General features: G+C 61.4%; 55 protein-coding genes and 4 pseudogenes (2 of these 59 cut by a window edge). 11 read left to right on the plus strand and 48 right to left on the minus strand.

Annotated elements, in window-relative coordinates; translation table 11 throughout:
- The 3 genes and pseudogenes from CDA09_RS21615 to CDA09_RS21630 all read right to left on the minus strand — a co-directional run.
- Positions 1-593: the 5' portion of a DUF2934 domain-containing protein gene (locus CDA09_RS21615; protein ID WP_083447102.1), read on the minus strand. 268 nt of this gene lie to the left of the window's left edge; 593 of the gene's 861 nt are visible here — the first part of the coding sequence; it begins with the start codon at positions 591-593; its stop codon lies off the left edge, out of view.
- A gap of 89 nt (positions 594-682) precedes the next feature.
- Positions 683-1,309, minus strand: coding sequence for a TetR/AcrR family transcriptional regulator (locus CDA09_RS21625; RefSeq protein ID WP_050417886.1), 627 nt, complete (start codon positions 1,307-1,309; stop codon positions 683-685).
- A gap of 89 nt (positions 1,310-1,398) precedes the next feature.
- Positions 1,399-1,635, minus strand: a pseudogene (locus CDA09_RS21630) (transposase); the annotation flags it as partial.
- Positions 1,636-1,886: 251 nt separating this feature from the next.
- Here CDA09_RS21630 and CDA09_RS21635 point away from each other — a divergent pair.
- Positions 1,887-3,016: pseudogene (locus tag CDA09_RS21635) on the plus strand (ISAs1 family transposase).
- A 314-nt stretch (positions 3,017-3,330) separates the two neighbouring features.
- Here CDA09_RS21635 and mobH read toward each other — a convergent pair.
- Positions 3,331-5,142: a MobH family relaxase gene (gene mobH / locus CDA09_RS21640; protein WP_050417887.1), complete on the minus strand. Its 1,812-nt coding sequence runs from the start codon at positions 5,140-5,142 to the stop codon at positions 3,331-3,333.
- A 246-nt stretch (positions 5,143-5,388) separates the two neighbouring features.
- Here mobH and CDA09_RS21645 point away from each other — a divergent pair, with 246 nt between their 5' ends.
- Genes CDA09_RS21645 through CDA09_RS21655 form a run of 3 tightly spaced genes read left to right on the plus strand, consistent with a single transcriptional unit; the run spans position 5,389 to position 6,627 of the window.
- Entirely contained in the window at positions 5,389-5,775 is a 387-nt protein-coding gene (locus CDA09_RS21645; RefSeq protein WP_444541836.1) for a type II toxin-antitoxin system PrlF family antitoxin, read from the plus strand.
- Positions 5,775-6,239: a type II toxin-antitoxin system YhaV family toxin gene (locus tag CDA09_RS21650; RefSeq protein ID WP_050417889.1), complete on the plus strand. Its 465-nt coding sequence runs from the start codon at positions 5,775-5,777 to the stop codon at positions 6,237-6,239. The genes CDA09_RS21645 and CDA09_RS21650 overlap by 1 nt, the downstream gene beginning before the upstream one ends.
- A 19-nt stretch (positions 6,240-6,258) precedes the next feature.
- A complete protein-coding gene (locus tag CDA09_RS21655; protein ID WP_050417890.1) occupies positions 6,259-6,627 on the plus strand; it encodes a DUF3742 family protein in 369 nt (122 codons plus the stop codon).
- A gap of 25 nt (positions 6,628-6,652) precedes the next feature.
- Here the strand turns inward: CDA09_RS21655 and CDA09_RS21660 are convergent, their stop codons facing one another.
- The 20 genes from CDA09_RS21660 to CDA09_RS21750 form a co-directional block, all read right to left on the minus strand.
- Entirely contained in the window at positions 6,653-8,182 is a 1,530-nt protein-coding gene (locus tag CDA09_RS21660; RefSeq protein ID WP_050417891.1) for a conjugal transfer protein TraG N-terminal domain-containing protein, read from the minus strand.
- Between the two features lie 15 nt (positions 8,183-8,197).
- Positions 8,198-8,554 carry a hypothetical protein gene (locus CDA09_RS21665; RefSeq protein WP_050417892.1) on the minus strand — a complete coding sequence of 119 codons (357 nt, stop codon included), beginning with the start codon at positions 8,552-8,554 and terminating at the stop codon, positions 8,198-8,200.
- Complete coding sequence (locus CDA09_RS21670) at positions 8,551-9,951, minus strand: integrating conjugative element protein (RefSeq protein ID WP_050417893.1); 1,401 nt, start codon at positions 9,949-9,951, stop codon at positions 8,551-8,553. Before CDA09_RS21670 ends, CDA09_RS21665 begins: the two co-directional genes overlap by 4 nt.
- Positions 9,952-9,961: 10 nt before the next feature.
- On the minus strand, positions 9,962-10,912 hold the full coding sequence (locus CDA09_RS21675) for a TIGR03756 family integrating conjugative element protein (RefSeq protein WP_050417894.1): 951 nt from the start codon (positions 10,910-10,912) through the stop codon (positions 9,962-9,964).
- On the minus strand, positions 10,909-11,361 hold the full coding sequence (locus CDA09_RS21680) for a TIGR03757 family integrating conjugative element protein (RefSeq protein ID WP_083447103.1): 453 nt from the start codon (positions 11,359-11,361) through the stop codon (positions 10,909-10,911). Before CDA09_RS21680 ends, CDA09_RS21675 begins: the two co-directional genes overlap by 4 nt.
- Before the next feature lie 168 nt (positions 11,362-11,529).
- A complete protein-coding gene (radC, locus tag CDA09_RS21685; RefSeq protein WP_050417896.1) occupies positions 11,530-12,024 on the minus strand; it encodes a RadC family protein in 495 nt (164 codons plus the stop codon).
- Positions 12,025-12,218: 194 nt separating this feature from the next.
- Complete coding sequence (locus tag CDA09_RS21690) at positions 12,219-13,028, minus strand: DsbA family protein (RefSeq protein ID WP_050418511.1); 810 nt, start codon at positions 13,026-13,028, stop codon at positions 12,219-12,221.
- Between the two features lie 13 nt (positions 13,029-13,041).
- A complete protein-coding gene (locus CDA09_RS21695; protein ID WP_050417897.1) occupies positions 13,042-15,912 on the minus strand; it encodes a conjugative transfer ATPase in 2,871 nt (956 codons plus the stop codon).
- A complete protein-coding gene (locus tag CDA09_RS21700) occupies positions 15,912-16,346 on the minus strand; it encodes a TIGR03751 family conjugal transfer lipoprotein (RefSeq protein WP_050417898.1) in 435 nt (144 codons plus the stop codon). The genes CDA09_RS21695 and CDA09_RS21700 overlap by 1 nt, the downstream gene beginning before the upstream one ends.
- Entirely contained in the window at positions 16,327-17,784 is a 1,458-nt protein-coding gene (locus tag CDA09_RS21705) for a TIGR03752 family integrating conjugative element protein (RefSeq protein WP_050417899.1), read from the minus strand. Before CDA09_RS21705 ends, CDA09_RS21700 begins: the two co-directional genes overlap by 20 nt.
- Positions 17,774-18,691 (minus strand): TIGR03749 family integrating conjugative element protein, encoded by a 918-nt coding sequence (locus CDA09_RS21710; protein WP_050417900.1) that lies wholly within the window; start codon positions 18,689-18,691, stop codon positions 17,774-17,776. Before CDA09_RS21710 ends, CDA09_RS21705 begins: the two co-directional genes overlap by 11 nt.
- Positions 18,688-19,377, minus strand: a complete 690-nt coding sequence (locus CDA09_RS21715) for a PFL_4703 family integrating conjugative element protein (protein ID WP_050417901.1) — start codon at positions 19,375-19,377, stop codon at positions 18,688-18,690. The genes CDA09_RS21710 and CDA09_RS21715 overlap by 4 nt, the downstream gene beginning before the upstream one ends.
- Complete coding sequence (locus CDA09_RS21720; protein WP_050417902.1) at positions 19,374-19,811, minus strand: TIGR03750 family conjugal transfer protein; 438 nt, start codon at positions 19,809-19,811, stop codon at positions 19,374-19,376. The genes CDA09_RS21715 and CDA09_RS21720 overlap by 4 nt, the downstream gene beginning before the upstream one ends.
- A 12-nt stretch (positions 19,812-19,823) precedes the next feature.
- The gene (locus CDA09_RS21725) at positions 19,824-20,189 is read right to left on the minus strand and encodes a TIGR03745 family integrating conjugative element membrane protein (protein ID WP_050417903.1); all 366 of its coding nucleotides are present in this window, start codon (positions 20,187-20,189) and stop codon (positions 19,824-19,826) included.
- 23 nt (positions 20,190-20,212) lie between these two features.
- Complete coding sequence (locus CDA09_RS21730; RefSeq protein WP_050417904.1) at positions 20,213-20,452, minus strand: TIGR03758 family integrating conjugative element protein; 240 nt, start codon at positions 20,450-20,452, stop codon at positions 20,213-20,215.
- A complete protein-coding gene (locus CDA09_RS21735) occupies positions 20,449-20,814 on the minus strand; it encodes an integrative conjugative element protein, RAQPRD family (RefSeq protein ID WP_050417905.1) in 366 nt (121 codons plus the stop codon). Before CDA09_RS21735 ends, CDA09_RS21730 begins: the two co-directional genes overlap by 4 nt.
- Positions 20,815-20,990: 176 nt before the next feature.
- On the minus strand, positions 20,991-21,827 hold the full coding sequence (locus tag CDA09_RS21740) for an IS630 family transposase (protein ID WP_232299293.1): 837 nt from the start codon (positions 21,825-21,827) through the stop codon (positions 20,991-20,993).
- Between the two features lie 48 nt (positions 21,828-21,875).
- On the minus strand, positions 21,876-22,019 hold the full coding sequence (locus CDA09_RS23545) for a hypothetical protein (RefSeq protein WP_198149584.1): 144 nt from the start codon (positions 22,017-22,019) through the stop codon (positions 21,876-21,878).
- Between the two features lie 185 nt (positions 22,020-22,204).
- Entirely contained in the window at positions 22,205-22,453 is a 249-nt protein-coding gene (locus CDA09_RS23855; RefSeq protein WP_050417906.1) for a transposase, read from the minus strand.
- Positions 22,454-22,629: 176 nt separating this feature from the next.
- Positions 22,630-23,811: a multidrug effflux MFS transporter gene (locus tag CDA09_RS21750; RefSeq protein ID WP_050417907.1), complete on the minus strand. Its 1,182-nt coding sequence runs from the start codon at positions 23,809-23,811 to the stop codon at positions 22,630-22,632.
- A gap of 95 nt (positions 23,812-23,906) precedes the next feature.
- Here CDA09_RS21750 and CDA09_RS21755 point away from each other — a divergent pair.
- Positions 23,907-24,707: pseudogene (locus tag CDA09_RS21755) on the plus strand (IS5 family transposase).
- Positions 24,708-24,858: 151 nt separating this feature from the next.
- On the opposite strand, the gene CDA09_RS21760 reads toward CDA09_RS21755, so the two are convergent.
- The 21 genes from CDA09_RS21760 to CDA09_RS21860 all read right to left on the minus strand — a co-directional run bounded on the left by CDA09_RS21760 (position 24,859) and on the right by CDA09_RS21860 (position 46,607).
- Positions 24,859-25,650 carry a crotonase/enoyl-CoA hydratase family protein gene (locus CDA09_RS21760; protein ID WP_050417908.1) on the minus strand — a complete coding sequence of 264 codons (792 nt, stop codon included), beginning with the start codon at positions 25,648-25,650 and terminating at the stop codon, positions 24,859-24,861.
- Between the two features lie 35 nt (positions 25,651-25,685).
- Positions 25,686-26,696, minus strand: coding sequence for an acyl-CoA dehydrogenase family protein (locus tag CDA09_RS21765; protein WP_050417909.1), 1,011 nt, complete (start codon positions 26,694-26,696; stop codon positions 25,686-25,688).
- Between the two features lie 12 nt (positions 26,697-26,708).
- A complete protein-coding gene (locus CDA09_RS21770) occupies positions 26,709-27,860 on the minus strand; it encodes an acyl-CoA dehydrogenase family protein (protein WP_050417910.1) in 1,152 nt (383 codons plus the stop codon).
- Positions 27,857-29,056, minus strand: coding sequence for an acetyl-CoA hydrolase/transferase family protein (locus CDA09_RS21775; RefSeq protein WP_050417911.1), 1,200 nt, complete (start codon positions 29,054-29,056; stop codon positions 27,857-27,859). Before CDA09_RS21775 ends, CDA09_RS21770 begins: the two co-directional genes overlap by 4 nt.
- A gap of 595 nt (positions 29,057-29,651) precedes the next feature.
- A complete protein-coding gene (locus CDA09_RS21780; protein WP_050417912.1) occupies positions 29,652-30,788 on the minus strand; it encodes an acyl-CoA dehydrogenase family protein in 1,137 nt (378 codons plus the stop codon).
- Between the two features lie 158 nt (positions 30,789-30,946).
- Positions 30,947-31,972: a 2-oxoacid:ferredoxin oxidoreductase subunit beta gene (locus tag CDA09_RS21785; protein ID WP_050417913.1), complete on the minus strand. Its 1,026-nt coding sequence runs from the start codon at positions 31,970-31,972 to the stop codon at positions 30,947-30,949.
- Between the two features lie 40 nt (positions 31,973-32,012).
- Positions 32,013-33,920 carry a 2-oxoacid:acceptor oxidoreductase subunit alpha gene (locus CDA09_RS21790; RefSeq protein WP_083447105.1) on the minus strand — a complete coding sequence of 636 codons (1,908 nt, stop codon included), beginning with the start codon at positions 33,918-33,920 and terminating at the stop codon, positions 32,013-32,015.
- A gap of 202 nt (positions 33,921-34,122) precedes the next feature.
- Positions 34,123-34,362 (minus strand): YfhL family 4Fe-4S dicluster ferredoxin, encoded by a 240-nt coding sequence (locus tag CDA09_RS21795; RefSeq protein WP_083447106.1) that lies wholly within the window; start codon positions 34,360-34,362, stop codon positions 34,123-34,125.
- Entirely contained in the window at positions 34,340-34,765 is a 426-nt protein-coding gene (locus CDA09_RS21800) for a hypothetical protein (RefSeq protein WP_174718469.1), read from the minus strand. Before CDA09_RS21800 ends, CDA09_RS21795 begins: the two co-directional genes overlap by 23 nt.
- Positions 34,766-34,995: 230 nt before the next feature.
- Positions 34,996-35,766 carry a cyclohexa-1,5-dienecarbonyl-CoA hydratase gene (locus CDA09_RS21805; RefSeq protein ID WP_050417915.1) on the minus strand — a complete coding sequence of 257 codons (771 nt, stop codon included), beginning with the start codon at positions 35,764-35,766 and terminating at the stop codon, positions 34,996-34,998.
- Positions 35,767-35,779: 13 nt separating this feature from the next.
- Positions 35,780-36,916, minus strand: coding sequence for a 6-oxocyclohex-1-ene-1-carbonyl-CoA hydratase (gene oah / locus CDA09_RS21810; RefSeq protein WP_050417916.1), 1,137 nt, complete (start codon positions 36,914-36,916; stop codon positions 35,780-35,782).
- A 24-nt stretch (positions 36,917-36,940) separates the two neighbouring features.
- Positions 36,941-38,008: a 6-hydroxycyclohex-1-ene-1-carbonyl-CoA dehydrogenase gene (had, locus tag CDA09_RS21815; RefSeq protein WP_050417917.1), complete on the minus strand. Its 1,068-nt coding sequence runs from the start codon at positions 38,006-38,008 to the stop codon at positions 36,941-36,943.
- Between the two features lie 85 nt (positions 38,009-38,093).
- Positions 38,094-38,957, minus strand: a complete 864-nt coding sequence (locus CDA09_RS21820) for a 3-hydroxyacyl-CoA dehydrogenase family protein (RefSeq protein WP_050417918.1) — start codon at positions 38,955-38,957, stop codon at positions 38,094-38,096.
- A 12-nt stretch (positions 38,958-38,969) separates the two neighbouring features.
- Positions 38,970-39,740 (minus strand): enoyl-CoA hydratase/isomerase family protein, encoded by a 771-nt coding sequence (locus tag CDA09_RS21825; RefSeq protein WP_050417919.1) that lies wholly within the window; start codon positions 39,738-39,740, stop codon positions 38,970-38,972.
- 10 nt (positions 39,741-39,750) lie between these two features.
- A complete protein-coding gene (locus tag CDA09_RS21830; RefSeq protein ID WP_050417920.1) occupies positions 39,751-40,947 on the minus strand; it encodes a thiolase family protein in 1,197 nt (398 codons plus the stop codon).
- Between the two features lie 13 nt (positions 40,948-40,960).
- Positions 40,961-41,803: an amidohydrolase family protein gene (locus tag CDA09_RS21835; RefSeq protein ID WP_050417921.1), complete on the minus strand. Its 843-nt coding sequence runs from the start codon at positions 41,801-41,803 to the stop codon at positions 40,961-40,963.
- Between the two features lie 621 nt (positions 41,804-42,424).
- Positions 42,425-43,246, minus strand: coding sequence for an acyl-CoA dehydratase activase (locus CDA09_RS21840; protein ID WP_050417922.1), 822 nt, complete (start codon positions 43,244-43,246; stop codon positions 42,425-42,427).
- A gap of 3 nt (positions 43,247-43,249) precedes the next feature.
- Positions 43,250-43,693, minus strand: a complete 444-nt coding sequence (locus CDA09_RS21845) for an acyl-CoA dehydratase activase (protein ID WP_286164284.1) — start codon at positions 43,691-43,693, stop codon at positions 43,250-43,252.
- Complete coding sequence (locus CDA09_RS21850; RefSeq protein ID WP_121430504.1) at positions 43,690-44,061, minus strand: BadF/BadG/BcrA/BcrD ATPase family protein; 372 nt, start codon at positions 44,059-44,061, stop codon at positions 43,690-43,692. The genes CDA09_RS21845 and CDA09_RS21850 overlap by 4 nt, the downstream gene beginning before the upstream one ends.
- A gap of 21 nt (positions 44,062-44,082) precedes the next feature.
- Positions 44,083-45,249, minus strand: a complete 1,167-nt coding sequence (locus CDA09_RS21855; protein WP_050417924.1) for a 2-hydroxyacyl-CoA dehydratase subunit D — start codon at positions 45,247-45,249, stop codon at positions 44,083-44,085.
- A gap of 20 nt (positions 45,250-45,269) precedes the next feature.
- Positions 45,270-46,607 carry a 2-hydroxyacyl-CoA dehydratase subunit D gene (locus CDA09_RS21860; RefSeq protein ID WP_050417925.1) on the minus strand — a complete coding sequence of 446 codons (1,338 nt, stop codon included), beginning with the start codon at positions 46,605-46,607 and terminating at the stop codon, positions 45,270-45,272.
- Between the two features lie 543 nt (positions 46,608-47,150).
- Between CDA09_RS21860 and CDA09_RS21865 the strand changes: the two genes are divergently transcribed.
- From CDA09_RS21865 to CDA09_RS21890, 6 genes are all read left to right on the plus strand, one after another.
- The gene (locus CDA09_RS21865; RefSeq protein WP_050418513.1) at positions 47,151-48,344 is read left to right on the plus strand and encodes an ABC transporter substrate-binding protein; all 1,194 of its coding nucleotides are present in this window, start codon (positions 47,151-47,153) and stop codon (positions 48,342-48,344) included.
- A 104-nt stretch (positions 48,345-48,448) separates the two neighbouring features.
- On the plus strand, positions 48,449-49,321 hold the full coding sequence (locus tag CDA09_RS21870) for a branched-chain amino acid ABC transporter permease (protein WP_050417926.1): 873 nt from the start codon (positions 48,449-48,451) through the stop codon (positions 49,319-49,321).
- Between the two features lies 1 nt (position 49,322).
- Positions 49,323-50,312 (plus strand): branched-chain amino acid ABC transporter permease, encoded by a 990-nt coding sequence (locus CDA09_RS21875; protein WP_083447181.1) that lies wholly within the window; start codon positions 49,323-49,325, stop codon positions 50,310-50,312.
- Positions 50,305-51,081, plus strand: coding sequence for an ABC transporter ATP-binding protein (locus tag CDA09_RS21880; RefSeq protein WP_050417927.1), 777 nt, complete (start codon positions 50,305-50,307; stop codon positions 51,079-51,081). Before CDA09_RS21875 ends, CDA09_RS21880 begins: the two co-directional genes overlap by 8 nt.
- On the plus strand, positions 51,062-51,775 hold the full coding sequence (locus CDA09_RS21885; protein WP_050417928.1) for an ABC transporter ATP-binding protein: 714 nt from the start codon (positions 51,062-51,064) through the stop codon (positions 51,773-51,775). The genes CDA09_RS21880 and CDA09_RS21885 overlap by 20 nt, the downstream gene beginning before the upstream one ends.
- Positions 51,776-52,006: 231 nt before the next feature.
- A complete protein-coding gene (locus CDA09_RS21890; protein WP_050417929.1) occupies positions 52,007-53,587 on the plus strand; it encodes a benzoate-CoA ligase family protein in 1,581 nt (526 codons plus the stop codon).
- 208 nt (positions 53,588-53,795) lie between these two features.
- On the opposite strand, the gene CDA09_RS21895 is transcribed toward CDA09_RS21890, so the two are convergent.
- The 3 genes and pseudogenes from CDA09_RS21895 to CDA09_RS21905 form a co-directional block, all read right to left on the minus strand.
- The gene (locus tag CDA09_RS21895; protein WP_050417930.1) at positions 53,796-54,440 is read right to left on the minus strand and encodes a TetR/AcrR family transcriptional regulator; all 645 of its coding nucleotides are present in this window, start codon (positions 54,438-54,440) and stop codon (positions 53,796-53,798) included.
- Between the two features lie 88 nt (positions 54,441-54,528).
- Positions 54,529-54,703 (minus strand): annotated as a pseudogene (locus CDA09_RS23860) (transposase DNA-binding-containing protein); the annotation flags it as partial.
- Positions 54,704-54,873: 170 nt separating this feature from the next.
- Positions 54,874-55,433 carry the 3' portion of a response regulator transcription factor gene (locus CDA09_RS21905; RefSeq protein ID WP_050417931.1) on the minus strand. 97 nt of this gene lie beyond the right edge of the window, so only the last 560 of its 657 coding nucleotides appear in the window; the start codon falls outside the window, past its right edge — the gene reads right to left on this strand; the stop codon is at positions 54,874-54,876.

Raw genomic sequence — 55,433 nt, forward strand, 5'->3', positions numbered from 1 at the left:
TCCTGCAGCGTTTCGATGAACAGCGTCTGCAGCGTGGCCAGTTCGTCCGCCGCCTGCTTCAGCCCCTGCCGGGAGAACTCACTGGTGCGACCCGTGGCCTCCTGAATGGCCAATTGTGCGGCCTCCGCTGCGCCGGCCAGCGCCTCGTCCAGACCGCGCATCGCCTCTTTCAGCGCTTGTCCGCCGCGTTCCCCGAGCGGCACGGCGCCTTCGCGGGCGCCTCTGACCACGGCCGCCGTCACGCGTTTGAGTGCATCGGCATCAAGATGCCCGCGCGTGAGAGCATCGAGCGTGATCGCACGCACCTGAGAGGCGACCGCGGCCGGGTCGGTGGCAAGTGCGCCTTGTACGCGTTGCTCGAGTTCCTCTGGCGTCATGGAGGGAAGACGTCCCTGCTCCTTGAGCATCCGGTCGATCTCGGCCTCGGCCTCCAGCCAGTCCTCTGCCACGTTGCCGCCCACAAAGCCGCTCTTTTCCGCGCGAAAATAGGCGGCCTCCGCGATCATTCGATAGCGTTCCTCGGCGGTGACGGGCGGATTCTTCTCCGCAACGGATTCCTGCGCCGCATTCGAAGTGGAAGTGGATTTGGCCATGGTCGCTGCTCCTTTTCAAAGTGAGAGTGTGGAAAATCCGGCGTGTGCGGGGCCGGGTATCGGTATGAGCTTGTCCAGGCGCCCCATCCTCAGCGTGCCTCCCCATCGGCTGAGGCCAGCCTCCCTCGCAGCAGATCGCATACGTGGCGTGCCAATACCTCGGGGTTGTCCTGCTGGGGCCGGCGTCCTGGCATGAACTTACGGGTTGCACCGGCTTGGAAATGGAAGATCACCAGGCCAAAGATCGACATCGCGAGCAGGTGGGCATCCACATGTGGGTCCAACTCGCTGGCGAGATCGTGGACGGCAACGAACATGTCCCTGAATACCTGTTTGGCCAAGGTACTCTGACGCGCCTCGTTGGTGTCCAGCAGTACCCACTGCACCAGCCGCAGAAAGTCCTTGTCCGAGGCCATCATCCGGGCGAGCCCCGCAACAAAGCATTCAAGCCGTTTCCATGGGGTGCCGTTGCCGGCCAGCATGTCTTTCAGTGCGGCCACTCTTTCCCGGAATTCGTAGGCCACTGTATCGAGATAGAGCTGGTTCTTGTCGGCGAAGTGGTAGTAAAGCGCCGCCTGGGTGAGGCCGACGGCGGCAGCGATATCGCGCATCGAGACGCCGTCATAACCGTGCCGCGCAAACAAAGGCGTCGATAGCTCAAGAATCTCTTCCCGCGTTTTTCGCTTGCGAATGATCCTAATCGGCTGGCGGATCATAGATTGGTGGCCCTTCCGATAAACTTAACGAACGATCAGTATATCGCTGTCAGATGTGGTTTGCACCATCCAGCCTACTGAGAACCTGTTCACAATCCTTTGAGCAGTAGTGCGATGAAGGCCAAGTGGACGAACTGCAAGCTGGTGTTGAGTTTCCGCTCGCAGTTTTTCCAGTGGCGGCGGCATTTCTCGATCCAGGCGAATGACCGCTCGACGACCCATAGCTGAGGCATGACGGCAAAGGAATGCAACTCGCTGTGCTTGGCGATTTGGACTTCAGCGCCAAGCCATTCCTCAACGGCATGAGCGAATGGCTGGCCGACATAGCGTAAGCGCCCGGAAAACTCACCTGTCCCATGGCGCGGTCATCCGCTGAAGATCGTGTCCACCAAGTTCGATGGTGGACACTATGGACTATGGACGTTGGCATCCCGCGCCGAGCCCGGCGAACAGGCAGGGCAATCGCATGAATCCGCGGTGGCGCCCCGTGAGAATTGTCGTTGACAATCATGATGTTACGAAGGGGCTGTTCACAAGCGTTTGTTTTGTGTAGTTTTCTGTCTTTTTGGGGCGACTCATGGAGACGGAAGGCCGGTTGCGGTTGGCGGACGTGTTTGTGTCGATCAGCGACCCGCGTCAGGCGAGGAAGACGCGCACGATCTGGTGGAGGTGCTGGTAGTGGCGGTCAATGGCGTCCTTGCCGGAGCCGATACCTTCGTCGAGATCGAAGGGTGGGCAAACGAGAAGCTCGCGTGGTTTCGGCGTTACCTGAAGCTCGAACACGGCATTCCGTCGCATGACACGTTTGGCCGGCTGTTCGGGCTGATCGATCCGAGCGAATTCGAAGCCGCCTTCCGGCGCTGGGTCAGCAGCATCCTGCCCGCACTGGGGCCTGATGCGGTGGTCGCCATCGACGGCAAGACCAGTCGGCGCACGGGCAAGGTCGATGCGACCGCGTTGCATTTGGTGAGCGCCTTTGCGGCCGGTGCAGGGCTGGTGCTGGGGCAGACGGCCACGGCGCAAAAATCCAACGAGAAGATGGCGATTCCGACGCTGCTGCAAACGCTGGCCCTCGAAGGCTGTATCGTGACGATCGATGCGATGGGCACGCAGGCCAACATTGCGCAGGCAATTCGCAACAAGAACGCCGACTATGTCCTGGCGGTCAAGGACAACCATCCGACGCTCGCCGAGGCGATCGGCGATTTTTTTACCCAGTTCAAGGCAACTGCGCCTGCCAAGACGCCCCACAGTTTCTACCAGGACATCGACAAGAACCACGGACGCATCGAGCATCGCCGCTGCTTTGCCTTCGATCAGCTCGACTGCCTGCACAATCCGGCACAGTGGCCTGATCTCAAATCCTTCGTCGTCATCGAATCCGAGCGCACGATCAAAGGCAAGACCACCTCCGAGCGGCGCTGCTACATCAGCAGCCTGCCGCCCGATGCGCAGCGCCTAGCCCACGCCGTCCGCTCGCACTGGGCCGTCGAGAACCGTCTGCACTGGTGCATGGACGTCGTCTTCGGCGACGACCAGATGCGCGCCCGCACGGGCCACGCCGCTCACAACTTGGCTGTGCTCAAGCACATCACGCTGAACCTCATTCGCCTCGATCCCATCCCCCGCAAAGGCGGAATCAAGCTGCGCAGGCTTATTGCCGCAACATCCGACGAATACCGCGCTCACCTCTTCGGTCTGGAGTAGCCGCATTCATGCGATTGCCCTGGGCGAACAGGTGCTCATTGCCAAGTACCAGGGCATCGTGTGCTACGAACGCAACCGCCAATGACGAGGTGGAAGCGATGCTTTACCAAAGATGAGGGGAGGCCCCTCGAAGTCGGCTTGCAGGGGCGGGCTCTTTGTCAGTTTCTCTCCTGCCGTGAGTGACAGAGCGGCGAAAGCGATGCGGGAGACCATGCGTCACTGGCGGCTGTATCATCGTGGTGACCTTCCTTTGGACGATCTCGTACGTTGGACTCGCTCCGTGATTCATGGGTGGGTTGCCGATAGGTGCCTTCCTACACAGGATCGGCGGCAGCAGATACCGACAGGTAAGGGTTGTTCGGTGGCATATCGCTGAACAGGACTCGCGGGTCTTCCAGCAGGTAGCCGTGGAGTCTCCGCGATTTCCGCGGCCCTGTGACTGCGCATATCCAGATGTTCAGACCATTCTGCTGCTTGCGGTGCAATTGCAGCTTCTCGAAGCGTTTTTGCACCCATTGCCAATCGGCCAGTTGGTCTTGCTTGGCAAGGAAGGCAGTTCTTGGATGTTCCTGAGCGTAACGCTGGAACACGCCAGGGCTGACCAGATAGACGGTATCGGCGACCGTATGCACCAATGCCTTGGTGTCGTTGATGATGAGCTTGCGCTCTTCGATATGCCGGCGCAGCCAGGCGACGAAATGCTCGCCTGACGGCGTTTCCTCCAATCCTGGAGTCGACGCAGACGCCGCCGAGTCGGCCGGTAACCTTGATTCACCTGACTCAAGAGGCGGCTCTTCCAGGGTTGGAGAAAACATTTCGGAGGTCGACGAGAGAACGGCCGATGCGATATCTGGAGTGTCGAGCAGATCCAGAAGCGCCTCGACGCCTTCGCCGGCTGGCTGCGCCGACAGAGGCTCGGAGGCGGCCGAGTCCGGTACGGCGGGCAACGACGCGGAAACTGTTGGTTCCCCCTCTTCCTGCACCACCGTCACTGTGCCGGCGAACGGTGTGGGCCGCTGATTACCTTCCCAGATCAGGGATGGCGCGAGGCGCAGGAGCGTGAAGGTGTGAGACCAGCCCGCGTCGCTGGTGATGGTGGCCTTCCAGATAGCCTTTCCCTCCGGCGTCGGCTGCGCAATGCCATGATCCTGCAGCACGTTGAAGACGGCGGTGTTGCTGGACGGAATGCCATCGACGCCCTGGACCAACAGATGGGCGCGCAGCTTGTCCGAGACCGTTTTGCTGACCAGCCACAGCGCGTCCTGGGTCAGCCATCCGTCCGAGGCCTGGGGCTGGTTCAGCTTGAACTCTTCCTTGAGCAGGTAGCGCAATCCGTCGAGGAGCTTGCGTTGGAGCGCATGGCGGGGGGCCGCCAGCGCCTTGGCCGGATCACCGCCCAGCGCCTGGGCGACCGAGGCCTGATCGGCCTGCACGACCAGTTCCCCGAGCATGCCGGCATGCTCGTACTGGCCGGCCAGCACGTACAGGAGTGCCGACCACAGGTCGGGATATCCGCTGAGCCAGTCGAAGATACCGGCGTCGAGCAGTCGGGCGTAGAGCAGCCCGGTGGCTGCGCTGTGCAGCCGGTATTCGCGCGCCTTGTGGTAGCGGAAGCGGTACGGCTTCCGGAGCGGACCATGCCAGGGATGCCAGATCGTGCCGTCGGCATACTCGACATGCAGGTCGACGGCGACCTTGCCGACGTCGTGCAGCAGTGCTGCGTAGGCGATGCCGGCGGTCCAGGCCTCGGCCTGGGCGGCCTGGGTTTCCGGCGTGGCACCGGCCGGCAGGAGATGGGGCTGTCGCAGCTTCAGCGCGTAGGCCACGATTTCCAGGCCGTGGTCCAGCATGCCGCCCGGGTAGGCGTGGTGGTGGCTTTCCGAGGCTGGGAAATTCTGGACCAGCTCGGCGTAGCGCTCCAGTGGCGCCCGATACAGCGTGGCGAACTGGTCACGGGAGACGGACGTGCGCTGCCAGATGTGTTCCAGCAGCTTCTGCCGGCGCGGTGTCGCCAGCAGTGATGCGGCCGATTCCGTCCGCGTCAGCCCTTTGGGGGGCTCGGCGGAGGGAGTGGGCGTGACTGCGGTGGCAGGTGGCATCCGTTTGCGTTGGAACAGCGAGAGCATGGCGAATCCTGGATGGCGGGCTGTTCGGGGGAGCCTCTTGGCCCTTTCGGGTAGGGCCTTTCCCCTTGACCCCGTTCCCTTGCCCCTTCCCAGCCCTTTGTCCTTTGTCGGAAAGCCTTTGGTATAGGGCAGCGAAGGCAGCCGAGCCACAGCCAATGGGGGACTGGCCCAAATCGGATTCTGGCGGGAAGGCGGCCTGTGCCGGGCCTACGATGGGGCCTTCTCTTTCAACTGGACGGAGGTCCCATGCTCAAGCAGATTGACGATGTAAGGAATATTCCTTACCATGCAAGTATTGTCATCAGGAGAACAGCCATGCCTGAGATCCATGAAGTCGCCACGCTGACCTCCAAGGGCCAGATCACACTGCCCAAGCCCATTCGGCAGGCACTGGGCGTGGACGCCGGCGGAAAAGTGGCCTTCGACCTGCGCGGAGGCGAAATTATCGTGACCCGCGCGGACGCCGAACACGAAGACCCGGCCATCGAGGCCTTCCTGGGCCTGCTGGAGGCCGACATCCGGGCCGGTCGGCACGTCCAGTCCCTGCCGGATGATCTGGCCCGAGCCATGTTGGCGAATGCCGGCCACGCGGTCAATCTCGATGAAGACATCGACGGCGAAGTGGCGCTCTGATGCAGCGGCACGGCTGGACGCTCTTGTTCCACGAGGGCGTGATCGAGCAGTTGCGCAAGCTGCAGGTGGCCGCGGAGCGGGCCGAACAGAGCGACCCGCAAGGATTCGAGGGCAACGCCAACGTCAAGCTGTTTCGGGCGTTGAGCCAGTTGATCATGGAGGTCGTGCCGAGCGATCCCGCGCGGGACGAGTACCGCCAGGGCAACACCCTGGGGCCGGCCTATCGCCACTGGCGGCGCGCGAAGATCGGGCGGCGATTCCGCCTGTTTTTCCGCTACGACTCCAAGGTGAAGGCGATCGTGTTCGCCTGGGTCAACGACGAGCAGACCCTGCGGGCGGCGGGCAGCAGATCCGACCCCTATGCGGTGTTCGAGAAAATGCTGGGCCGAGGCAACCCGCCGAACGATTGGGCGGCGCTGGTGGCGGCGAGCCAGACGGATTGGCGTGCACCGGAGAATCCTTGAAACGTACTTGGTAGCCACCATGAAACCCACTGCACACACCAACTTCGCGGAACGCGCCGGCCGGACGCTGGGTCGGATGTGGCGGGGAATTGTGCGACTTGACCGGAAGGCGCACGGCCTGCTGATTGTGCAAGGATGGGCGCCTGGTGTGGCCTCGGCGGTGCTGCTCGTCATCAAGCTGGTTGTGCTCGGTGTGCTGGCCTACGCCTCACTCTGGCTGGCGGCGCTGCTTGCCCTGCTGGCTCTTGCTGGTTGGAGCGTGCGCGACCCAGCAGCTTGGAACGCGGAGGACGAGAGCAAGCCGGAATGGCGCGAGGGGCACGGCGGCTTTGGCTTGTATGACAAAAGCGAGTGGCGCCGCGACATGGGTGATCCCGACAATCCTTAGGCTAGCGACTGAATCGGGATCACCTTCACTTGGCGGATCCCTTGGCAGACGAGATCGCGAGCCGCGAACCGCTCCCTCCTGCTGATTTCGCGTCGCCGGTTGCAACGGCAAGCCCGTTCAGGACATTGCCGGCCCGAACGCCAACCCATCCCAGCGCAGCCACCCAGAATCCCGGCAGCACGATGAACATCGTCGCCATGACGAAGTTCAGCAGCATATCCCCGAAGGCATTGTTCAGGCCGATCAGGGGATCGAAGTTCGAATGCGGCCGGCTCGCGCCGAAGCCCCAGCCATAGAGCGCATCGAGGATCGTACTGTCGAGCCAGCGCGCGAGCTGGAACCAGAAGTCCACGAAGAACAGCGCGAATTCCGCGCAGCTCACCGCGACCAGGGCCTTCAGCTCGTAGGTACCGACCACCAGCACCAGCGGGATGCAGATGACCAGCGCCATCTTGAGCAGCGACAGCACCATCGGCAACGCCTGGCGGACCACGTCCATGGCCGGAAAGAAGCCCAGCGAGCCTACGGTCATCCCGAGGTCGCCGGCACCGCGGGTCACGATGTTGGGCAGCGTCTTCTCGATCTGTCCGCCGTAGTCGGTATAGACGGCGCCTTGGTTCATCTTCTGCTGCCGGGGAGAGACGACGGCGCGGATCACCGAGTCGTTGACCTCGTTCTGCGACAGGAACCCCGCCCAGCGGCCGATGCGAGAGAGCAGATCGGGATCGACTTGGGCCAGCAGGCGGGCGCGCAGCCCGCTGTTGCCGTCCGACCACCACTGCCGGCAGCTCGGATAGCCGCCGCCGCTGTCCACTTGGGCCAGCCCCGCGTCGCGGGTGGCGTCGTAAGGCCAGGCCGTGCGCGGGGTGCTCGAGTGGTAGGTGTCGTAGAAGCCGGCTGTGTCGAGGAAGTAGCTCGAGCCGATCCAGGTCACGTCGTTCATCTGCTCGTCGGAGAGCGTCGGCCGGCTCATGAACAGCTTGGCGCGCGAAGGTCCATAGCAGTCGTGCACGAAATCACCGACCTCCTGCGCCAGCACCGGGTCGTTGATGCGGGTGGAATCGACGTCCATGCGCATCTGCCGCAGATCGGTCCCGCAGGGAATCGCTGCCACCGCGGCGCCCGTGACGGCCTTGGAGATGGCGTGCATGAAGAACCACCACACCGGCACCAGCGCGCTCTGGTTGTTGAGCGTGGTGTAGGCGTTGGACCAGCCGGTGTCCTTCGGCTGCGGAACGCTGACCTGGCACTGGGCGGAGCGGGTCGTATCGAAGCGGATCGTGCTCAGATCCACCGGAATGAAGGGGATGCCGGCGAACATGATGACCACGATCGCCACCCAGACGCGGTTCTCGATGCGCATCGAGGACAGCACACCTTTGTTGCCCTCGTCCGCGCCTTCCGCGCGCGCCCGCAGCCACTCCTGGATGACGATGGCGACGAACGGCAGCGCGAACACGCCGCTGGCGACGAGGATGTTCCAGATGCCGTTGTTGACCAGCCAGCCCACCAGGGTCAGGTAATACTCCAGGTAGTCGGTCGTGTAGAGGGTCATGGCATCCTCCCCGCCTCAGCCATGGCGCAGCAGCTGACTGGCTTCGAGCAGCACGATGGTCGTCACGGCCGCGATCTCGACGCGCAGCAGGCGGTGATGCGCTTCGGCCGACGGCTCGCGTTGCAGCAGGCGCCGACGCATCCACCACCAGCCATAGGCCGTCGCTGCGTAGAGAAGCAACCGCCAGACGTGGAAGAGGGCGGAATGCGCACGCAGCCACTGCTCCCAGCCGTCGATGCCGCCGACGATGTGAATGCCGACTACATTCACGGCCACCGCGATTCCGGCCACCAGCAGCGTCCATAGCAGTGCGACGCCCACGCGACGGTTGAACAGCCACGTAGGCCACCGCAGCCACGTGCGGCCGGTCATGGCGTGCTCCGGGGCTTCTGGACTTCCTTGAGCCGGTCGCGCGTGGTGTCGCCCTCGAAGATGCCGCGCGAGCCACCGGCGCGGGTGCCGTGGCGCTGGACGATGGCCATCGCGGAGTTGCCCGCCAGCGTGCGCCGCAGCTCCAGCTCGGTCTTGAGGTTGTTGATCTCCTGCTCCAGCGCGCTGTTCTCCTGGTCGACCGCCTTCACGGCCAGCTCGTTGGCCGCGACGTTCGGCTCTTTCTTGCCGGTCAGCAGCGTCCGCTGCAACAGCAGTGCCTTCTCCAGCACGCTGGACAGCGCCGCCTCCGACGCCAGGCGCTTGCCCAGCAGGTCCTGGTCGGGCTCGTCGCGCAAGGCCTCGATCACGCCGCGGGTGATCGGCAGCGAATTGCTGCCGGCCGCTTCCAGGTTCGCTACCGTCGTCGGCTTCGCACCGGTCACCAGTTCCTGCAACGCCTGCAGCTTGGTCTCGTACTCCTCCTGGATCACCGGCGTGAGCCCGACCCCGGGAGTGGTCTGGGTCTTGGTGCAGCTATCGCAGGTGCGCTGCTCACGTTCGCCCAGCACGCGCGTCGCCCAGGCTGCAGCCGCACCAGGCGAGGACCAGGTCTGGCAGGTCAGCCGGTTGCCGCAGGAAGTGCGCGGGATCGACGAGGTGTCCGTCGCGCTGCGCCCGTTGAGCAGGTTGTAGCCCGCGCGCGTCATGTCGCCCACCACCTTGATCGCACTCTGGCCCGATCCGCCCGCGTTGCCGCCGCCGACCCAGGGCACGCCGTTGTTGCCCCTGTTCGACTCGGCCTGCTCGACGGCCGACACGGCATCGGTGCTGCTCACCGCATCGCGCAGTGCCATGCCCTCGGCGAGCTGGTCCCACCCGGCCTGCCCACCCGCCATGTCCGCCAGGCGGTTGGCGATGGCCCGGCAGGTCATCTTCGAGCGGTCGAAGTCCAGGCGAGCCTGCAGGACGCCGTTGGTGAGCAGGTTGTAGAGGCCCGGATCGGCGCGCTGGATGATCAGCGCCGGCAGCGACGCCACCGCACTGGTGGCGTTCTGGATCACGGTGCTCATGATCGCTTGGAAGCCGTTGGTGATGCCGTTGAGCTGGTTCTGCAGCGTGGTCGTGATGCTCATGTTTCCGCAGATCAGGTTGCTGTTCCAGCCGATCCCCACGCCGATGCTCTGCATGTTCCCAGCACCGCCCATGGACACGGCCCTGCCGCCACCGATGCTGTAGAGCACGTCATCGCCGATGACGCTGCCATTCACGCTGACGCTGCTGCGGTCGATGCGGGTCTGCGCCCAGGCGACACCGGCCGCCGTTACGGCACAGGCGAGCGCGACGGCCAGGGTGTAGGGCTTGGCACGCTGAGTGAAGCGGGAAATGAGTGCTTTCATCGGAGACACCTCACTGGAAATCAACGCTGCCGAGGAAGACCTGCCCCCGGCGTCGGCAGCAGGCATAGGGCCGCCACAGTGCCCAGGCGTAGTCGCCTTGCCGGGCTTGCACGCGCGTGTTGGTGTGCGGGAACACCGCGCAGGTGTTCGAGAGGGTCGGCGTCAGTTCCTGCCATTTGCCGGTGGAGGCATCGCCTTCCACCAGGGCACCGGCGGGCCAGTAGCCGGCGCGCGCGGTCGCGAGCAGCGGCTGGTAGACGTGGGGCTGGGCGCGCCGCGTCACGACGTCGCCCGCGCGCTGCGCCACCACGGCGCCGCTCTTGTAGTCGTCGGTCTGGTGCAGGAAGCCGCCGCGCGGATAGACGTTGCCCCACAGGTTCAGCGTCGTGCGGCCGCCGATCTCGCGCATGCCGGGGATCAGCGCTTCCGGGTACACCATCTCGGGGATGTTGTAGCGCCAGGCCAGCGTGTCGAGCGTGCTCAAAAGGTACGGCATGAAGGCGGTGCCGGCGCCCTGGCAGGTGTACCCGGATGCACTGGCGAACTGGCTGAACACCGAGCCCGCGGGATGCCCGATCACGTCCGCGTTCTTGAACTTGGCCAGGTTGTTCTCGTTGTCGTGGTTGGTCGTGCCATCACCGCCGGCCCGTGCTGTGGGATTGGGCATGCTCATCGCCCGCACTTCCACCCATGGGTTTTCGCCGGTGTTCGAGTAGCTGGACACCACGGCATCGGGTACGTAGTGGCGCACCTTGACCGAGGTGCGTACCGAGCAACCGAACATGGTGCAGAACAACCAGTAGCAGATGCCGACGACGCGGTACTCCAGGCAATTCGGCGACACGGCCGAGGAAATGATGGTCGCCGTGTCCAGGGCGAAGGTCGACGTGGCGCCGCAGAGCAGCAGCGAGGCCATGGCTGTCCGCAGGCGCCCGGACGGCGCGGTCGGCAGGCGGGTCATGGCCGTGCGCTCCGGTGGGCATCGATACGAGCGACGGCGCGTGCCACGTCGGGCTCGCCATAGACGACGTAGCGGCGATCGACCACCACCGCGGGAATCGCGGCAATGCCCAGGCCCCAGGCATCGGCGACATCTTGGTAGGCACGCCCGATCCGGCGCTGCAGTGTCTCTTTCCCCTCACGCAACCGCTGCTGCACGATGGCCTCGGCCTGGCCTGGATCGGCCGGCAGGCCGGCGGAGAGTTCGGCCTCGATCCGGGCCGGCAGGTCCAGCTCGATGATTCGCTCGCCACCCATGGTCTTGATCGGGTGATGGCTGTCGGTGACGACCAGCACATCGGCTGCTGCGAGCGGGCTGAACAAGGCCATGCACGACCACGCAGCCACCGCGACAGCCATGGATTTCCACGAAGCAAGGTCAGGAAGAAAGCCATAAGGTGAAAACTGCATGTGGCGCCTCAGTGGTGTCGATGCAGGTCATAGTCGAATCCAATGACGCTCGTGGAGCGACAAAGAATCCGACGCCGGGAAATCCCCGTTTTGCAGGGGCGCTGCCGAAAGAAAGGGAGCCCGAGGGCTCCCATGGGGATGAACGGCACATACCGGGATAGCGGAGAGCTACAGCAGGCCGGCTTCGGCGAAGGAGTATGGGTTGCCCTTGCCGACGATGAAGTGATCCACCACACGCACGTCGACCATGGCCAGGGCGGCTTTCAACCGCTCCGTGAGCGCACGATCGGCGATCGAGGGCTCTGTCACCCCCGAGGGGTGTTGGTGCGCCAGGATCAGCGCCGAGGCGTTGAGGGCCAAGGCACGCTGGACGACCACCCGCGGATACACCGAGGTCTGGTCGACCGAGCCCCTGAACAGCGGCTCGAAGGCGAGCACCTGGTGCTGGCTGTCGAGGAACACGACGGCGAAGACTTCGTTGGGCTCCACGACCAATTTCAGACGCAGATAGTCGCGCACGGCGGCGGGACTGCCCAGAGACGGGCCAGCTTTGAAGACGCGCTTCTCCAGCAAAGTGATGGCCTGCTGGATGATCCAGTCCTCGTGCTGGGCGACGATCAGGGTGAGCGACTCCGGGCGGGAGTCGGCGACGACACAAGACATGGCGAACCTCCAATGGATGAGATCGGAGGGCGCCTGCCCCGGGAGGGCAAACCCTCCAGGGGACGATGGGGATGGGACAGTGGACGAACGGGCATCCACCACCACAGGCGTGGCAGCTGTTCGCGGGCAAGGATGCGAAGCGAACGGGTTCGATCAGCGCGGTAACGACGCGCCGTAGCCTTGAAGATCGGGGGCTACCTAGGCATGTCGCCGACGGACGCGGCGGGCATGTCTCGGGTTTGTGACGACTCCACGCCGGTCTTGTCACCAGCGGCGAGCAGATCGAGGGCCGATAGCAGCGCGTCGCCTTCGACGGGGCCGTGCAGCAGGATCACCTTGTCGGTCTCGCGGTCGCGCAGTTGCAGTATCGGCGTGGCGGTGATGCCGTTCTTTTCCGCTTCCGCAGCTTGGGCGCGGACCACCGCGTCGGGCCGGTCGCTGGCGAGACAGTGCTGCACAGCAGGCGTGAGGTCGGGATAGCGCAGTCCTTCGGGCAGGCCCTGCCCGTCGCCGCGCGTGTGAGCGTAGACCCAATCCACGGCCTGCCAGAACGCGGCGGCGCCCCTGGCCTCACCGATGCACTCGACCAGGCGTGCTTCGGCGGAGGCCGCCGGCTCGTGCATGGCCAGCGGCAGGTGATGCCATTGCCAGTTCACCTCGGGATGCTCGTCGATCCAGCGCTTGAGCACAGGGAAGTACGTCCGGCAGAACGGGCATTCCAGATCCGCGTACTCGACCACCGTGAAACGTGCGTCGGGCCGACCATGGCGCCAGGGCGGCCCGGAAGGCGTCGCTGGTGTTGAAGGCGTCGCTGGTGTTGAAGGCGTCGCTGGTGGTGAAGGCGTCGATGGTGGCGTCTCTGCGTGGCTCGGGGGGCGAGCTTCAACTTGTGCCGCGGCATGTGGGCGCAGGAACGTCCAAGCGACAGAGCCCAGAAGCAAGGCGACCATCAGCAACGCGAGCAGAACGAAACGGCGGGATCGAACGAATCCGGGCAGGTGCATCGTCGCCTCCCCGTCACGCCAACGCATCGAGCGCCAGCGGCTCGATGCCGCGGGCACGGTCGATCTTCTCGGCGACCTTGAAGGCCGCATCCAGCTCACCGATGCCGTATTGCTGGATCAACTGGAAGCGCTCGGCCTTCTCTTCCGGCTCGGTCTGGGCCAGCGCCAGGTATAGGCTGGGCGGCACCGCGCGGAACAGCACTTCCATCGACTTGGACAGGATCACGCCCTCGCTGAACTTGCCGGCCTCCTTGCGCGCCGACAGCATCAGCGCTTTCTGCGCCGGGCTCAGCTCGCGGAAGCGCGCGATCTTTTCCACCTCATCCGGCGGCATGGAGAGGCAGATCCACCACTCGATCATGTTGAGCATCGGTTCGGCCGCCTTCGGCAGATCGTCGATGTTCTGGGTCGCCAGCCAGTACCAGGCGCCGAGCTTGCGCCACATCTTGGTGATCTTGACCACGTAGGGAGCGAGCAGCGGGTTCTTGGTGATGATGTGGCCCTCGTCGGTGACGTTGATGATGGGCCGCCCGAGAAACTGATCGCGCTCGGCGATGTTGTTCACCGTGTTGATGAGGCTGATGTAGGCGATCGAGAGCTGGGCGTTGTAGCCCTCGCGGGCGAAGGTCGCCAGATCGACGATGGTGATGTCGGCCTCGGGCCAGGGCGTTCCGGGGCGGTCGAACATCTCGCCGTCGACGCCTTGGCAGAACATGTCCATGGCGTCGGCCATCTCCAGCAACCGGGTGCGCCGTGCCTCCGGTAGCGTCGCATCGCGGGCGCGTTCGCGCAGCGCATCGCGCACGTCGCGCGTGAGCACCGTGCGTTTCTCCGCCACGCAGCGCTGAGCCGCGTCGAGGATGCACTGGCGGATCAGGCTGCGGTCGGCGCGCGTCATGCGGGCCTCTTCCTTGTCCTCGCCGCCGGTGATCATCAGCCGCGCGGTGATCTCCAGTTCGCCCAGCACATCGCGCTGCTCGTCGGCATCGGCGACCTGCGCTGCTTCCTCGCGGTCCTCGTCCAGGGCGTCGGCGTCGAGGGTCTGCACCTGGCTGGGCGTCTCCACCAGGCGGTGTGCATCGGCGAACGGAGCGAGACTGACCCCTGCGCCGGGTGCGAGCTTCACGCGATGCACCGTCAGCCCCAGCCGCGCCGCGAAGTCGCCAAACAGGCCGAACGAGTTGCCCGCCTCGACGATGAAAAGGCGCGGCCGGTAGATCGCCGTGACCTGGTTCAGGATATTGTTGAGGGTCGCGCTCTTGCCTGAACCCGTCGGGCCGAACAGGAACAGGTGCGCGTTCATCTGCCGGTCGAGGCGATTCAAGGGATCGAAGGTGATCGGACCGCCGCCGCGGTTGAAGAAGGTGATACCCGGATGCCCCGTCCCCTGGCTGCGGCCCCAGACCGGCGCGAGGTTCGCGGCGTGTTGCGCGAACATGAGCTGGGTGTACCACTGGCGCTTGTCGAGGGCCGGGTCGAACACACAGGGCAGCCAGCGCAGGTAGCTGTTGAGCGGCGCCACCTCGTCTTCCTCGCGCACCGGCTGCAGGCCGGCATTGAGCATGACGTTGACCAGTTGCAAGCCGCGGGCGTCGAGCTGCGCCAGATCGCGACCGCGCAGGTAAAATGCCAGCGCGCCGCGATAGAGCTTGTGCGCACTGCCGATCAGGCTGCGCGCCTGCTGGACGTCCTGGCGGGTCTGCTCCGAAGCGAGGGTCTCGCCGACCGACTTCCTGCTCAGGTGGTTCAGGTACGCTTCCAGCACGTCCTGAGGCGTGGCCACGAGCGTCAGGCACATCACCGTGTCTTCCGGCATCTGGTCGAACAGCGCATTGACCGCATCGCCACCCTTGCGGGTCTCCCCGGTGAGGTGTCCCGTCGGCGGTGGCATGCGCAGGCGGTCCATGACGATGACCCGGTGCGGCAGGCCGTCGAGGAACCAGACGCCATTCTCCACATCCGAGCGCGGCTGTCCGAAGAACAGGCGCTGGGCGAAATCTCCGCTGGCCAGCTCGATTTCACCCTCCTCATGCTCCGTTGGATAGCGGGTCAGCGCGTAGAAGCGTTCCCGGTCCTCGACGTTCGGGCCGAGACAAGTCGGATGGGGGTTGAACCAGCGCAGCAGCCAGTCTTGGATGTCGGCGGCGTCCATGCGACGTGCCTTCACACCCGCGTTCGCGAGGCCGCCCACGAGCCGGTCGCAGATCGTCGTCAGCGCCTGCTCGGGCGACTGGCCGCGGCCGGACGACGCAGACATGGGCGTGCGCCGATAGACCACCATGCGCACCCGCCGGATCTGGCCGCGCCATGGCAGGCGCGTCACCGTGGTGTCTTCGAACAGGCCACCGGGCTTGGTGATCGCGCGCAGGTGGTGGGCGAAGAAGCGCAGGTAAAACTCGCTGAAAGCGCTGCCTTGGGCGCGCGGCCGCACGTAGCTGGCCAGCCCGCGCAGATAACCGTCCCAGTTCGCCTCGTCCTGGGCATAGAGCTGGACCACCCAGGGGTTCTCGTCGAGTTCGTCGAAGGAGTCCTGCAGCGCGTTCTCCAGCGCGTCTCGCGCCTGCCACAGCCAGGCCAGCTCGCGGCCTTCGGTGCCGACCGGAGCCAGCTCGAAGAAAGCCGCCACCGACAGGCCATCCTCGAGCAGCATGCTCTTCGAGCCGGGCAGGTACTCGGCCCAGGGCAACAGATCGGCGAAGGACGGAGCCACGTCGTAGAGCGCCTGGGCGTCCGCCTCGGTGGCCGGCTTGCGGCGGCGGACGGCCAGCGCACTGCCGGGCTCGCTGATGCCATGCTCGGTCAGCATCGACACGTGCCGCGTCCAGGCGTCGTCGGCTGGCGTTTCAGCCTGACGTGCCCGCAGGAAGGGAACGGTCCAGGCCATCAGTAGTCCTCCAGACGCTCGCCCGGCATGGCGTACTGCACCCGTTGGTAGAGCGGAAACACCGTGGTGTAGCCGGGTACCGGCACGGGGTCGCTGCCGGCCAGGTGCGGGAAGACGTACATCACCAGGTCCGGGTTCGGCAGCCGGTGGAACTGGCGGTGGATTTCGTTGGCCGCCGTGCGGGTGTAGGCCGCGTTGTTCGCGGGGACGGCCTGCACGTCGGCCTCGGTCAGCGGCCGGCGCAGGCCCTGGCGCGCATCGAGCAGTTGCCGGGCCGGCTGGCCCCCGCCCGCGCTGCCGCCGGTCTCCTGGTTCCAGACATCTAGCATGGTGTGATCGCCATGCGGCAGCACCTTGTCCTTGCTGGTGGCACAGCCGCCCAGCGCCGTGGCCACGAGCATGGCCACGACCGTATCAGTCCAGTTCCGACGCATGGGCTTCTCCGATGCGGTGATTGACCCGGCGCCCCTTGGCGTCGTAGTCGATGTTGAGGGGTTGCTCCAGGTGGACGGCGACCTTCGCGCCTGGCTGCACGTAGATGGCGGCGAAGGCCTGGCCGTAGAGCTTGTTGACCCAATCGGCCATGTCGCGCACGCCACCGGCCAGGATGCGGCCCATGGCCTCGTTGCCCGAGATGCCGACCGTGCCGAGCGAGCCGTTGCTGTTGGAGACGACGGCCACGCTGCCGTTGTCGGACTTGATGAGCGAAGCGGCGCCCGCACCTGCCGCGGTGATCAGCGCCTGCGAGCCGAGGTACTGCTGGGCGTTGCTGCGCCGCTCGCCGGAGACGCATGGGATGCCGTAGGGATCGCTGATCCAGCCCAGGCCGCCCTGGGTGGCGCTGCCGCCCGCGCTGCTGTTGCCGCCCTGGCTGCGCGCGCCGTTCTCCGGCACGGTGCGGATCGTCCCGTCCTGGAACACGAAGGTCACGCTGCGGATCTGGCCGCGCACGCACGAGAGCGTCCAGTCGCCCGAAGCCGTGCCGCTGACGACGGCGCCAGCCACGTCGGGAATGTCGATGCCGTTGGCGGTCAGATTGTCTGGGCCGATCAACACCTTGAACGGGTATGGGTCGTTCACCGTGCCGTCGATCGGCACGCGCCCGATCAGCGCCGTCATGGCAATCGACCCCATCAGCGTCGAGTTCGACGGCACCGTGTAGACAGGCCTGGTGGAGGCGCCCACGGTGCGGCTGCCGGCGTCGGCGATAGTATCCGCAGCACTGGACAGGGTTTTCTGGGCCGGCCCGAAACTCGTCGGGAAGCTCGGCGTGCTGCCGGCGCCGCTGTTCTTGGCCTGGGGCTTGGCGTCGTCGGGTTCGAGCCAACGCGTGCCACTGCCGCTCCCATGAATCCCGCTACCCTGGCCGCCGACGAAATTCTTGCCGTCACCCTCCTCCAGGCCAAGCCCGACGGGTAGATCGGGTTGGCCGCCCTTGCCGGAGAGGCCGTCGAGGCGCCGCTGAAGTTCCTGCAGCAGATTCTGAGTCTGCTGGCGGTCGCCAGCTGCTTGATCGCGGTCCTGCTGCAGGCGGCCACGCTCGCCGTCCAGCGCAGTCTGGATGCGCTGGTCGATCGCGCTCTCGCGTGCGCGCAGGCGCTCATTTTCGGCCTTCTGGTTCTTGTTGTCGTTGAGGGAGGTCTGCAGTTCGTTGCGCAACTGCTTGACCTGGGCCACCAGCGTGGCGACGGTATCGCGCGGCGTGTCGCCCTCGATGCCCAGGGCCTTCATCTCTTCCGGCGTGAGCTGGCTGGCGGTGCCGGGCGGCGCGGACTTGGTGCCGCGCTCGTTTGATGCGAGCTTGACGCCGACGAACACCAGCAGCAGCACCATCGGGATCAGCAGCCACTTGAGCAGCGGATTACTCTTCATCGCGCGCCCCTCCTTCGGGCTGGCCGGCAGCGGCTTCCGGCGGCAGGTTCACCATCGCGTCGATGGGTGCCACTGCCGGCAGTAGCGACTCGGCCAGGCCATGGCCGCGCGTGACGAGGAAGACCACGGTGGTGTCGGTCGAGCGGCCGGCGGGCCCCAGGGTCGTGTGCTGGAAGGTCGCCGCGAGGAAATCGCCCTGCAGGGCGCGCGGATCGAGGTCCAGCCTGCGTGCGGAGGTGTTGGTGAGCTTCACGGCCGTCACCCACTGGTCTTCAAGCCGCCACGCGGCCAGCGCCCGTGCGCGCACCGGGAGCGTAGGCAGCAAAGTGTCCAGCGGCAGATCGCGGCGTAGGTTGACGCGGTCGATACCGGGCACGGGCTCGACCGCCCGCAGGGGGGCATAGAGGTTCTGCGCCGCATGGCGCGTCAGTACCACGGGCACCGGGGTCGCGCGTCGCGTGGCTGCGCTGGCCGTGTCGCGGGGTTCCTCCTCATTTGCGGTGGCACTGGCCTGGCCGGTGCCACGCGACGGCAATCCATCGCCTTCGACGATGCGCACGGGCTCCAGCGGTGTTTGGCCGGCTTTGGCCGGCTCGGCCGCGACGTCGAGCAGGATCAGCGCGCCGGACTCCACGTCCTGCAGTTGCAGCCGCGAAGGCGGGATCGGTTCGCTCGCGCGCAGGTAGATCGCGCCGCCCGCGCTCTGCACACGCAGGTGCGCACCGACGCTTTCCGGCACGCCGATGCGCACGTTGCGGTCGATGAAGATCACGCGTTCCTGTCCGACCACGAGGGGCACGGCCAGGGGTAGACGCTCCCAACGCAGGACCTCCACGGCCTCACCGGTTGAGACGAGCCCCATGCTGAGCAGGAGGCCGGCCAGGGCCGGCAGGACAAGGCGCTTCATGGGGCTCCTCCTTGCAGTTTGGTGGCGACTGCCGGTTGGCTGGCCGACGCCGGTGCCGGCAACGGTTCAATACGCTGCGGCGCGCTCGCGTAGCAATCCAGGGCGAGACCGAAGGGGTTGCGCTCCGGGTCGACGTCCATGCGCACGACCTTCAGCGCATAGCGCACCAGCGCACGCTTGACCTGCTCGGAACCCAGGTACTCGTCGGCACTTACGTCCAGCGTGACGATCCAGTCGTTCGCCGATGCGGCCCGGACGCGCGAAGTGGGATCGTCCCCGTAGCCCCGGCCGGGAATCTCGTAGATGCCGCGCACGCGCTGACGCAGCTCGCCGTTGCCACGCCGGAATTCGTAGTCCTGCTGCAGGAAGGACCGGCAACTCGGCGTGAGGTAGGCGGACAGCGCCTTGAGGTTGCGCGGGTAGTCCTCCTCGCCGTTGGTCGGCCAGCGTTGGGCCTGCTGCCAGATGTAGAAGGTAAAGGCGTAGACGCTCTCCGGAGGGACGTCCCACCACTTGCGGGTACTGCCCGAACGCAGGTCCGGGGGCACGTGGATGGTCAGGCTCTTCGGTGCGCTCCACCAGCCGAAACCGAGCAGCAAGGCCACAACGAAGAGCGCGGTGGCGCCGAAGCGCAAGGTCTTGACGTGCGCCTGCAGGTGCGTGACTTCGTTCTTGAACCGGCTCATGCCGCACCTCGATGGATGGACGTGAAAGAGTGCTGACGCCGCGTGGTCCACCAGCCCGAGCGGGTGATCTGGGACTGCCCGCCCATATGGGCCGCCAGCGCGGGATAGCGCAGCGCGAGCCACCACTGGAGCTGACGGTACAGCCAGGTGTCGGGCCGGCCGCGCTTCTGCCGGCGCATGAAGCCGCCGCCCGCGAAGACGCCGATCCCGACGCCGACGACGATCAACGTGGGCAACATGGCGATGCTGCGGGTCAGCCAGGCCAGCGGCACCCCGACCAGGAAACCTGCCGCGGCCGACAAACCGGCGCAGACCCACAGCTCGTCGGCGGTCAACCCGCGCACGACCACCGGATGGCGGTTCAGGCGATGCGGCAAGAAGGTCACGAGCCCATCGCGCGGTGTCTCCCGCGGACTCTCCGGGTAGCCGGCCATCGGTGCCGGCCCTTACAGCACGCCGGTGGCCTTGGTCAGCAGCCAGATGCCGACGACCAGCAGGATGGCGCCCACCGCCACTGTGAGGCCGAACTGGCCCCAGGTGGCGCGGCCGGTGTGGATCTCCGAATAGCGTGTATAGGCGTGGTAGCAGACCCCGACGAACATCGAGGCGACCACGAGCAGCGCAATCAGCAGCACGATGTCGTAGCCGTAGTTCTGCAGCGTCTGCATGATGCCGCTGCCCGCGCCGCGCGATGGGTCCTCCATGGTCGGCAGGCCCGCCGCGACTGAAGCCAGCGGCGTGGCCGCGAAGACCGGCGGAACGAGCACGGCGGCAATGCGCCCGGTGCGATGAGAAGTCGAGGAAGGATTCATAGCGATTCAACCTTTCGTGGGGGTCAGGACAGGAGGAAGAAGCTCAGCACCAGGTACATTGCGACGAAGCGCACGACCACGCCGAGGAACTGGCGCTGGGTCAGTCGGTTCTCGGCCCAACCGACATAGGCGGTACGCATCGCCCACACGCCCCACAGCAAAAGGACGGCGAAGACGAAGCCGAGGACGACGGTGGAGACGGTCGCGGGCGTGAAACCGCCGTTGGCCTGGAAGGCGGCGACCTGATCGGCGGAGGGCGTCATGGCGCTTGCTCCGCATTCGCGGTTTCGCGGCGGTAGTCGCCGACCAGCGGGACCGGATCGCGCGGTTGAGCGCGCTGCGGCGTCAGGTAGTCGTTGATGCCGGCGCGGATGCGCTCGACGTCCTGGTGCAGGCGGGCGTAGTCGAAGTGATAACGGGCGCGCTCATCCCGAGCGAGGCTCGCGCCGTACTGGGCCGTCCGCTCGAGCATGTCGAGCTGGCGGACCAGGGCCGCCAGCTGTGCGCGCTCCGGGGCGGTATCGCCCGCTGCTGCGGGCGTCGCACTGCCCAGCGCAAGGGCCAGCGTCAGGGCCAGGGCCGGCGCGCGGCGGCAGTCGTTCGTCGGATTGCTAGGGAATGTCATCACGCCGTTTCGCAGTCGTCTGGATGGCGGAATGCTGCGGCGGCCGACGGAGACCTGCTGCAAACAATCGGAACGGGCGCTATGCCGGATTTGCCCGGCTGCAAACCACCGGGGCGACGACGATGCGGAATCGCTCGGGCTATTACTACTAAAAAGTGCGTTGGTTACCGTACATTCTATTCGGCCGCGTAGCGGGTGCTCGGATGCCTGAAGAATGCGCGAACGATATCGGGGGTTTTCTGCAGCGAGCGCATGAAGCGCAGCGCAAGTTTCTTCATCTGCTCGGGCCCCTTGATGATGCTGCGGCCGAGCTTGTGGCTTTTCAGATGCGCCCAGACGTGCTCGTCGGGATTCAGATCGGGCGCGTAGGCCGGCAACCGAAACAGGCGCAGCCGTCCGTCGAGTCCTTCGACGAACTTCCGGACTTTGGCGCTGCGATGCACCGGATGACCATCGACCACCAAGAAGATTGGCCGCGTTGTGCCCTGCATCAGTCGCTTCAGAAACTCGATGAAGACGTCCGCGGTGACGTTCCCCTCAGTACACATGAACCGCAACTGCCCCTTCGGGCTGATGGCGGAGATCAGATTGAGCTTGAAGCGGGCACCGGTCGTCTTCACCACCGGCGTGACCCCCACCGGCGCCCAGGTCGTGCCGGTGTGGTAGTCCGAGCGCACCGCGGCCTCGTCGCCGAAGAAGATCTCCGCCCCGGCCGACTTGGCTTCGGCGCGAATGCGCGGAAATTCGTGTTTGATCCAGTCGGTCACCAGCGCCGGATCGCGCTGATAGGCGCGCATCAGCGGACGTTGCGGCGAAAGCCCCTGCTTGCGCAGCAGGCGCCCAACGCTGATCTCCGACATCGCCACCTTGAACTGGCTGCGGATCAACTCCCGAACCATCGCCCGTGTCCACAGCGCAAACTCGAACTTGAACTGCTGCGGGTTCGACAGCGTGATCGTCCGGTACAGCCAATCAAGCGCCTTGCCGTCGAGTTTGGGCTTCGCGCCCGGCACCGGCTTGGCACGCAGCGCATCAACCCCGCCCTCGCGGTACAGCGCCAGTCACTCGTAGATGCGCGGGCGCGAAAACCCGAGCGCCTTGACCACGACTTCGGGCGACTCGCCCGCTTCAACACGCTGCACCGCCCGAATCCGAATCTCTTCGAGCGTGGCATGCGACAGGGAGCGACCGTCTCTCTTTTCCATGCGCAATTATCGCACGCCGGCATTACTCAATGTACGCTAACCAACACACTTCTTAGTAAGAACTTATCCGCAAATACCTTGCGAAAATTTTGTCATTCACCGACCATGACGTCCTGATCGATGAGAGGTCGAAATTGGCGCGACGTTTGGCAAACTGTAAGCGTCCGGTCTGCTCGGGCGGGCGCTTACGGCAAGCTGGAAGGTATCGGACGAGTTCTGGGCTCGCGTGGAACCGTTGATTCCGACACGTGTACGCACTGGCGTGGATCGTGCAGCGCTTTCGCCACCGCAGCCGACAGGCCGATGCGCTGGTCCACCTGTCGCAGCAGCATCAGGCCTCCGTCCGAACTGAGCGCTCCGCCCTCGAAGTTGGCTTCAATCCGGCGCCGACCCAGGCGCCCAAAGCTCAGTTCATTCGCGGTACACTTCGGCATCGGCGGAACTCCTCTACATACGGCTTCGACACCTGTATTAGAGCGCCTTCCGGCGGTTCCGCCGATACCTCCGATGAAATATCCGGGCTAGGGGGCCGGGAGAAGGTGTGTTCACCGGGTGCTTACGGTAATTTTGGATGCGCGTCGACAATAGCCCCGAAAGTGGCCCCGCGCGGTCAGCGAACGGGCTGACGCACCCACACAAGATAGCTACCGAAGCCAGCGAGCCCCCCCAAGGCCATCACCAGCGCCATCGGCACCACGGTATCGCCCAAGGAGTGGCCGACGAAGATGCCGGCCAGCGCCGCCAGCCCCATCTGCGAGAAGCCCATCAGCGAGGCCGCCGATCCGGTCATGTACGGATAGTTCGCCAGCCCGATCGCCGCCGCGTTAGGCATCGTGAGACCGATCGCGGCGGCAGAGAACCACATCGGCACGATCACCGCCATCGGGCGATGCACGCCCGAGAGCGCCAGCGCCAGCATCGCGACCCCGGCCACCGCGCTCAGCGCCGAGCCCCAGCGCAACAAGCGCTCCGACCCCAGCCGCCGAGACAGCCGGCCCGAGGTCGTCGAGCCGCACATGTAACCCGACACCATCACGCCGAACGCGAGGCCCATCTCCTGCGGCGAAAAACCGAACATGTTGATGAACACAAAGGGGGACGCCGAGATGAAGGCGAACAGCCCCGAATAGGCAAGCCCGTTGCACAGCAGCACGCCGCGGTAACGCCCGTCGCGCAACAGGGTCAGGAAATTGTGCGCCATGCGGGCAGGGTTCGTCGCCGCAGGATCGCGGTGATTGTTCGTCTCGGGGAGCACGAACCACAGCCCCAGCGCAAGCAGCGCCGAATAGCCGGTGAGGAACACGAAGGTCGCGCGCCAGCCTGACCATACCGTCAACCAACCGCCGACTACGGGACCCAACAACGGCGCCAATGCCATCGCGGTACCGATGTAGGAAAGCATGCGGGCGGCGTCGTGCGGGCCGTACACGTCACGCACCACCACCCGTCCGAGCACCGGCCCCGCGCAGGCTCCGAGCGCCTGCAGGAAGCGCGCCGCGATCAGCGTTTCGATCGAATTCGCGAGCGTACATGCGACCGAGGCCAGCACGTAAAGACCGACGCCGAAGAGCAGCACCGGCCGACGCCCGAAGCGGTCCGACAGCGGGCCGTAGGCGAGCTGGCCGGCGGCAAACCCGAACAGGAACACCGACAGCGTGAGCTGAGTGTTCGCAACATCGGCACCCAGGGCCTCGCCGATCGCCGGCAGCGCCGGCAGGTAGAAGCCCATCGACAAGGGCCCGAGGGCGACCAGCGCGGTGATCAGGATGGCAAGCGGCAGGCTGGCGGTCATCGGTAGATAAACGAATATGGGGCGCCTCGAAAAACCTCGGCCCGCCCGCCCTTCGTAAAATTACATCGTCCTGAAACCTGCCGCAGCCCTGTCCGATGAAATCGCGAAGCGCCATCAAGACTGACCTGTTCGCTGACGAACACCACCGCAAGAAGAACGACTCGCTGGGCGATCCGCTGGCCGAGATCAAGTCGTACATCGACTTCGCAGCGCTCGCGGCTGAGATTGATCGCGTCGCGCCGCGCCCGATCAGCGCGCAGGGCGGGCGTCCGCCGTACCCGATCGAGACGATGGTGCGTATCCTCGTGTTGAAGCGCCTGTACAACCTGTCCGTTGAGCAGATGGAGTACCATTAGCTCGACCGCATGCCCGCCGACTGAAAGCCGGCGAATCGGCGCCAGAAGGACACCGCCGCCACGTGGACCAAGAAGCACGACAAGAGCCACTTCGGCTACAAGCTCTCGATCAACGTCGACAAGAAGTACAAGATCATCCGCGAGATCGAGACCGCCAGCACGCACGACAGCCAGCACTTTGACAACGTCTTCGACACGAGCAACACGAGCCGCGCTGTCTATGCCGACCAGGGCTACCCGTCGGAGGGACGTGACCCCTGGCTGAAAGATAACGGCTTCCGAAACCAGATCCAGACGAAGGGCAAGCGCAACAAGACGTTGTCCGAATGCCAGCAGCGGCGCAACAAACGCATCGCCAAGACGCGTGCACGGGTCGAGCATGTGTTCGGAGCGCTCGAACAGATGAGCGGCAAACTGCTGCGCACCATCGGCCAGGCGCAAGCAAATTTTGCGATGACGATGATGGCGGCCTGCTACAACTTGAAGCGGCTGGTCTATTTCCTGGAGGCCGGAATCGAGGCTTTCAGACGCCCTAAATGAGCCGAATTGCCGATGCCCGATGCGATTCGAGGCAAAAGCAGGGCGACACCGCCGGTAAACGAGTTGATTTGCCAGAGAAATTTCACCGAATTCGGTCGCAATCATGGTTACACGGCGGGATTCATTGAAAACCTCGGGTTACTCGAGCCCCCTACTCAAAGCGCGGCGAGCGTTTTTCGAGGAATGCCGCGACAGCCTCCTCATGCTCGGAAGTCTTGTGCGCTAGTGCTTGGTAGGTTGCTGAAAGCTCCAATAGGGACTCCAAGCGCACGTACTGCCCCTCCCGCAGAAGTCGTTTCGTCATACGTAGTGCAGGGCCAGGATTGCAAACAATACGCTGGGCCAACTTGTTAGCCACATCCAGCAACTCCTCACCAGGCACTACACGAGACACCAGACCGCACTCGAGAGCCTCTTGCGCGGAAATTGGATCGCCCGTAAAGGACATTTCCGCCGCCCGCGATTGACCTACTACACGCGGCAGTAACCAAGCCCCCCCATCGCCCGGAACAATCCCGAGCTTCACAAAGGACTCCGCGAAATATGCTGACGTAGCGGCGATCCGGATATCGCACATGCATGCTAGGTCGCATCCTGCGCCGATCGCCCCTCCATTTACTGCCGCAATCACGGGCACCTCAAGATTGTAGAGTGCCAGCGGGAGCCGCTGAATTCCCCGCCGATATTCGTCGCTGATCGTGATCGGATCCACTTTCTCCTTCGAATAGCGCTGCATGTCCTTCAAATTTCCGCCCGCGCAAAACATCGTTCCCGCACCAGTAAGGATGACGGCACGAACCGTCGGATCACGGGCGATTCGGGAACATGCATCGACGAAGTCTTCGACGGCGGAATTGCCTGTCAGCACATTCCGGAGTTCGGGCTGATTCATGGTCATCGTGATCACGGGCCCGTTCTTATCGACCAGCAGGAAACTACCCATTATTCGTCTCTCAATATCAAATTGGATTGGACAGATCAACCGGCAAGGCTCCGACGTACGAAATCCAGAGTTCGTGACGCACCGGTGGCAAGGAGTTCGCGCCCGACGACCTTTGACCAATATACCTCCGTGCCATACGCGAGGCGCCACTCGTGCATCCGGCGTGTGAAAAGTTGCAAATCATATTCCTCTGTAAACCCCATTGCGCCGTGGACGGAATGCGCAATTGACGACACTGTGCCGACCACCTCGCTGGTACGTTGCTTTGCCACAGCGGCAGCCATCAATTTTGGACTTATCCCGTCGGCACTGAAACCGATCTGGGCCGACATTCGGGCCGCAAAAACCTGCTCTGCCATGACACTGATCTGCTGCTGGATGATTTGAAGCTTTGCGATCGGCCTGCCGAATTGCACTCGATCATTGGCATACCCTATCGTCATTTGCAGAATCCGCGCCATGGATCCGGCGAGCATTGCAGAGATCAGACACGCTCCATATGCCCGCCAGTTGGATCCAGGAAGTTCGTTGCCAGAAATCGGCTGTTTCGCCCATCGCATTCGGGCATTGACGCTCCCGCACCCCCCGGCAATGTGCCTTTGGGCACCGGTCGCAGGCAATAGCTGCGCCCGATCGCCGAAATCCACCAAGACCCAGTCAGCCACTTCACCAAACGGCACGTAATTCGATATGATTGTTCCGTCCGGAGTCACCGCGACGTCTCCAGCAATCGTTATAGACCCCTCTGGAAGCTCGGCGTTGGTCTCGGACATGATTCCTCGGACCAATATGGTCTGTATTAACGGTAGCGGCAAGGCATGGCGACCAGCAACAAAGGCGATCGGATAGACATCGGACAGACTCAATCCTGCCCCCCCCATCGCTTCAGCCACCAAGGCGTCGGTAAAGCCGGACTCCTGTAATGCCCCCCAAAGTGCGGCACGTTCCTTCGTGCCGCCCTCTCCCCTCTCGATACGGCGCACATGATTCGGCGTACAGCAATGAGCGAGCAGTTGCTCTATCGCGTCGGATATGATTTCTTGCATGACCGCTGTCCTCTACCGAAGTCCGAGCCCACGGGCGATCATTCCACGCAGGATTTCCCGCGTGCCGCCTCGCAGAGAGAATGAAGGAGAAATTTGTGTCACGTATGCCAGGGTTTTCAACAAGACGGATGGCACCGGACGATCCGGATCGCCCCCCAGGCTGTCAGCAATCAGCAGCGGCATCTGCTGCTCGAATTCCGTTCCCAAGTCCTTGACTAGCGCGGCCTCAATCACCGGACTCTCACCCCGCGCTAGTTTTTCCGTGACCGAAATGGCCATCGCACGCAGCACGCATAGTTGGCTCGCCATGCGCCCGAGTAACGCGACACGCCCATCATCGACACGCGTATCACGACAGAGGAAAGCAAGCCACTCGTCAAAGAGAACCAGCGTGGAATAAATGCGCTCGGGCCCACTGCGTTCGAACGCAAGTTCCGCCGTCACTTGCTCCCAACCGGACCCCTCTGCACCGATCAGCGCATCGTGACCTAGCATCACGTCGTCGAAAAAGACTTCACAGAAATGAGCATCCCCCGTGATATCGTGAATCGGCCGCACAGTCACGCCCTGCAAAGAGAGATCAACGATCATCTGGGACAAGCCCTTGTTCCGATCCGCCGGTTCCCCCGATGTGCGCACAAGTGCAATCATGTAGTGGGAACGGTAAGCGTTTGTCGTCCAGATCTTGCGTCCGTTCAGCTTCCAGCCGCTATCCGTCCTCACCGCCCGAGTTGTCACGCTGGCGAGATCCGAACCCGAGTTAGGCTCACTCATACCGATGCAAAAAAAAGCTTCCGCGCGGCAGATCCTAGGCAGATAGTATTTCTTCTGCGCTTCGGACCCATATTTATGGATCAAGGGGCCGCTCTGGCGGTCGGCAATCCAGTGAGCGGTGACGGGAGCCCCTGCAGAGAGCAGCTCCTCCACGACGACAAAGCGCGCGAACGAACTTCGTCCGCCGCCGCCGTATTCCTTCGGCAGAGTCAAACCGAGCCACCCTTTCGCGGCAAGCCGGCGACTAAAGTCGGCGTCGTAGCCCATCCAGGACCGGGCACGGACATCGGCGGGCACCCCTTCGAGGGCTTCGTCAAGAAATGCACGCACCGAGACTCGCAGACCCTCGTCCTCGGCGGGGATGGATGTAAGCTCAAGCGACTCGATCATGAATTCTCCATCGTTCTATTGAATGTCTCGCCGCGCCGTAGCGCGGCTCGGAAATCCGGATGTGCCACGGCACTGAGCTCTAGTGCCCGCTGCGCAGGCGATTTATTTCGCAGTCGAGCAACCCCATACTCGGTCACCACGTAATCAATGTCTTGCGCACCGATTGTCGTGGGGACTCCCCGACCGAACGTAGTGACAATGTTGCTGACCGCCCCCCCTTTGGTTGCTGCACGGAGTGCGATGATGCTCATACCGCCCTTCGCTGCTGATGCGCCCCTTGCAAAGTCGGGCAATCCTCCGGGCGTTGAGATCACGCGACCACCGATCTGCTCAGCGTTGGCACTGCCATTTATATCGACCTGCAAAACGCTGTTGATCGCAACGAGCCCATCAATGGCCGCGAGGACATCAAGTGCGTGTGTAAACGAGCAGGGATGAAATTCGACCAACGGGTTATGGTCGAGAAAACCATAGAAGGATCGGGTACCTGCAGCCATCGTTGTGACCGTCTTACCCGGCAACACCTTCTTCGTCGCGTTAGTCACGACACCGCGCTCGATCAGCGGCCGAACGCCATCGGTGATGATGCCGCTATGGATCCCCAAATCGTATAGGTGGCTCAGTTCGGTGAACACCAGATCCGGCAAGGCTCCGATGCCAGCCTGCAACACGGCTCCAGACGAGATGAGACCTGCTATATTTCCTGCGATTGTCCGGTCAACATCGTCAGTTTCGTCCGTGTCGGCAGCGCGCACGACCTGTGGGCCGCGATTTGCATTAACGACGAAATCGACCTCCTCGGGCAGCAACGCCGTGTCTCCGCAGGTAAATGGCATCTGCGGGTTCACTTCCGCAACGACGATTGGATCCTGAGCAAGGACCGCCCGCATATAGTCGACCGACACCCCGAGAGACATTCTCCCATTTTCGTCGGGCGTAGAGACCTGTAGTAGCAGGAGATCGGCCCTGATCTCACCGCTGATGAAAAGGGTCGGAATTTCGGACAGCGTGCAGCGCCGAAAAGAAGCGCGGCCTGAATTGATCGGCTCACGCAATCCCTTTCCCGGAAACAGCGCCTGGATCGAAAGATGCTTGGCTGCCTCTATGCCAGCATAGGGCGCTTCGCCCATCGGCATGAGCCCATACACGGTCGCCCCACGGAACACCTCGGCTGCCTCACTCAGTTGCTGAGTCAAGCGCGGAGGCTCGGCACACGCGGAGTGGAGCACTATGCGTGGCGCATCTGGCAAAGCCGAACGTAGGTCTTGGAGGTGCGACAGTTGGAGTCTCTTGCCGCGCGGAGTAGTCATTACTTCTTGTCTCCCTCTTACGTTCAGAATCCTTTGCCAGACTTCTTACCCCAACCGCCCCGCGTACATCTCCTTGCCGATCGGTTGGGCTTGGCCGAAGTAAGACCGGTTTCGTTGCATTCATTCGCGCCAAGTAGGAAACATCAATTTCTTCTGAATCCCAATGGCATATTTGACACCCTAGTCCCCTGACCACGTCGAGATCGACATCGTCGGCCGATGCATGCGCCTCCTTCTCTCAGAGACTCGAGGCCTCGCGGATCAGATCACGAAATATGCGATTCACGATGAAACCGGATATTTCCTTGCTCAGGATCACCCGGTACTTTCCCGAGCGCAATGCAGAACTTCACTAAGCGTTTAACTGCATCAGAAATCGCCGAATGAAAGACAACTCCATCAATTCGATAACCGATGCCGGGGCTTGAGAAACGCAAATTAATTTATCCCAGCAGACGGACCATTGTTGTTTCCTCGCTCTTTATCCCGTTAGGGCACGTGCAATGACCAATCGCTGCATGTCTCCAGTGCCCTCGTATATCTGACAAACTCGAACATCCCGGTAGATCCGCTCGAGTGGAAAATCAGCCAGGTAGCCGTATCCTCCCAAGGTCTGGATCGCATCCGAGCAGACCCGCTCAGCCGTTTCGCTCGCGAGCACCTTCGCCATCGATGCTTCTTTGACGCAGGGTAATCCGGCGTCACGCATGGCCGCGACGTGTAGCACCAACTGCTCAGCCGCTTCGAGCCGCGTGGCCATATCGGCGAGGCGGAATGCAACTGCCTGATGCTCGATGAGGAGTTTGCCGAATTGCCGGCGTTCCTTGGCATAACCCAAGGCGTGCTCAAACGCCGCACGCCCCATACCCACCGACTGGGCCGCGATGCCAAGACGCCCGCCGTCAAGGTGGGAGAACGCAACTCGCAGCCCTTCGCCTTCTCTGCCCAAGAGGCTATCGGCCGAAACCCACATGTCATCGAATGTGAGGGAGCATGTATCGGACGAGCGCTGGCCCATCTTTTCCTCAACGCGGGTCACGGTCCACCCCGGGGTATTGGTGGGCACAACGAAGGCAGAAATTCCCTTCTTGCCGGCGGTTGGGTCGGTAACAGCGAAGACAATGCCCACGCTCGCATTCCGCCCCGAGGTGATGAATTGCTTGGTACCCGAGATGACATACCCCGAACGGCCATCCTTGCGCGCTAGCGTCTTCATGGAGGCCGGGTCGGATCCTGCTTCTGGCTCCGTCAGGCAGAAACAGCCAATCATCTCCCCACGCGCCATAGGACGAAGGAAGCGGTTCTTCTGCTCGTCCGTACCATAGGTGAGCACCGGCAGGCAGCATACCGATGTGTGTTCGCCCATGATGGTCGAAATCGGACCGTCGCCGGCAGCAATTTCCATGATTGCCGCCACATAAGAGACATAATCGGTTTCCGCACCGTCCCACTCCCGTGGCACCACCATGCCCATGAAGCCCAATGTTCCTAACTCGGCGAGTTCCTCAGCAGGAAAACGGCAATTACGGTCGCGCATAGCCGCAGTGGGCGCCAAGCGGTCGCGCGCTATTTTTCGAGCTGTTTCACGGATGAACGATTGCTCCTCGTTGAGAATCATTTCAACACCTCCACCGTTGCGCCAGTCGGTTCGCCCCGGATACATAGCGAAGTCACCGCTCGCCAAAATTCATATTGTCCAAGGGCCACGGGGGTCTCGCAATCATCGGTCTCATATACTGTCAGGATCGCCCTCTACCTTCGTCTAGCTTGAACTCGTCAGACGATCGTCCATGTGTCGCCGCCGTGTAGCAGATCCGCGAGCCGCCCGCGCCCCTTCGCTTCGCGCGTAGCTTCATGCAGATGCGCGTTCAGCTCGTCGCAAGTCGGTTGACGCACTGCGCGGAACACGCCGAGCGGCACAGGCAGCTCCGGGGACTCGAACTGCGACAGGAAGAATGCGAGCCCGCTGTGCATCGCATGCTCGTCATGGACGACGAGCTCCGCCTCGCTCACCGCGCCGTCGCCGAGCTTGATAACCTCCGGAGCCATGCCGGCGAGCCTGATACCCTGATCGCGATTTTTCCCGAACACGAGCGGCTTACCGTGCTCGAGCATGAGCCGTGCGTCGTCGCGCGTGGCCTTCTCGGTCAGCGCATTGTGCGCGCCGTCGTTGAACACGATGCAGTTCTGCAGCACCTCGACGAACGCGGTGCCCTTGTGCACGGCGGCGCGCGCAAGCACCGACGCGAGATGCGGCTGATCGCTGTCGACGGTGCGTGCGACGAACGTCGCGCCCGCGCCGAGCGCGAGCGACACTGGGGAGAACGGCCGGTCGATGCTGCCGAGCGGCGTGCTCTTCGTCCTCTTGCCGAACTCGGACGTCGGCGAGTATTGTCCCTTTGTCAGCCCGTAAATGCGGTTATTGAGAAGAATCACCTTCAGGTCGACGTTGCGGCGCATCGCGTGAATGAAGTGATTCCCGCCGATCGCGAGCGCGTCCCCGTCACCGGTGACGACCCATACCGACAGCTCGGGCCGGGTGAGCTTCAGGCCGCTCGCGATCGCTGGTGCGCGGCCGTGGATGCTGTGTATCCCGTAGGTTTCCATGTAGTAGGGGAAGCGGCTCGAGCAACCGATACCGGAGATGAACGCGAAGTTCTCGCGCGGGATGCCGAGCGTCGGCAGCAGCTTCTGGACCTGCGCGAGGATCGAGTAGTCGCCACAGCCAGGGCACCAGCGCACGTCCTGGTTCGATTCGAAGTCTTTTTTCGTCAGTGCGACAGGTACGGACAGGTCATTCATGATGTTTTCCTGTAAGGGGAGCATGGGGACGCGGCGCACCTCAGCTCAGTTCGAGGATGCGGTCGTGGACTTCGCTGACCTTGAAGGGCTTGCCCTGCACCTTGGTGAGCGGCACGACGTCGCGCAGGAACTGCTCCCGCAGCAGCTTCGAGAGTTGCCCCATATTTAGTTCCGGTACCAGGACTGTCTTGTAGCGCGCCAGCACCTCGCCCAAGTCCGGCGGCAGCGGGTGCAAATGGCGCAGATGCACGTGCGCGACCGAGCGCCCGTCGGCCTCGGCTATTTCGCGCGCCTGCGCGATCGTGCCGTAGGTGCTGCCCCAGCCAACGACGAGGAGCTCGCCGCTCGCCGGCCCCTCGACGCGTGTCGGCGGGATATCCTGCGCAGTACGCGCGACTTTCGCTGCGCGCACCGCAACCATGCGTTGGTGATTCATCGGGTCGTGCGAGATGTTGCCCGACAGGAAGTCCTTTTCGAGGCCGCCGACGCGATGTTCCATCCCGCGCGTGCCCGGCAGCACCCAGGCACGCGCCAGATTCTCGTCGCGCGCATACGGCTGGAAACCTTCCGCATCGGTGCGATAGCGCACTTCGAGTTTCGGCAGACGGGCCACATCGGGGATGCGCCACGGCTCGGCCGCATTCGCAATGCCGCCATCGGTCAGCAGGATCACCGGCGTCATGTATTTGACGGCGATGCGGAAAGCCTCGAGCGCGCAGTCGAAGCAGTCGGAGGGCGAGCGCGCGGAGATGACCGGAATCGGGCACTCGCCGTTGCGCCCGTAGACCGCCTGCAGCAGGTCCGATTGTTCGATCTTCGTCGGCAAACCGGTCGAGGGACCGCCGCGCTGCACGTTGACGATCACCAACGGTAGCTCGAGCATCACTGCGAGGCCCAACGCCTCGGTCTTCAGCGCCATGCCCGGACCGGAGGTCGTCGTCAGGGCGAGCGCGCCACCATAGGCCGCACCGATCGTCGAGCAAATGCCGGCGATTTCGTCCTCGGCCTGGAATGTCGTGACGTCGAAATGCTTCAGCGCCGACAGTTCGTGCAGGATGTCGGTCGCCGGCGTGATCGGGTACGAGCCGAGGAAGAGCCCCACGCCTGAGAGCTCAGATGCGGCGACGAAGCCGAGCGCCGCAGCGTGGTTGCCAGTGATGCTCCGATAGACGCCGGGCTCGGCGGCCGCTTCGCGCACATGGTAGCTCGCGGCGAAGATCTCGGCGGCGTCCGCATACGCGAAGCCGGCACGCAGCGCCTCAACGTTCGCGTCGGCAAATTGGGGGGTCTTCGCGAACTTTTGGTGGATATCGTCGATTTCGTCCTCGATCGACCGGCCATAAAGGCACAGCATCAGGCCGAGCGCGAAATAGTTCTTGCAGCGCGCGACCTCCTTCTTCGACAGCCCCGAGTCCCGCAGCGCCGCGGCGGTCAGTGCCGAGATATCGATGTGGAATATGCGGTAGCCGTCGAGGCTGCCGTCCTCGAGCGGATTAGAGGTATAGCCGGCCTTTACTAGGCTCGCGTCGGTGAAGGCGCCGACGTTAACGATGACGATGCCACCGTGCTTGACGTCGGAAATGTTCGTCCTCAGCGCCGCCGGATTCATTGCGACCAGCGCGTCGGGCGCGTCCCCCGATGTGAACACCTGGCCCGCACCATACTGAATCTGGTAGCCGGACACGCCGAACACCGTTCCGGTCGGAGCACGAATCTCCGACGGGTAATCGGGATGCGTCGCGAAGCCGTGGCCGGCTTTCGCGACCGCTCGCGAAAACTCCGAGCCTGTCAGCTGCATGCCGTCACCGGAGTCGCCGACGAAGCGGATCACGACGCTGTCGAGCGTCTCGACGACACGCTCGCGCAGTCGCTCCGTCCCTGACATGGCGTCGCCGCGCACCGCCTTATTTTCCCGCTCATTTACGAATACATGCTCCAGCTCGGACATACATTCCTCCTCGGTCGAAGCGACGACCTGTGTCACCGCGCACTCGCGGCGTCCCTTCCGCCATTTTGATTGCCTATCAGCTGCTTGAAGCGTACCTGCCTTGATCTTCGTTCAACCTACTGACTTAGCGAACCCCTCTCTTGCCTCGAGCACCAAAAACCGCCCGTGAAGTACGGAACTTGGCGAATGTCGATCCCACTGCTTACAATCGAGCCGCTTTCGCACGCAGTTCAGCCTTCGTTTCGACGTGATCGGGGTCCGCAACAATCGAGTCTACCGGACAGACGTGGACGCATTGCGACTCGTCAAAATGACCTACACATTCTGTGCACAAATTCGGGGCGATCACATAAATATCATTTCCTTGAGTAATCGCCTCGTTCGGGCATTCCGTTTGGCAGGCACCGCAACTAGTGCACTCATCTGTAATCAACAAGGCCATGCATCCCTCTCTCAAAAAGGCGCCGCGTGTTGCGGCTTCTTGCAAAAAACAACCGACTCCGAGACGTGGCGTCCGGTCCAGGCGGCTCGTCCGAGACATCACGCGCCGTCAGACTCTTGTGCGAAGCCCACGCCCGCAGCAACGAACCGTCGGGGCTGAAATGATCTTCCGACATCAGTTCGGCCAATTCGGCGACCACCACCACGCCACCGAACAACTCGCGCATCACGCTCTCCTTGAGGAGTCGATCGAGATTGGCGCTGAACGTCGAGCGATCACATACCGGACCGCCCAGCGTCTTGATCCGGCGCAACGGATGGTCAGGGCCAATTCGGCCTTCGATATTTACGTAGCTGAACAAGGCGTTCTGTCCGTGGTCGATGCCGCGCGTCGGAATAATCAAGCTCGTAATGCGGACGTAATTATATCAACCGCACAATCAGCATCGATGCTGCGAAATACATTAAATTAACACCCTGTTAAAGCCGATTACATCAATGAATGAATGAGTAAGTCGACTCTTGTCGAACCGAAATAGATCCTCTGATTCGATGCAGTCACCTGACATATTTACGGGATAACATCACGCCCAATTTCCGTGCTGCGCGGGTCGTCATCTTCGCTCAACACGTGTTAGCGATTTTTCCAACGCGGAGGCCGCTTTTCCTGAAACGCGAGCAAACCTTCAAGCGCATCAACGCTATTGATGAGGTCTTGCCCACATATCTTTTCGAGTTCGTCGAGGCGTTCCATCACACGGCGTGTCATAGCCCCGCGCGCCGCCTTGACGGCGAAGCGAAGTGCGTTGGTGCTGAGCCCGGCCAGATGTTCATCAAAATAGGCGACCGCGGCAGCCACTGGGTCTTCTGCCACGCAGTTGACGAGCCCGAGCCGCATCGCCTCTGGCGCTGAAACGCTGCGCCCGGAGAACAGCAAATCGTCGGCAGCGCCCTGGCCGATGCGCTCGGGGAGAAGACAACTGGCGGCAGGTGCAAAGAAACCCAACTTGATTTCAGGCTGACCGAATATTGCATCCTCTGCCGCGAAGATCAGACTGCCCGCAAGGGCGACCTCCATTCCCCCACCCAGACACTGGCCGCGCACCGCGACCAGTATCGGGCGCGGGAAATCGAGCATTCGCTTGATTAGGCCGTGAAGTACAGCGAGCATTCCTGTCATCTGATCGGGGAAATGCTCCTCGATGCTCGCGCCGAAGCTGAAGTGCGGCCCAGCATGCTCGAGCAGCACCGCCGACAGATTGCGGTCCTCGGCATGCGCGTCGAGCGCCTGACTGAGCGCTGCGATCATTTGAGCATCGACAATATTAGCTTTAGGACGGTTGAGCCGAAGCCGCAGCAGCTTCGCGCCGCGGTCGAGCCGGACTTCAAGCGGTGTGTCGGTCATCTCTGGGGTCTCCTCAGTTTCTAGTGTGGGGCATCAAGTTGTCGATCAGATCAGGCGTCCAGGGGGCGCCCTTGGCAAGGGCCTGCCGCAGAGCCACGAAATCGATTTCGCGCCCTGCTTCCTTGCTACCTTCGGCAAAAGCGCGAAAACCGGCGCAGGCTTCGGTCATCATGTTCAAAGCGAGCCAGGCGCGGTTGTCTTCCTTGTTGCGGTTCCAGGCCTCGATCTTGGGTTTGCGCAGGGCTTCGAGGCTCTTGGTCAGGCTATCCGGGAACATGGTCACGAACTTGGCGCACAGTTCTTCGACCTTGGCATCGAGCAGGCTCAGGTCAACCTCGCCGAGAGCGAGAAGCGCCTTTCCCTGCAGGAGCGCCTCGCCAGTCTTCGGCTCGCCCAGTACCAATTCTCCGAACTCGTCGACGCAACGGTCGGTGACCACCAACGGATTGGGTACGAAATTGCCGTCCACCTTGAGGGCCGGCACCACGGCAGTGATCATGCCGAGGCGGCGCGCCTTGTGGGCCGAGAGGGACTCGCATAGCGTGCCTACCGCGAGTGCGGCTTCCGCACCGATCATCACCGGCAGGAAGTCCGTCGCCCCGCCGATCATCGCTCCCCCGTGCTTCGGACCGGCGAGTCCGAACAAGGCCAAGTCCTGGGCGATGGTGAAGTCGCAGGCCAATCCCAGTTCCTGAGCGCCGCCGGTGCGCATGCCGTTCACCCGGCAAATCACAGGTTTCTCGCACACCATGACCGCCGACACCGTATCATTGAACAGGCGCATGAATTGGCGGAATTCCTGCGGGTTGCGGGCGTAGTAGCGGGCAAAATCCGTCGCGTTGCCGCCGGTGCAGAACGCTTTGCTGCCCGCGCCTGTCAGGACGACGCTGACGACATCCCGAGCGTTGCTGGCTGTCTTCAACGCCCACTGGATGCCCTTGAGCATGTCGACGCTGTAGGAGTTGAACTGCGCCTGATTGTCGATGGTGATCCAGGCGTGGTAGATACCCTGGGCCAGGTCGCCGCGCGGCGTTCTCGCCGGGCGTTTTTCATAGGCGACGCCCGGCACTACGACGTCGGGAGCCACCCCGTGATCGGTCAACTGCCTGGGTGCCCTGTGGCGCGCAATCTGGTCAGTAACGCTTCTCATGGTCGATTCTCGAATAGCATTCGTCTAGGGAACCAGCACTGCGCGGCGCACCAAGCGGCGGTCGTGTGCCGCCTGGAAGACCTCGTTGATCAGGTCCAGGGGCAACTCCTCCACGAACGGCGCGATCTTCACCTTGTCCTCCAGCACAAGGTCGAGGGCAGGGGCGTAGTTCTTGAGCAGGCATCCCCAGTTGCCGAGCGCGCGGGCATGCAGTGCCATGAAATTGGAAAGCCGCACTTCGACCTTGTCCAGGGTGAAGCCAACCACGCAGAGGGTGCCGCCGCGCACCAGCAGGCTGAAGGCGCTTTCCTGGCCGGCGCGCGTGCCCGAGCACTCGAAGATGGTCCATTCGATGGGGCGCAATCCGCGCTCCCGCGCAAACGCCGCGATGCGCTTCTTCTGTTCGCGGCTGTCGACTTCCCGGGCGTTCAGGGTTAGGGCGGCACCGTAATCGGCAATCATTTTCAGCTTGGCCGGATCGACATCGATCGCGACGACTGTCGCACCCATCGCGCGGGCAATCTGTACGCAATAACCCCCTACCCCACCGACGCCGTTGACGATAGCTATGTCGCCCGGCCCCAAGCCAGATTGCAGCACTGCCTGGTACGGCGTCGTCACAGCATCCGCGACCACGGCCACCGATGCCAGCGACAGCCCGACATCGCGCAGTCGCGACTCGTCGACCGGCACGAGACCTCGAGCTGGCACCCGGATATGCGTGGCGAAGCCTCCATCGATATCGTTGCCAGGCATCCTTTCGTTGCTACAGAGAGTGCCCTTGCCACGTTTGCAGGGATCGCACTCGCCGCATTGGAACATCGCCGGCACGATGACCGCGCGACGCATCCACTCGTCGGCGCCCTTACCGGCCGCCACCACATGGCCGCTGATTTCATGGCCAAGCGTCAATGGCAGCGGATGATTTGTGCGTACCCCATCGTAGTAGAAACCGAGATCGGTGTGACAGACGCCGCAGCCCGCCACTTCGATAACGACCTCGCCCGGTCCAGGAGCGCCCGGGTCGAACAATTCCCGTTCCATAGGCTGGCCGACCGCCTTCATCACCCAGCGATATGCTTGAATCGCCATGAAAGACCTCCACAAATACTAGTTGGCTAGGATGTTGAATATCCCAAAAAAACACAGCCCGCTTCCCCTCACGGGCGCGCCGCGATTACTTTGCTTTGTCGTCCCCGTAGATGTAGAAACCCTTCCCGGACTTCTTCCCCCACTCGCCACGCTCGTACATCTCCTTCAGAAGGCGGTTAGGTTTGGCCGATTCGACGCTGGTCTCTTCGTATTCATCCATACGTGCCAGATACGACACGTCGATTCCGGTCGTATCGAGCAGGCGCAGGGGCCCCATCGGGTGCCCAAGCCCCTTGGTCACGGCAAGATCGATGTCCTCGGCCGAGGCGTAACCCTCCTCGTAGAGGCTGACCGCCTCACGCGTCAGCGCCCGGAAGATGCGGTTGACGATGAACCCCGGGATTTCCTTGCGCAGCACCACCGGGGTCTTTCCGATGCTGCGGCAAAACGCTAGCACCTCTTCAATGATCTCTGCCGGCACAGCGGGATGCACTACGACCTCCACTAGTTCCATCACGAGTGCCGGGTTGAAGAAATGTATGTTAAGCACTCGCTGCGGTCGCGCGGTGACTCCTGCCAAGCGTGAGCCCCGGATATTCGAGCTGTTGGTGCCGAAAATCGTCTGCGGCGGACAAAGTCGATCGAGTGTGCGGAACAGTTCAGCCTTCGGTTCGAATTTTTCGACGATGGCTTCGATTATCAGATCAGCATCGGCGGCAGCGGCCAAGTCCGGCGCCAAATCGAGATTGCCGAGCGCCGTAGCCCTCTGCTCGCTGCTGATGCGCCCCTTGGCGACGCGCTTGTCCAAATGCTCTCGAACGAAGTCCGCCGCCTGCTCCAGACTTTCCTTGCGGCTGTCGTTGAGTACCGTTTTCAGGCCGCTGAGTGCGCACTGCAGCGCTATCTGCCGCCCCATGGCCCCTGCCCCGATGACCGCGATCTTTTCCATGACCTTATTCTCTCAAGAGTGCGCCGGCTTGCGCCCGGCAAATTGGGAGACGCCTTCCTTGCGTTCCTTCGCTGCGTAGCAACCATTGGATATGTCGATATCGAACGACTCGGAATGCTCCATATCGAGCGCATGATCCATGCAGCGCTTGGCACCCCGGACGGCCACTTGGACGTTGCCCCGGATGCATTGCGCCATTTCCAGCGCCTGCGGCATCAGTTCCTCGCCGGAGACGATACGGTTAATCACCCCCATTCGCTCCGCCGCGACCGCGTCGAAGGTGGATGCGGTCAGAATCAGTTCCTTAGCTCGCGCAGCGCCGATCAACTTCGGCAGCTTGCGGCACCCCCCCGCCGCTGGGATCAAACCCCATTTCACCTCAGGCAAACCGAAGGTCGAGCGCGGCGTGGCGAATATCAGGTCGCAGGCCAGTGCGATTTCGAAACCCCCGGCCAAGCAATGGCCATCGACCACGGCGATGGACGGTTTGCGCTTGGCCTCAAACTCGCTGTACATCGGGAACATCTCTTCGAGGCGCAAGACGGCGGCTTCCTCGTCGCTCAGGGTCTGGCGCTCCTTGAGGTCGATGCCGACACAAAAAGCCTTGCCGCCCGAGCCAGCGACGATGATCACATCGACAGCCTCGTCGCTCTCCACGTCCCGAATCGCATCGCGCAGCTTGCGCACCATCGCGCGATTGATGGCGTTCATGGCCTCAGGGCGATTGAGCGTCACGATCGCGATTCCGTCGCTTCGCTTTTTCAGCACGATTTCGTTTGCCATGGCCGTCCCATCAAGATTCGCGGCGGATCACGATGGCTGTGGTGACCCCGCCGCCACCGCAGATCGACGCTACGCCCAATTCGCCGTTCTCGCGCTGCAATATGTTGCCGAGCGTCATTAACAGCCGTGCACCGGACATACCTGTCGGGTGGCTGAGTGCAATCGCCCCCCCGTACACGTTAACCTTGGCTCGGTCCCAGCGGAGCACGCGCTCGTTCGCGAGCATCTGCGCAGCGAATGCCTCGTTGACCTCAATGAAGTCAATGTCGCTCAGCGTCATGCCTGCCTTCTTCAACACCATGGGAATCGCAAGACCGGGCCCATCGCCCATGTGAGCAGGCTCTACTGCAGTCTGCGCCGACGCCACCAGGGAAAACATGGGCGGGCGTCCCAGGAATTTGGCCATAGCGCGCGTGGTCAGCACGATTGCGCAAGCGCCATCGCCCATGCTGCAGGCGTTGCCTGCCGTCACGCTGCCATCTTTCTTGAAGACCGGTTTGAGCTTCGCCAAGCTCTCCAAGCTGGTGTCTGGCCGAATCGCCTCGTCAAGGAAAAGCGTCATTTCGTCCTGGCTTCGTGTCGCCGGCAACGTCACAGGAACGATCTCGCTCGCGGTGAGCCCGCCGCGCCGCGCCTTGGCCGCTCCATCGTGCGAGGCGAGCGCAAACTCGTCCATTTCCTCGCGGGTGATGCCGTACTTGGCCACAAGATTCTCCGCCGTCATGCCCATGCCAAAGCCGCACAAGGGATCGAGCGTATCCGCCCAACCGTCAAGCAGGGTCTTGTCACCGAGCTTGAACCCTTCCCAGCGGACGTTCTTCAGCAAGTACGGCATGGTGCTCATCGATTCCATGCCCCCGGCGACAATGAATCGAGCATTACCGCTGCCAAGCTCCTGGGCGGCGAGCATCACGGATTTCATGCCTGAGGGGCAGGCCATATTGACTGTGAAGGAAGGCGCTTCAACCGGGATGCCGCCCTTCACCGCCGCGGTGCGCGCAGGATTGGGACCATTTCCGGCCTGCCGGCAGTTGGCAAAGATCAACTGGTCAATCTGATCGGAGGGCAGTGCGGCACGCTCGAGAGCCGCCCGAATAGCGATCGCACCCAGTTCCCATACAGGAACTTCGCGCAAGCTGCCGCCAAAACTGCCAAGCGGCGTGCGAGCGGCGCTGATTGCAACAATATCGTTTTCGCTGGTCGTCATTTCCGGTTTCCGGCTACAGCCCATACACGGCCGCAGCGTTCCCGTGCAGGATCTTCTGCGCCACCTTTTCGCTCAGACCGAGGTCGTTCTTGATGCATGCAATGGACTCGCTATGCAGGACGGCCGGGTAATTCGTCCCGTAGATGACCTTGTTCTGGCCGCGGGTCTTCATGAAGTGGATCAGGGTGGGCTCGAGATATTTGGGATGGTGTGCATCGATGCCCAGATAGACGTTCTCGTGCTTCCAGGCGAGCGAGATCATCTCCTCCGTCCAAGGCCATCCCGTATGGGCGCCGATCAGCTTCAGCTCGGGAAAATCAAGCGCGACGATGTCCAGGTAGATCGGACGCCCCAATTCGTTCGGCATATGCTCGGCCGAATGACCCACCTGCATGGACACCGGAATACCCAGCTCGACGCATTTGGCGTACAAGGGGTAGTAGAGGCGATCGTTCAGAGGAATGCCAAAGCCGTAAGTATGGATGTAGACGCCCTTGAACCCGAACTCCTTCACGGCCCGCTCCACCCTGCGTACGCTTTCCAATTTCTGCAGGGGATTGAACCCGCACAGGCCTACCAGGCGATCCGGATATTGACTGACTACGGCATGCACTTCCTCCTCAGTGATGTCCCAGACCATGGTCTTTTTCTGATAGGACATCATGCGGATCGCGGGTATGAACGCCTTGTCGAGACCTGCCTCATCCATCATGGCAATGAACTCGCCGACGGACTTGCCCTGGATGCGCTCTTCCATCCGCCACCACTTGATGAGTCGTAGCATTTCCGGCTGTCCATACCACCACTTATCAATGGCTTCCGACGTGAACAGATTGCAGTGAAAATCGATTGCCATGTTTTCTCCCTCGGTAACCGGCAGCAATTTCGTTATCGACGGACACGCTCGTCCGTTCGGCAGGTCAACGTCATCCCCCGCATGCACGAGGCTAAAGTGCTCGCCGCCAATGCCTTCTTGCGTATACTATACAGTCGGTTTGTCTTGTCAACGTACAGTCCCATTTTTATTACAACACCTAACGATGCGCTCAACCACGTGCGCCCCCTCCCGTCGGAACTGCTCGCCGTAGCAGGTTCCAGCTCCGCTACGGCGGCGGACCAAGGTCGGATTCTCCACTTCAGCGGGCAATGAAACAAACCCAAGAACAACGAAACTGCGCGTCACCTCGCCTGCTTAACGAACACAGCTACAGAATCGCCGAGCACTTCTTTACATCCTGCACAGTTTTCGCTTAAGGCCCTAAGATCGAGCGGCTTCGTTCGAACCTCGAAACCTAGTTCCAGGTAAGAATCAGTGATCTGACGCAGCTGGGATCCATTAGCGTTACAACGCCATTCCCAGCCCTGCTCCTTGAGCCCAACATCTACAGACAAACGACAGCCGAGAACATTGCCCGTGGGTGCGTGGCACCCACCAAGCCGGCTCCCGTCGTCCGCGTGACGGACAACAAGAACCTTTTTACGCCGCTCGGCGATCGGCACCGGAACCTCTCAGCTTCTTCACACGAATGTGACCAAGGATGGCGCAACCCAGCGCGGCGGTAAACTGCGGCATGTCACCTGGCGCGACGTTCGCGTCCAAATTGAGCTCATCGCGAATCGCCTTGGCCATCACGCCCCAGCGCATAATTCCACCGACCAAGGTAATTTGAGGCTCAACATTGATACGCTTCAGCAACTGCACACTGCGCTTGGTCAGCGACATGCCCGCGCCGTACATGATGTCTTCGGGCGGCACGCTGTTGCTCAGGTGATTGATAACCTCCGACTCGGCAAACACGGTACAAACCCCGGAAATGGAGGCAGCTTCCTTGGCGCTGTTCAATAGTCCGTCGATGCCGGCCGTGTCATAGCCCATATAACGCACGGTCTTTTCAAGAAACATGCCGGTACCCGATGCGCACTTGTCGTTCAGGCGAAAGGTTCGAACCTTATGAAAACCGTCAAGGCGACTCGCCTTCATGGTCTGGCCACCAATGTCAAGCACTGTACGCGTCTCAGGAAACAGAAAAACCGCACCCCGGGCCGTGGCGGTCAAATCTGTAACCTGCAAGTCCCGACCGGAATACTGATAGCGACCATAACCAGTGGTAATGCAATAGGCCAGATCGCGCTTATTGATCTTTGCTTGCTCGGCCGTCTCGTTGACCACCAGTTCCGCAGTTCCCTGCAGATCGGCGCCTGTCGGCCTCATATGACGGGCTACAACATTCGAGTCTTCGTCCAGCACGAGCCCTTTTATATACGTGGAACCGATATCCACACCAATCGTATAGACCATAGTTCAAGCCTCCTGTGTCGCCGACTTCTCGCCGGCCTGCAAACTGCCGAGGGCAAAGAGCGCAGCCCCCAGTGCCCCCATGAAATGGCTGTCGTCGCTGACGTTCAGTTTCATTTCGAGCTTTTCCTCCAGCGCCTTGATCATGCCGACATTTTTGGCCACCCCACCAGTGAAGGTGATCTCGGAGGCAATGCCTACGCGGCGCAGCAAGCCGATGGCACGTGCGGCGATAGACTGATGCACGCCCCACAGAATGTCTTCCACCTTCTTGCCTTTTCCCAGCCATGACAAGACCTCGGCTTCGGCAAAAACAGTACACGTGGTGGAGATGCGGACAGGCTTCTCGGACTTGAGCGAAACCTGACCTAGCTCTCCAAGCGGAATGCGTAACGCATCGGCCGCGGCACCCAAAAACCGCCCGGTACCAGCCGCGCATTTGTCGTTCATGCAAAAATCAGTAATCTCCCCATTGGGGGCCACCCGGATCGCCTTGGTGTCCTGCCCCCCCCCATGTCAATCACCGTCTGCGTACCCGGAAACATGTGGGACGCCCCGCGTCCGTGGCACGAGATTTCGGTTACCTGGCGATCACCGAAGGTTACCTTGTAGCGGCCATACCCGGTCCCGATCACATACCCCACGTGCGACCGCTTAAGCTTCGCACTGGCAAGCGCCTGATCAAAGGCGTTATGTGCTGCCTGGATGACATCGGCACCTGTAAAGATCAGGGCCCGGCCAACAATTTCCTGATCCTCGTTTAGGATAACCGCCTTGGTCTGGGTGGAACCGACGTCCACGCCACCTGTGTATTTCATGCTTGTTTCTCCCGTCTGCGATCAATCGAACATGATGTTTTCAACGAAGGTCTCTAGTTGGATCGCCAACTGGTCGAAGGTATTCTGATTCTCCTCGAATTCTGAAATGAAATAGGGGATTTTAGCCTCCTCCAACGCCTTCGAATAGGCGACCTGTTCCTCTAGACCTGGCTCGCACATCTTGGCCGAAGCAAGGATCACCGTTTCAGCATCAGCGTTGCGCACGCGTTCTAGAAGCATGTGCTCCTTCGGCTTGCGCTGATCGTGCTGTACCGGGCTATAGGACGAGCGATCGATATATGCATCAGCCAAATCGGCAAGAGCATCACCTGAGTCGACCACGTCTTCGACAATGAAACGAAGCCCGATAAAGACGTCGTCATCCACGACATAGCATGAGCGCGTGATGGTTTGAAGCAGGTCGAACGGCGGGGTTTCGCAGAATCCCCCCTCAAGCACGACCCGCATTTTGTCCTGCCGACTCGCCGACCGATCTTTGATCATCGGAATAACCGCTTCCAACAATTCGACAAATTCAGACCGCGGCAGGATACCTGCCAGGCCGACTAGCGCCATCGACTCATCCGCACCCAAGAGCCATGGTTGATTCTTGCGAATGACGTAGAGGTCGCGCATGAGACGGCGCGAATGGTTATAGAGATTGATCGATGCGCGCAGTTCCTGTTCAGTAACTTTGCGCCCAGCGACCGATTCGATATCTCCAAGCAAGCGTCTGTATTCATTCGCGAGATAGCTCTTCGAATGCTTTGAGTTCGGGTTCTGCGGCAAGTACAAAATCTGGCATTTGTAGTCGAAATTTCGCCCCCAAATCGGTGCGAGGTTGCGTGCCGCATCGCAGATCGGGTGGGTAACAAACAGATCCAGCTCAATGTCCCTTGTAAGCGCAATATCGAGGGAAGTCTTGATGATAGAGCACAGATATGAACCGAAATGAGACTCGGATTCATTACCATCTGTCTGCGCACCGCGGATGCGTACGGGCAATAATCCAGCGGCGTGCGCGATCTCTTCCGGGAAATACACCTGAAAGTGACCGATGACACGGCCGCCGTCTGCACGCCAGGCTTTGACCGTGGGATATGCGGGATCCTCGACCAACTCACGACAGAGGTCGAAGATTTCTTTGAGAGGCTTACCCTCCCAACCGGTGAAGTATTTCTTTGCCATTGACTACTCCATTTCTCTGGTTAGGCGGACGCCGTCTGTTGCTGGCGACGGGAAATGAGACCTTCGAAAAAGGCATCAACGCGATTTCTCATCGGCGCTTCGGCCACCACATCGGGATCAACCAGATCCGACTCGATAAATAGGGTCGGCAGTCCCATTTCGTTCGCAACAATGCGGCGCATGTCCGCCTGGCCGGTAGAAACGGTACGACAACTCTTGACCGGATGGAAAACTACGCCGTCAAGCCCGAGCTCCGGAGCCAGTTTCTTTAGGTTATCGGACTCGTGAAACACGCTATCGGAACCCGACGCATGCATGATCAGTTGCCCTTCCGCGTAGCTGTCGATCGGGTCATTGAGATCGTACTGATAACCGGTCAACGCACCAGTCGAGGCGAAATCGAGGTACGACGAATATACGAATACGCCCCCCCACCTTGAGAACATCTCATTAAATTGCCGATAGATTGGATAGCAAGGTGTGCCGACGAGAGCGAGACGAAAGGTCTGCTTCATCGGCACGGTACCTTCGGTGCTCTTATCCAGCGCGCCAATACCATGCGCGACGCGATATTCTAGCTCTTCGACAAGATCCTTGAAGTACTTACTGGCAACCTCGGTGCCACGCAAGGCGTTGGCAACACCCATGTAAATATTCCCATCCGTCAACGCATTGAACACGGCAGGTTTGTTTCTGTTGAGTTCGAGAACCCGCTTCAAACCAGCGTTTACGTCATTCGAAAACGCGAGAATCTGTCGAAACTTGTCGATGTCGAATTTCTTGCCTGTAATTCTCTCACAAACGCTAATGGCTTCCTCGATCTGCCCCTTAAGGTAGGCTTTTTCGTACTCGAATTTCTGCGTTCCGCGTTTCGGCTTTTCTCCGGCTGAGCGCGTCATCGGATAATCGAGATTAATCATCGGACAGTCATAGGTCCGCTCCCAGATCTCACCCCACTTTATAAATGTATTGCAGTAGTTATTGATCATGCCGATTTTTGGTTTCGGGATTTTCCCCATCGGATGCTCGCCATTTCGGCGCTGAAGTGCTACGCCGATTTTCACATATCCGCAGATGTCAGGCGAATAGCCGTAATCTTCCGCGTCATCGATATAGTCGCGGGAAACATTTCGAAACGCGGTCTGCAGAGAATTGATTTCCGGAAAAGTCGCAGGAATATCGAAGGTCCGAAGAATTTCGATTACATTCCCGGCGATAAAACAGTAGGCGGCTCCCTCTCCTCGCTTGGCGACCTCGGTCAAACTGTCGAACCACTCTCGGAACAAACGTGCGCCATCGTACACTCCTCGTCCGACAAGGACTTTTCCTTCGCCGGTCGTCTGGGTCGCTAAAGTCATTTGACGTTCTCCTCCTCACTTGTTTAATGGAAACGCGCTTCGCCCGCTTTCCGCGTTCACTTCCGCTTTGATACCGTCAGAGCATCGAGAGGCGCAGGCTCCCGCGGCTCTTCCACTCCGCACAACATACCAGCTGCCCAGTATCTAACAGCAAAATCTTGTTGCTGTCAACCGCATTTAGTGCGCCTGTAGGGAGCACATAAACTGTCCGAACTTGTAGCACGTGTCTGATCACAACGTAGAGAGTCACGGAAGGATGAGGTCGTGGAGCACTTACCGTAATACCATCTCCTCGCCATGCGCCGTCCATGCTCTCAAAGGTCCTTTTCCCATTTTCCTCCCTCCGATTTCGAGGTCTTCCGTATCAGTCGTTGACACATACCAGCCAGCCGGTATATGGTAGCCGCATGTGGGGACCGGGGCTGTCAGACCTTTTGTTGGCGAGCTCGCGGAAACGCCGTTTTCCGCAATGACTGAATTTCCCCCGACATAGTGCCGCGCGCAGGGGCGCCGGTGCCCGTCTTCATCGTCCAGGAGGGAGAGATGACTGCACAGAAAAAAACGAGCCGTCGGGATTTTCTCAAGGCAACCGGAATTATCACCGCCGGCACGCTGCTGCCCGCCCACTTTGCCATTGGCAATACCGCCAAGATCAAGGTTGGTCTGATGCTCCCTTACACCGGCACGTTCGCGCCACCGGGCAATAGCATCACCAACGCTTTTAAGTTGTACATCGCCGAACAGGGCGGCAGGCTGGCCGGCCGCGAGGTTGAGTACGTTGTAGTCGACGACGAGTCCGATCCCGCTAAGGCCCCCGAGAATACTCACCGGCTCATCGTGCGTGACAAGGTCGATTTCTTGGTCGGAACCGTGCATTCGGGCGTCGCCATGGGCATGGTGAAGGTGGCGCGCGAAGCAGGCACGATCACCATTATTCCGAACGCCGGTACCGACGCAGCCACTGGCCCCATGTGCGCGCCCAACATTTTCCGTGCCTCGTTCTCCACATATCAGACGGCCTTCCCCATGGGCAAGGTCATGGTCGAACGGGGACACAAGCGCGTGGCCATCATCACATGGAAGTACGCCTTCGGCGAGGAATCCGCACGCGCTTTCAAAGAAGGCTATGAAGCCGCGGGGGGCAAGATCGTCAAGGAAATGTTCCTGCCTTTCCCCAACGTCGAGTTCCAGGCGTATCTCACTGAAATCGCGGCCCTCAAACCCGACGCGGTGTTCGTATTTTTCGCTGGTGCGGGCGCAGTAAAGTTCGTCAAGGACTACGCCGCGGCGGGACTCAAGAACACCATTCCCCTCTACGGTTCAGGATTCCTTACCGACGGAACACTCGCCGCCCAAGGCGACTCAGCCGAGGGAGTCCATACCACGTTGCACTACGCCGACGACTTGGGGACTCCACGCGACAATGCTTTCCGCGTGGCCTACAGGAAGGCCTACGGATACGATCCCGACGTGTACGCGGTGCAGGGTTACGACACCGCGCAACTGCTGGCGGCTGGCCTCGACCCAGTCAAGGGCGACGCGGGCGCAAGAGCGGAGATCATCGCGGCCATGGAAAAGGCCACGATCGACAGCCCACGCGGCAAGTTTACGATGTCCAGAGCGCATAACCCGATCCAGGACATCTATCTGCGCAAGGTCGAGGGGGGGCAGAACCGGGTGGTGGGGATAGCGGCCAAGGCTCTCGCCGACCCGGTACGCGGTTGCAAGATGGCATGACGCCATCACCCCGGATTCCGATCCGGGCACGTGACGCCCCCGGCGGCGCGGTCGCCGGGGGCGCTGACCACGAGGCTCCGTGCCTCATCAAAGGATGCGCGGAAATGGATGTCTACACGTTTCTGATCCAGGTACTGAATGGGCTGCAGTATGGGCTACTGCTGTTTCTGGTGGCCAGCGGGCTGACCATGATCTTCGGCATCATGGGTATCATCAACCTCGCCCATGGCAGCTTTTACATGATCGGCGCCTACCTTGCATGGGCGTTCGCTGCCGCGACAGGCAGCCTGTTCAGTGCCATTCTCTTGGGGCTTGTGGTAAGTACCCTGATAGGGGTGATCCTCGAGTGGACCGTTTTCCGGCGGCTCTACCACCGTGACCACCTCTACCAGGTGTTACTCACCTTCGGACTCATCATGATCTTCGAAGAGTTGCGCAGCATGACCTTCGGTGATGATGTGCACAGCGTGGCAATCCCCGCCGTGTTCAGTGCGGCGATCCCACTCACGGACACCCTAAGCTATCCGGTCTATCGGCTGGTGATTTCGGCAACCTGCCTAGTAGTCGCCATGCTGATCTACTGGCTCATCCAACACACCAGACTAGGCATGATGATCCGCGCCGGTGCATCCAACCGGGAAATGGTCCAAGTGCTGGGAATCGACATCAAACTCGTTTACACGCTTGTGTTCGCTCTGGGGCTCGCCCTAGCGGCCTTCGCCGGCATGATCGCCGCACCTATCTCTACCGTTTACCCGAACATGGGGGGGCAGATCCTGATCATCTCCTTCGTTGTGGTAGTCGTCGGCGGCATCGGCTCGGTCAAGGGGACACTACTTGCGGCACTGATGATTGGCATGGCCGACACGTTTGGCAAGATCGTATTACCCCAGATCGCCAGCATGTCCGCATACCTGCTAATGGCCGCCGTTCTTCTGTGGCGCCCCCGAGGCTTGTTTGCTGTGGGCGGGCGCTGACATGACTCAACAGTTGCGACGCTTCTTTCTGTTTTCCGCTGTGGCGGGGCTCGCAATCTATCCTCTCTACGGGGGCGAGTTCTATATCCAGCTTCTGACCAAGATCATGGTCATGGCTGTCTTCGCCATGAGCCTCGACCTGTTGGTGGGCTACGCCGGCTTGGTCAGCCTCGGTCACGCCGCATTCTTCGGTGTCGCCGGCTACGTTGCAGCCTTGCTTATGCCCCAATACGAGGCGGGCAATGTGTGGCTGACGCTGCCCGCCGCCCTGTGTGCCGCCACATTACTCGCGCTTGTCGTTGGCGCTCTGGCGCTGAGAACGTCGGGCGTGTACTTCATCATGGTGACGCTGGCGTTAGCCCAGATGCTCTATTACTTTGTCCACGACGCAGAGTTCGCCGGCGGATCGGATGGCATGCTCATCATGTTGAAGCCCGAAGCGGTGATATTCGGATGGAAGCCCTTCGACCTCAACAGTCCGGCCCACTTCTACTACGTGGTTCTGGCAGTGATGCTTGGAGTCTACTTTCTGTTGCGGGCTGTGCTGCGATCGAGCTTTGGCCACGCCTTGGCAGGCATCAAGTCCAACGAGCACCGCATGCGTTCGCTGGGTTTTCCGGTCTATCGTTACAAGCTCGCCGCCTTTACCCTCGCCGGCACCGTGGCCGGCTTGGCCGGCTATCTGGGCGCGCTGCAGTTCGGCTTCGTCAACCCGGAGTTGCTGGGCTGGCACCAGTCGGGCAACGTCCTGATGATGGTGATCCTGGGCGGCATGGGTAGCCTCACGGGGCCTGTCACGGGAGCGTTCACCCTAGTGCTGCTTCAAGAGTTCTTAACCGGCCTCACCAAGCATTGGCAAGTCCTGATGGGCAGCTTCATCGTGCTGGTTGCGTTGATGCTTCCCCATGGCCTGAGTGGCTTTTCCCTTACACGATACCGATTGAGGGCGCACACCGATACTCGAACCACACCGGAAAAGGACCATGTCTGAACCCATTCTTCGCACCACCGAGTTGACCAAGCACTTTGGTGGGCTTGCCGCAGTCAACCAAGTGTCCCTCGACTTTTACGCGGGGCAAGTGCACGCGCTGCTCGGCCCCAATGGGGCGGGCAAGTCCACCTTCATCAACCTTCTCTCGGGCGATCTAAAGCCAAGCGGTGGAGAAGTGAGCCTGGCCGGGTGCGCGATCGAGGGACTGTCTCCGGAGAAAATTTCGCGCATGGGCGTGGGGCGAACCTACCAGAAGACGAATATCTTTCCCGCATTTACGGTATTCGAGAACGCGCGCCTTGCTGCCCAGTCGCGCCGCCCGCATGCGTTTCACCTGTTCCGCCACGCACTCGCTTGTGGCGACACCTTGGAACTGGCCGAGAAGGTGCTTGCCATGGGGGAGCTGACACACCGCAGGAATGACATGGCAGCCATACTGTCCCATGGCGAGCAGCGCCAACTCGAAATCGCCATGGCGCTCGCCACTGAACCCCAGGTGCTATTGCTTGATGAACCCTTGGCCGGAATGGGGGCCACGGAGTCGGCGGCCATGGTGCGGTTGCTCAAGAAACTCGCAGAGGATCACGCGATTTTACTGGTCGAACACGACATGGATGCCGTGTTTGCGGTCGCCGATGTCGTGACTGTCATGGTCAACGGCACAGTGCTGGAGTCGGGCAGCCCCGGGGCAATCCGTGCGAGTGCCGCCGTTCAGGAAGCCTATCTCGGTGCAGAGGAGGATGAGAGCCATGAACCACTCGTTGCTTGAAGCTCGCGGGATCCATACTTATTATGGCGCTAGTCACATCCTCCGTGGCATTGACTTTACGGTGCGCCGCGGCGAGACGGTCGGTCTAATGGGCCGAAACGGCATGGGTAAAACAACGCTGTTGAAGACGCTGATGGGGGTCGTGCCCTCGCACAAGGGCGAGATCCGGATCAACGGTCACGTCACTACCCGCTCCCAGCCGTGTCGAATTGCTCGCCACGGCGTCGCATACGTGCCGGAGGGGCGGGGAATTTTCCCTAACCTCTCGGTGCGCGAGAATCTCGTCATGGCAGCCCGGCCCGGCGTGGGCGGTCGGCGGGACTGGACCTTCGAGCGTGCACTGAAAACTTTCCCGCGTCTTGGTGAACGGCTAGGCCATGGCGGCGGACAGCTTTCGGGCGGCGAGCAGCAGATGCTGACCATCGGCCGCGCATTGATGACCAATCCGGACCTGCTCATTCTCGACGAGGCTACCGAAGGGTTAGCGCCAATCATCTGCCGCGAGATCTGGACTGTAATTGGTGCCATCAGGGACACCGGTATCGCCACGATCATCGTCGACAAGAACTTTCGCGCCATCTCGTCGATCACCGATCGCAATGTAATTCTGGTGAAAGGCAACGTGGTGTTCGAGGGCGACCGCGAGGCGCTACGGTCGCAACCGGAAGTGTTGAAAAATTTTCTCGGCGTTTGAGGCCCCGCCCAAGTTTTCATTATCTCTAGTACCGGCAAAGAAGGGCCAAACAGATCTATTGCATACTATCCGGTTAGTACGTCTTTTGACCAATTGATCTACACGAGGGGAAACCATGTTCGAGAATTTCAACCATAGTGCTCTGCGTCTTGGAGCGCCAGGCGCTTTAGCGCAGCGTTTGCTGCCGAAGCATCAGGGTCACTATGTTGATGCGCATTGAGGAAACCGACCATGCGACAAGTGCGTATTAACCAAGGCAACAATGGTCCGGAGCTGCAATTCCCACACACCTTCAATGTGGCAAGTGCCTTGATCGATCGCCATCTGGACGAGGGACGGGGAAAAAAGACTGCGATCCTTACCGTCGATGAAACTGTCAATTACGAAACTCTCGTCACGAACGTCAACCGGTACGGCAACGCCTTGAAAAAAATCGGTTTGCTCGCGGGAGACCGGGTGCTGATGGTCATCAAGGATGCGCCGGAATTCTACTACGTGTTCTGGGGATGCATCAAAACGGGGATCATCCCGGTGCCCCTTAACACCATGCTGACATCGGAAGACTACAAGTTCATCATTGCCGATTCGGGCGCGAATGTGCTGGTGTATTCCGAAGAGTTCAAAGACCAGATCACCGCTGCGATCATGGCCGAAACTCCGCTGCAGCATGTATTACCGGCGCGTCACGTTGCCGGAAGTCTGGCCGAACTGGCGCGCGATGAGTCACCAACGCTGGCCGCAAGTCCGGCTGCTGCGGATGACGATTGTTTTTGGCTGTATTCCTCCGGAACCACTGGCCGGCCGAAGGGAGTGGTCCACGCCCACCGCGATATTGTCGCCACCAGTCAGCTCTATAACGTCGGAATTCTCGGTGGAAACGTGAGCGATATCTATTACTCGATCCCCAGGCTTTTCTTCGCCTACGGACTGGGGTGCGGCATGACGTTCCCGCTTTGGGTCGGCGGCACAGCAGTGCTTGACGCCCGTCGTCCCCTGCCGCCGATTACCGCCGAGCTTTTCGCCCGATTCAAGCCGACCATTTTCGCCGCGGTGCCGACCTACTTCTCTGCATTGCTGGCTTCATCCCTGTTGAAGTCGGAACACGTGGTGACGCTGCGTCGCTGCGTTTCCGGCGGTGAAGCGTTGCCTGAAGAATTGCAGCGACGCTGGAGGCAAATCGCACCCGCACCCATCACCGATGGCATCGGCTCGACAGAAGCCCTCCATATCTATATATCAAACACAATCGACGACATTCGTCCCAATTCCAGCGGTCGTGCAGTTCCCGGCTACCAACTGCGAATTATTGACGAAAACGGAGATGCAATTCTCGACGACAGCCCCGGTCGCCTGTTGGTCAAGGGGCCATCGGTGACCCGGCGCTACTGGAACAATCCGGCGAAAACTGCATCCTCGATTGTCGATGGCTGGCTCGATACCGGCGATACCTATTACCGCGATAGCGATGGCTATTATTACTACTGCGGACGTAATGATGACATGCTCAAAGTCGGGGGAATCTGGGTATCTCCATTCGAGATCGAAGCGGCCCTGATTTCCCATCCGGACGTACTCGAGGCGGCGGTAACCGGTCGGGCGGACGATGCGGGTCTCATCAAGCCCGAGGCATGGATCGTACTCAAGATTGCGGCATACGCCGGAGAACTGCTTGCCGAGGATATCCGAACTCTCTGCAAGACCGCCCTCGCGCCATACAAGTATCCCCGATGGATCCATTTTGTTGATGAGTTGCCGAAGACCGCGACTGGCAAGATCCAGCGCTTTAAGCTCAGAAATGCGGCTCATGACTGATCCCGCAGGCAACTCAACAGCAAGCGCTCCACGAACCCCATCCTTACGTAGCCACGGGTGAGCCCATTCCATTACACACATCTCAAAGCTCACCGAGCTCACGGGAGTGACGCAGGCCCGCGGCGAAGTCGGTGACGCGCTGTAATCCGAGCCAGAGGGACATGCGTCCAACCGAAATCCCGCTCTCGGCGGGCAAACGCCTCACATTTCAGAATGTCGGATTTTTGCAGGAGCCTCTATCCACAATCAAGCCATTGAGAAGTACCGATCTCAATGCTTTGGTAAGGGTCTTTCCCGTTAGTTCGTTCGGCCTCCGATACCATTCAATGAGTACTCCGTCATGGGCCGCCATCACGATTGATGCCAGTTCATCACTACCGGAATCGGACCGAAATACACCTTCGGTTTGGCCTTGTGCGATCAACTGTTCGACGTGCCCATACATCCGACGGTAAATGGCCTTAGCCCTTTTCTCAATATCATCTCCGGTACCGGAAAAATCGATGGACACAAGAATAAGCAATAGGACATGCTGCGGCTTAGTCACCCCTAGGAGTGCTTGCATGTTGATGAATTTCACCAGCTTCGCGTCGGCGAGCGGACCCGCGTTCGCCATGTACTCATCGATCGGATCAACAATGTACTTTTCTGCTTCCTCAAGGAGCATCAGCATGATTGCGTCTTTGGTCTTGAAATAGAAATAGATCGCACCCTTGGTCAATCCTGCTCTTGCCGCGATCATGTCGATCGTTGTCGCACGGTAACCATTTTTGACGAAAAGATCGAGCGCACAGCCCAGTATATTCTCGGTACTGGCCTTCCTCTGCTCTTCCTTCTTGTTCAGCTTTCTCATGATGTCTGGAGATGTTCCAATGGATTTGCCTCTCGGCACTTCAGAGAAGGTTGGCAATTTTAAGTGAGAACGCCGCATTCTGAACGTTCGCCAGCCAGTCGACCTCGGGTTGTCCAGAAAGCGGTACGCGGCCACCGTCTCCGCGGATTGGCCAACAACCATTCCATCAGCACCTTCGCCCGCTTGTCCAGTTTCTCGTCACCCAGCGCCATCCCCGAAAATTCCTCCGCCACCCAGGCCTTCGTCGCCAATCGGTCACCCAAACTGTAAGAGTAGACGCATTTTACGCTGAGTTTACAATCGCTTGGTGTAAGTGATTGAAGGTCAATGGATATTTCGGTCGGCGCGTTGGTGGTGAAGAGTTGTGTATAATAATATAAATTACAAGAGTATTTCGTGATGTACGGAATTGATGGATACCTGACTTCGAGCATCACCGCGCGGGCCGGGATGCCCACTTACACTCGAGGCAGTGGCTTTTCGTGAGCATCGACAGTTGAATCAGCTCGCCCAACGAGCGGACGCCCAGCTTGCTCATCAGCCGCCCCCTATGCGCCTCCACGGTTTTGGGGCTGATCCCGAGAAGTCGGGCGATTTCCTTGCTGCTATTTCCATCGACGACGAGATCGAAGATTTCCTTTTCCCTCAGTGAGAGGCTTTCCAGGCAATCACGATATTTGTCGCGCTCACTTTGCTTGCCGATCGCCTCCTTACTCTGAGTCAGCGCAGCATTGACCGCATCAAGCAGATCCTGATTGCGATAGGGCTTCTGCAAGAAATCTATTGCGCCCTTCTTGATCGCCTGCGCGCCCATCTGCGCATCCCCGTATGCCGAGAGAAAAATGATCGGCAAATTGAAGCCGCGCTGGCACAAGATCTCTTGAAGCTGCAGCCCGCTAAGCGCCTGCATTCTCACGTCAAGGATCAGGCAACCGTAGGAACCTGAAATATCCGCGTCGAGAAACGCTTGCGGCGAGTCGTACATCTTCACGT

It is taken from the genome of Azoarcus sp. DN11, from assembly GCF_003628555.1.
Taxonomy (GTDB): domain Bacteria; phylum Pseudomonadota; class Gammaproteobacteria; order Burkholderiales; family Rhodocyclaceae; genus Aromatoleum.

What these genes read in the sequence shown, in the direction of transcription:
- CDA09_RS21785 (WP_050417913.1), bottom strand. Translation starts at nt 31,972, where the DNA reads ATGAATGACCTGTCCGTACCTGTCGCACTGACGAAAAAAGACTTCGAA.
- CDA09_RS21695 (WP_050417897.1), bottom strand. Translation starts at nt 15,912, where the DNA reads ATGGCCTGGACCGTTCCCTTCCTGCGGGCACGTCAGGCTGAAACGCCA.
- CDA09_RS21680 (WP_083447103.1), bottom strand. Translation starts at nt 11,361, where the DNA reads ATGCAGTTTTCACCTTATGGCTTTCTTCCTGACCTTGCTTCGTGGAAA.
- CDA09_RS21870 (WP_050417926.1), top strand. Translation starts at nt 48,449, where the DNA reads ATGGATGTCTACACGTTTCTGATCCAGGTACTGAATGGGCTGCAGTAT.
- CDA09_RS23545 (WP_198149584.1), bottom strand. Translation starts at nt 22,019, where the DNA reads ATGGAAAAGAGAGACGGTCGCTCCCTGTCGCATGCCACGCTCGAAGAG.
- CDA09_RS21655 (WP_050417890.1), top strand. Translation starts at nt 6,259, where the DNA reads ATGAAACCCACTGCACACACCAACTTCGCGGAACGCGCCGGCCGGACG.
- CDA09_RS21735 (WP_050417905.1), bottom strand. Translation starts at nt 20,814, where the DNA reads ATGACATTCCCTAGCAATCCGACGAACGACTGCCGCCGCGCGCCGGCC.
- CDA09_RS21700 (WP_050417898.1), bottom strand. Translation starts at nt 16,346, where the DNA reads ATGCGTCGGAACTGGACTGATACGGTCGTGGCCATGCTCGTGGCCACG.
- radC (WP_050417896.1), bottom strand. Translation starts at nt 12,024, where the DNA reads ATGTCTTGTGTCGTCGCCGACTCCCGCCCGGAGTCGCTCACCCTGATC.
- CDA09_RS21895 (WP_050417930.1), bottom strand. Translation starts at nt 54,440, where the DNA reads ATGAGAAAGCTGAACAAGAAGGAAGAGCAGAGGAAGGCCAGTACCGAG.
- CDA09_RS21820 (WP_050417918.1), bottom strand. Translation starts at nt 38,957, where the DNA reads ATGGAAAAGATCGCGGTCATCGGGGCAGGGGCCATGGGGCGGCAGATA.
- CDA09_RS21625 (WP_050417886.1), bottom strand. Translation starts at nt 1,309, where the DNA reads ATGATCCGCCAGCCGATTAGGATCATTCGCAAGCGAAAAACGCGGGAA.
- CDA09_RS21875 (WP_083447181.1), top strand. Translation starts at nt 49,323, where the DNA reads ATGACTCAACAGTTGCGACGCTTCTTTCTGTTTTCCGCTGTGGCGGGG.
- CDA09_RS21865 (WP_050418513.1), top strand. Translation starts at nt 47,151, where the DNA reads ATGACTGCACAGAAAAAAACGAGCCGTCGGGATTTTCTCAAGGCAACC.
- CDA09_RS21885 (WP_050417928.1), top strand. Translation starts at nt 51,062, where the DNA reads ATGAACCACTCGTTGCTTGAAGCTCGCGGGATCCATACTTATTATGGC.
- CDA09_RS21795 (WP_083447106.1), bottom strand. Translation starts at nt 34,362, where the DNA reads ATGGCCTTGTTGATTACAGATGAGTGCACTAGTTGCGGTGCCTGCCAA.
- CDA09_RS21880 (WP_050417927.1), top strand. Translation starts at nt 50,305, where the DNA reads ATGTCTGAACCCATTCTTCGCACCACCGAGTTGACCAAGCACTTTGGT.
- CDA09_RS21850 (WP_121430504.1), bottom strand. Translation starts at nt 44,061, where the DNA reads ATGAAATACACAGGTGGCGTGGACGTCGGTTCCACCCAGACCAAGGCG.
- CDA09_RS21825 (WP_050417919.1), bottom strand. Translation starts at nt 39,740, where the DNA reads ATGGCAAACGAAATCGTGCTGAAAAAGCGAAGCGACGGAATCGCGATC.
- CDA09_RS21760 (WP_050417908.1), bottom strand. Translation starts at nt 25,650, where the DNA reads ATGGGTAGTTTCCTGCTGGTCGATAAGAACGGGCCCGTGATCACGATG.
- CDA09_RS23855 (WP_050417906.1), bottom strand. Translation starts at nt 22,453, where the DNA reads ATGCCGAAGTGTACCGCGAATGAACTGAGCTTTGGGCGCCTGGGTCGG.
- CDA09_RS21750 (WP_050417907.1), bottom strand. Translation starts at nt 23,811, where the DNA reads ATGACCGCCAGCCTGCCGCTTGCCATCCTGATCACCGCGCTGGTCGCC.
- CDA09_RS21675 (WP_050417894.1), bottom strand. Translation starts at nt 10,912, where the DNA reads ATGACCCGCCTGCCGACCGCGCCGTCCGGGCGCCTGCGGACAGCCATG.
- CDA09_RS21830 (WP_050417920.1), bottom strand. Translation starts at nt 40,947, where the DNA reads ATGACGACCAGCGAAAACGATATTGTTGCAATCAGCGCCGCTCGCACG.
- CDA09_RS21860 (WP_050417925.1), bottom strand. Translation starts at nt 46,607, where the DNA reads ATGACTTTAGCGACCCAGACGACCGGCGAAGGAAAAGTCCTTGTCGGA.
- CDA09_RS21660 (WP_050417891.1), bottom strand. Translation starts at nt 8,182, where the DNA reads ATGACCCTCTACACGACCGACTACCTGGAGTATTACCTGACCCTGGTG.
- CDA09_RS21690 (WP_050418511.1), bottom strand. Translation starts at nt 13,028, where the DNA reads ATGCACCTGCCCGGATTCGTTCGATCCCGCCGTTTCGTTCTGCTCGCG.
- CDA09_RS21765 (WP_050417909.1), bottom strand. Translation starts at nt 26,696, where the DNA reads ATGCAAGAAATCATATCCGACGCGATAGAGCAACTGCTCGCTCATTGC.
- CDA09_RS21840 (WP_050417922.1), bottom strand. Translation starts at nt 43,246, where the DNA reads ATGGTCTATACGATTGGTGTGGATATCGGTTCCACGTATATAAAAGGG.
- CDA09_RS21665 (WP_050417892.1), bottom strand. Translation starts at nt 8,554, where the DNA reads ATGACCGGCCGCACGTGGCTGCGGTGGCCTACGTGGCTGTTCAACCGT.
- CDA09_RS21720 (WP_050417902.1), bottom strand. Translation starts at nt 19,811, where the DNA reads ATGGCCGGCTACCCGGAGAGTCCGCGGGAGACACCGCGCGATGGGCTC.
- CDA09_RS21645 (WP_444541836.1), top strand. Translation starts at nt 5,389, where the DNA reads ATGCTCAAGCAGATTGACGATGTAAGGAATATTCCTTACCATGCAAGT.
- CDA09_RS21780 (WP_050417912.1), bottom strand. Translation starts at nt 30,788, where the DNA reads ATGATTCTCAACGAGGAGCAATCGTTCATCCGTGAAACAGCTCGAAAA.
- had (WP_050417917.1), bottom strand. Translation starts at nt 38,008, where the DNA reads ATGGCGATTCAAGCATATCGCTGGGTGATGAAGGCGGTCGGCCAGCCT.
- CDA09_RS21805 (WP_050417915.1), bottom strand. Translation starts at nt 35,766, where the DNA reads ATGACCGACACACCGCTTGAAGTCCGGCTCGACCGCGGCGCGAAGCTG.
- CDA09_RS21670 (WP_050417893.1), bottom strand. Translation starts at nt 9,951, where the DNA reads ATGAAAGCACTCATTTCCCGCTTCACTCAGCGTGCCAAGCCCTACACC.
- CDA09_RS21790 (WP_083447105.1), bottom strand. Translation starts at nt 33,920, where the DNA reads ATGTCCGAGCTGGAGCATGTATTCGTAAATGAGCGGGAAAATAAGGCG.
- CDA09_RS21890 (WP_050417929.1), top strand. Translation starts at nt 52,007, where the DNA reads ATGCGACAAGTGCGTATTAACCAAGGCAACAATGGTCCGGAGCTGCAA.
- CDA09_RS21835 (WP_050417921.1), bottom strand. Translation starts at nt 41,803, where the DNA reads ATGGCAATCGATTTTCACTGCAATCTGTTCACGTCGGAAGCCATTGAT.
- CDA09_RS21730 (WP_050417904.1), bottom strand. Translation starts at nt 20,452, where the DNA reads ATGACGCCCTCCGCCGATCAGGTCGCCGCCTTCCAGGCCAACGGCGGT.
- oah (WP_050417916.1), bottom strand. Translation starts at nt 36,916, where the DNA reads ATGAGAAGCGTTACTGACCAGATTGCGCGCCACAGGGCACCCAGGCAG.
- CDA09_RS21770 (WP_050417910.1), bottom strand. Translation starts at nt 27,860, where the DNA reads ATGATCGAGTCGCTTGAGCTTACATCCATCCCCGCCGAGGACGAGGGT.
- CDA09_RS21710 (WP_050417900.1), bottom strand. Translation starts at nt 18,691, where the DNA reads ATGAAGCGCCTTGTCCTGCCGGCCCTGGCCGGCCTCCTGCTCAGCATG.
- CDA09_RS21725 (WP_050417903.1), bottom strand. Translation starts at nt 20,189, where the DNA reads ATGAATCCTTCCTCGACTTCTCATCGCACCGGGCGCATTGCCGCCGTG.
- CDA09_RS21705 (WP_050417899.1), bottom strand. Translation starts at nt 17,784, where the DNA reads ATGAAGAGTAATCCGCTGCTCAAGTGGCTGCTGATCCCGATGGTGCTG.
- CDA09_RS21650 (WP_050417889.1), top strand. Translation starts at nt 5,775, where the DNA reads ATGCAGCGGCACGGCTGGACGCTCTTGTTCCACGAGGGCGTGATCGAG.
- mobH (WP_050417887.1), bottom strand. Translation starts at nt 5,142, where the DNA reads ATGCTCTCGCTGTTCCAACGCAAACGGATGCCACCTGCCACCGCAGTC.
- CDA09_RS21715 (WP_050417901.1), bottom strand. Translation starts at nt 19,377, where the DNA reads ATGAGCCGGTTCAAGAACGAAGTCACGCACCTGCAGGCGCACGTCAAG.
- CDA09_RS21855 (WP_050417924.1), bottom strand. Translation starts at nt 45,249, where the DNA reads ATGGCAAAGAAATACTTCACCGGTTGGGAGGGTAAGCCTCTCAAAGAA.
- CDA09_RS21845 (WP_286164284.1), bottom strand. Translation starts at nt 43,693, where the DNA reads ATGAACGACAAATGCGCGGCTGGTACCGGGCGGTTTTTGGGTGCCGCG.